Origin of the sequence: Leucobacter sp. 7(1) (assembly GCF_900163635.1) — a bacterium.
GTDB lineage: Bacteria > Actinomycetota > Actinomycetes > Actinomycetales > Microbacteriaceae > Leucobacter.
On the sequence record NZ_FUID01000026.1, the window covers coordinates 1 to 57,671 of the forward strand.

The 57,671-nt window shown below is 67.4% G+C and carries 45 protein-coding genes, 3 tRNA genes and 1 other RNA gene (1 of these 49 running past the window's edge); 38 read left to right on the forward strand and 11 right to left on the reverse strand.

Features of this window, described 5'->3' with window-relative positions:
* Window positions 1-202 precede the first annotated feature (202 nt).
* The gene (locus FM113_RS05470) at window positions 203-1,225 is read right to left on the reverse strand and encodes a LacI family DNA-binding transcriptional regulator (RefSeq protein WP_087012327.1); all 1,023 of its coding nucleotides are present in this window, start codon (window positions 1,223-1,225) and stop codon (window positions 203-205) included.
* A gap of 198 nt (window positions 1,226-1,423) precedes the next feature.
* Here FM113_RS05470 and FM113_RS05475 point away from each other — a divergent pair, with 198 nt between their 5' ends.
* The 6 genes from FM113_RS05475 to FM113_RS05500 all read left to right on the forward strand — a co-directional run bounded on the left by FM113_RS05475 (window position 1,424) and on the right by FM113_RS05500 (window position 7,861).
* The gene (locus FM113_RS05475; protein ID WP_087012329.1) at window positions 1,424-3,076 is read left to right on the forward strand and encodes an ABC transporter substrate-binding protein; all 1,653 of its coding nucleotides are present in this window, start codon (window positions 1,424-1,426) and stop codon (window positions 3,074-3,076) included.
* A 32-nt stretch (window positions 3,077-3,108) separates the two neighbouring features.
* Window positions 3,109-4,059, forward strand: a complete 951-nt coding sequence (locus FM113_RS05480) for an ABC transporter permease (RefSeq protein ID WP_087012332.1) — start codon at window positions 3,109-3,111, stop codon at window positions 4,057-4,059.
* Window positions 4,056-4,991, forward strand: a complete 936-nt coding sequence (locus FM113_RS05485; protein WP_087012334.1) for an ABC transporter permease — start codon at window positions 4,056-4,058, stop codon at window positions 4,989-4,991. The genes FM113_RS05480 and FM113_RS05485 overlap by 4 nt, the downstream gene beginning before the upstream one ends.
* The gene (locus FM113_RS05490; protein ID WP_087012336.1) at window positions 4,991-5,827 is read left to right on the forward strand and encodes an ABC transporter ATP-binding protein; all 837 of its coding nucleotides are present in this window, start codon (window positions 4,991-4,993) and stop codon (window positions 5,825-5,827) included. The genes FM113_RS05485 and FM113_RS05490 overlap by 1 nt, the downstream gene beginning before the upstream one ends.
* A complete protein-coding gene (locus FM113_RS05495) occupies window positions 5,827-6,690 on the forward strand; it encodes an ABC transporter ATP-binding protein (protein ID WP_087012338.1) in 864 nt (287 codons plus the stop codon). Before FM113_RS05490 ends, FM113_RS05495 begins: the two co-directional genes overlap by 1 nt.
* Before the next feature lie 106 nt (window positions 6,691-6,796).
* Window positions 6,797-7,861, forward strand: coding sequence for a C45 family peptidase (locus FM113_RS05500; protein ID WP_087012340.1), 1,065 nt, complete (start codon window positions 6,797-6,799; stop codon window positions 7,859-7,861).
* 349 nt (window positions 7,862-8,210) lie between these two features.
* Here FM113_RS05500 and FM113_RS05505 read toward each other — a convergent pair whose 3' ends face one another.
* Together FM113_RS05505 and FM113_RS05510 are read right to left on the reverse strand one after the other, a co-directional pair.
* Window positions 8,211-9,821 (reverse strand): amidohydrolase, encoded by a 1,611-nt coding sequence (locus FM113_RS05505; RefSeq protein ID WP_087012342.1) that lies wholly within the window; start codon window positions 9,819-9,821, stop codon window positions 8,211-8,213.
* Between the two features lie 41 nt (window positions 9,822-9,862).
* Window positions 9,863-11,107 (reverse strand): MFS transporter, encoded by a 1,245-nt coding sequence (locus FM113_RS05510; protein ID WP_087012344.1) that lies wholly within the window; start codon window positions 11,105-11,107, stop codon window positions 9,863-9,865.
* 165 nt (window positions 11,108-11,272) lie between these two features.
* Between FM113_RS05510 and FM113_RS05515 the strand changes: the two genes are divergently transcribed.
* Window positions 11,273-12,223, forward strand: coding sequence for a LacI family DNA-binding transcriptional regulator (locus tag FM113_RS05515; protein ID WP_087012346.1), 951 nt, complete (start codon window positions 11,273-11,275; stop codon window positions 12,221-12,223).
* A gap of 234 nt (window positions 12,224-12,457) precedes the next feature.
* Here FM113_RS05515 and FM113_RS05520 read toward each other — a convergent pair whose 3' ends face one another.
* Both FM113_RS05520 and FM113_RS05525 read right to left on the reverse strand, forming a co-directional pair.
* Window positions 12,458-13,528, reverse strand: a complete 1,071-nt coding sequence (locus tag FM113_RS05520) for an LLM class flavin-dependent oxidoreductase (RefSeq protein WP_087012348.1) — start codon at window positions 13,526-13,528, stop codon at window positions 12,458-12,460.
* Window positions 13,529-13,596: 68 nt separating this feature from the next.
* Window positions 13,597-13,959 (reverse strand): DUF2568 domain-containing protein, encoded by a 363-nt coding sequence (locus tag FM113_RS05525; protein ID WP_176387087.1) that lies wholly within the window; start codon window positions 13,957-13,959, stop codon window positions 13,597-13,599.
* Between the two features lie 123 nt (window positions 13,960-14,082).
* Here FM113_RS05525 and FM113_RS05530 point away from each other — a divergent pair, with 123 nt between their 5' ends.
* The 7 genes from FM113_RS05530 (at window position 14,083) to FM113_RS05560 (ending at window position 23,387) form a co-directional block, all read left to right on the forward strand.
* Window positions 14,083-15,357, forward strand: a complete 1,275-nt coding sequence (locus FM113_RS05530; RefSeq protein ID WP_254908886.1) for an amidohydrolase family protein — start codon at window positions 14,083-14,085, stop codon at window positions 15,355-15,357.
* Window positions 15,354-16,934: an ABC transporter substrate-binding protein gene (locus tag FM113_RS05535; RefSeq protein ID WP_087012355.1), complete on the forward strand. Its 1,581-nt coding sequence runs from the start codon at window positions 15,354-15,356 to the stop codon at window positions 16,932-16,934. The genes FM113_RS05530 and FM113_RS05535 overlap by 4 nt, the downstream gene beginning before the upstream one ends.
* 77 nt (window positions 16,935-17,011) lie before the next feature.
* Window positions 17,012-18,073 carry an ABC transporter permease gene (locus FM113_RS05540; RefSeq protein ID WP_254908887.1) on the forward strand — a complete coding sequence of 354 codons (1,062 nt, stop codon included), beginning with the start codon at window positions 17,012-17,014 and terminating at the stop codon, window positions 18,071-18,073.
* Window positions 18,070-20,520: an ATP-binding cassette domain-containing protein gene (locus FM113_RS05545; protein ID WP_140393291.1), complete on the forward strand. Its 2,451-nt coding sequence runs from the start codon at window positions 18,070-18,072 to the stop codon at window positions 20,518-20,520. Before FM113_RS05540 ends, FM113_RS05545 begins: the two co-directional genes overlap by 4 nt.
* A gap of 108 nt (window positions 20,521-20,628) precedes the next feature.
* Entirely contained in the window at window positions 20,629-21,207 is a 579-nt protein-coding gene (locus tag FM113_RS05550) for an NfeD family protein (protein ID WP_087012358.1), read from the forward strand.
* Window positions 21,208-21,238: 31 nt separating this feature from the next.
* Complete coding sequence (locus FM113_RS05555; protein WP_087012360.1) at window positions 21,239-22,795, forward strand: flotillin family protein; 1,557 nt, start codon at window positions 21,239-21,241, stop codon at window positions 22,793-22,795.
* Window positions 22,796-22,799: 4 nt separating this feature from the next.
* Window positions 22,800-23,387, forward strand: a complete 588-nt coding sequence (locus FM113_RS05560; protein ID WP_254908888.1) for a PH domain-containing protein — start codon at window positions 22,800-22,802, stop codon at window positions 23,385-23,387.
* A 122-nt stretch (window positions 23,388-23,509) separates the two neighbouring features.
* On the opposite strand, the gene FM113_RS05565 is transcribed toward FM113_RS05560, so the two are convergent.
* Window positions 23,510-24,097 carry a YqaJ viral recombinase family protein gene (locus FM113_RS05565; RefSeq protein WP_087012362.1) on the reverse strand — a complete coding sequence of 196 codons (588 nt, stop codon included), beginning with the start codon at window positions 24,095-24,097 and terminating at the stop codon, window positions 23,510-23,512.
* Between the two features lie 240 nt (window positions 24,098-24,337).
* On the opposite strand from FM113_RS05565, the gene FM113_RS05570 reads away from it, so the two are divergent.
* The 4 genes from FM113_RS05570 to rplL all read left to right on the forward strand — a co-directional run bounded on the left by FM113_RS05570 (window position 24,338) and on the right by rplL (window position 28,836).
* Window positions 24,338-25,072 carry a response regulator transcription factor gene (locus FM113_RS05570; protein WP_087012364.1) on the forward strand — a complete coding sequence of 245 codons (735 nt, stop codon included), beginning with the start codon at window positions 24,338-24,340 and terminating at the stop codon, window positions 25,070-25,072.
* A gap of 143 nt (window positions 25,073-25,215) precedes the next feature.
* Window positions 25,216-27,651 carry an HAD-IC family P-type ATPase gene (locus FM113_RS05575; protein WP_087012366.1) on the forward strand — a complete coding sequence of 812 codons (2,436 nt, stop codon included), beginning with the start codon at window positions 25,216-25,218 and terminating at the stop codon, window positions 27,649-27,651.
* 217 nt (window positions 27,652-27,868) lie between these two features.
* Entirely contained in the window at window positions 27,869-28,378 is a 510-nt protein-coding gene (gene rplJ / locus FM113_RS05580) for a 50S ribosomal protein L10 (RefSeq protein WP_087012369.1), read from the forward strand.
* Between the two features lie 80 nt (window positions 28,379-28,458).
* A complete protein-coding gene (gene rplL, locus FM113_RS05585) occupies window positions 28,459-28,836 on the forward strand; it encodes a 50S ribosomal protein L7/L12 (protein WP_087012371.1) in 378 nt (125 codons plus the stop codon).
* A gap of 71 nt (window positions 28,837-28,907) precedes the next feature.
* Here the strand turns inward: rplL and FM113_RS05590 are convergent, their stop codons facing one another.
* Window positions 28,908-30,017: a hypothetical protein gene (locus tag FM113_RS05590; RefSeq protein WP_087012375.1), complete on the reverse strand. Its 1,110-nt coding sequence runs from the start codon at window positions 30,015-30,017 to the stop codon at window positions 28,908-28,910.
* Between the two features lie 309 nt (window positions 30,018-30,326).
* On the opposite strand from FM113_RS05590, the gene FM113_RS05595 reads away from it, so the two are divergent.
* The 4 genes from FM113_RS05595 (at window position 30,327) to ffs (ending at window position 37,025) form a co-directional block, all read left to right on the forward strand.
* Window positions 30,327-32,063, forward strand: a complete 1,737-nt coding sequence (locus tag FM113_RS05595; protein WP_087012377.1) for an ABC transporter ATP-binding protein — start codon at window positions 30,327-30,329, stop codon at window positions 32,061-32,063.
* Entirely contained in the window at window positions 32,063-34,132 is a 2,070-nt protein-coding gene (locus tag FM113_RS05600; RefSeq protein ID WP_087012379.1) for an ABC transporter ATP-binding protein, read from the forward strand. The genes FM113_RS05595 and FM113_RS05600 overlap by 1 nt, the downstream gene beginning before the upstream one ends.
* 188 nt (window positions 34,133-34,320) lie before the next feature.
* Complete coding sequence (locus FM113_RS05605) at window positions 34,321-36,915, forward strand: S8 family serine peptidase (RefSeq protein WP_087012380.1); 2,595 nt, start codon at window positions 34,321-34,323, stop codon at window positions 36,913-36,915.
* Between the two features lie 13 nt (window positions 36,916-36,928).
* Window positions 36,929-37,025: signal recognition particle sRNA small type (gene ffs / locus FM113_RS05610), an RNA gene on the forward strand.
* 199 nt (window positions 37,026-37,224) lie between these two features.
* On the opposite strand, the gene FM113_RS05615 is transcribed toward ffs, so the two are convergent.
* Entirely contained in the window at window positions 37,225-37,875 is a 651-nt protein-coding gene (locus FM113_RS05615; protein WP_087012382.1) for a MarR family winged helix-turn-helix transcriptional regulator, read from the reverse strand.
* 117 nt (window positions 37,876-37,992) lie between these two features.
* Between FM113_RS05615 and FM113_RS05620 the strand changes: the two genes are divergently transcribed.
* The 11 genes from FM113_RS05620 to FM113_RS05670 all read left to right on the forward strand — a co-directional run bounded on the left by FM113_RS05620 (window position 37,993) and on the right by FM113_RS05670 (window position 52,939).
* Complete coding sequence (locus FM113_RS05620; protein WP_087012384.1) at window positions 37,993-38,862, forward strand: hypothetical protein; 870 nt, start codon at window positions 37,993-37,995, stop codon at window positions 38,860-38,862.
* A gap of 212 nt (window positions 38,863-39,074) precedes the next feature.
* Window positions 39,075-41,198, forward strand: a complete 2,124-nt coding sequence (gene pta / locus FM113_RS05625) for a phosphate acetyltransferase (RefSeq protein WP_087012386.1) — start codon at window positions 39,075-39,077, stop codon at window positions 41,196-41,198.
* Window positions 41,195-42,379: an acetate/propionate family kinase gene (locus FM113_RS05630; protein WP_087012388.1), complete on the forward strand. Its 1,185-nt coding sequence runs from the start codon at window positions 41,195-41,197 to the stop codon at window positions 42,377-42,379. Before pta ends, FM113_RS05630 begins: the two co-directional genes overlap by 4 nt.
* A gap of 197 nt (window positions 42,380-42,576) precedes the next feature.
* On the forward strand, window positions 42,577-46,011 hold the full coding sequence (locus tag FM113_RS05635) for a DNA polymerase III subunit gamma and tau (protein WP_087012390.1): 3,435 nt from the start codon (window positions 42,577-42,579) through the stop codon (window positions 46,009-46,011).
* A gap of 81 nt (window positions 46,012-46,092) precedes the next feature.
* Window positions 46,093-46,689, forward strand: coding sequence for a recombination mediator RecR (gene recR / locus FM113_RS05640; RefSeq protein ID WP_087012392.1), 597 nt, complete (start codon window positions 46,093-46,095; stop codon window positions 46,687-46,689).
* 117 nt (window positions 46,690-46,806) lie between these two features.
* A complete protein-coding gene (locus FM113_RS05645) occupies window positions 46,807-48,084 on the forward strand; it encodes an aspartate kinase (protein ID WP_087012394.1) in 1,278 nt (425 codons plus the stop codon).
* A gap of 29 nt (window positions 48,085-48,113) precedes the next feature.
* A complete protein-coding gene (locus FM113_RS05650) occupies window positions 48,114-49,178 on the forward strand; it encodes an aspartate-semialdehyde dehydrogenase (protein WP_087012396.1) in 1,065 nt (354 codons plus the stop codon).
* 241 nt (window positions 49,179-49,419) lie between these two features.
* Window positions 49,420-49,770, forward strand: coding sequence for a hypothetical protein (locus FM113_RS05655; RefSeq protein WP_087012397.1), 351 nt, complete (start codon window positions 49,420-49,422; stop codon window positions 49,768-49,770).
* 68 nt (window positions 49,771-49,838) lie between these two features.
* Window positions 49,839-50,798, forward strand: coding sequence for a prephenate dehydratase (gene pheA, locus FM113_RS05660; RefSeq protein ID WP_087012399.1), 960 nt, complete (start codon window positions 49,839-49,841; stop codon window positions 50,796-50,798).
* 630 nt (window positions 50,799-51,428) lie between these two features.
* The gene (locus FM113_RS05665; RefSeq protein WP_087012401.1) at window positions 51,429-51,809 is read left to right on the forward strand and encodes a PadR family transcriptional regulator; all 381 of its coding nucleotides are present in this window, start codon (window positions 51,429-51,431) and stop codon (window positions 51,807-51,809) included.
* On the forward strand, window positions 51,806-52,939 hold the full coding sequence (locus FM113_RS05670; RefSeq protein WP_087012403.1) for a hypothetical protein: 1,134 nt from the start codon (window positions 51,806-51,808) through the stop codon (window positions 52,937-52,939). Before FM113_RS05665 ends, FM113_RS05670 begins: the two co-directional genes overlap by 4 nt.
* A gap of 62 nt (window positions 52,940-53,001) precedes the next feature.
* Here FM113_RS05670 and FM113_RS05675 read toward each other — a convergent pair whose 3' ends face one another.
* Window positions 53,002-54,000, reverse strand: coding sequence for a diacylglycerol kinase family protein (locus FM113_RS05675; RefSeq protein WP_087012405.1), 999 nt, complete (start codon window positions 53,998-54,000; stop codon window positions 53,002-53,004).
* A 106-nt stretch (window positions 54,001-54,106) separates the two neighbouring features.
* Here FM113_RS05675 and serS point away from each other — a divergent pair, with 106 nt between their 5' ends.
* The 3 genes from serS (at window position 54,107) to FM113_RS05690 (ending at window position 56,418) form a co-directional block, all read left to right on the forward strand.
* Window positions 54,107-55,378, forward strand: a complete 1,272-nt coding sequence (gene serS, locus FM113_RS05680) for a serine--tRNA ligase (RefSeq protein WP_087012408.1) — start codon at window positions 54,107-54,109, stop codon at window positions 55,376-55,378.
* Window positions 55,379-55,382: 4 nt separating this feature from the next.
* Window positions 55,383-56,261 carry an HAD family hydrolase gene (locus FM113_RS05685; RefSeq protein WP_176387089.1) on the forward strand — a complete coding sequence of 293 codons (879 nt, stop codon included), beginning with the start codon at window positions 55,383-55,385 and terminating at the stop codon, window positions 56,259-56,261.
* Window positions 56,262-56,327: 66 nt separating this feature from the next.
* A tRNA-Ser gene (locus FM113_RS05690) sits at window positions 56,328-56,418 on the forward strand.
* A gap of 216 nt (window positions 56,419-56,634) precedes the next feature.
* Here FM113_RS05690 and FM113_RS05695 read toward each other — a convergent pair.
* Entirely contained in the window at window positions 56,635-57,108 is a 474-nt protein-coding gene (locus FM113_RS05695) for a hypothetical protein (protein ID WP_254908889.1), read from the reverse strand.
* Between the two features lie 121 nt (window positions 57,109-57,229).
* On the opposite strand from FM113_RS05695, the gene FM113_RS05700 reads away from it, so the two are divergent.
* Together FM113_RS05700 and FM113_RS05705 are read left to right on the forward strand one after the other, a co-directional pair.
* Window positions 57,230-57,301 (forward strand) — tRNA-Thr (locus FM113_RS05700).
* A 35-nt stretch (window positions 57,302-57,336) separates the two neighbouring features.
* A tRNA-Met gene (locus tag FM113_RS05705) sits at window positions 57,337-57,410 on the forward strand.
* Here FM113_RS05705 and FM113_RS18600 read toward each other — a convergent pair.
* Window positions 57,404-57,671 carry the 3' portion of a helix-turn-helix transcriptional regulator gene (locus FM113_RS18600; protein ID WP_087012410.1) on the reverse strand. It continues 11 nt past the right edge of the window, so the window shows 268 of its 279 coding nt (coding positions 12-279); its start codon lies beyond the right edge, outside the window; the stop codon is at window positions 57,404-57,406. The genes FM113_RS05705 and FM113_RS18600 overlap by 7 nt on opposite strands.

Here is a 57,671-nt window from a genome sequence, read left to right on the forward strand (position 1 = left end):
ATGGTACTGCACTCGGGAGGGTGTGGGAGAGTAGGACACCGCCGGACACCTTTTAGAAGGGCCTCAGATTTGTTACCAGTGATGGTGGCATGATCTGAGGCCTTTCGCATACCCGGAGCGCCCACGTTCGCTCCAAAAGAGCCCCGCCAGGGATGCTGGTGGGGCTCTTCGTGTTTCTGGGCCTTGGGCTTCGGTCGCGCTGCTACCGTCGAGTGGACTCCCGGACGTCAAGCGTTGCCGTGGGGACCTCGAGGAACTCCTCTGTGGGCCTGCCCTCGGCGAGACGCACCGCTACCTCCACAGCGAGCGCGGCAATGCCCTCGGGGTGGAGATCCAGAGTGGTGACACTCGGCTTCGACATGCGGTTCTGGATCGCGCCTGATCCGGCGGCAATCAGAAGATCTTCGGGGACACGTATCCCGCGCGCCGCGACGGCCGCATTCAGCCCAGCTGCGTGGCGACCGGTGAGGCAGAACACAGCGTCCGGGTGGCTTCCCTCAGCTCCGAAGAATCGGTCCGCCGCAGCCTCGCCGATACGCTCGCCTTCGACCTCGGGGAACGACGCCAGATCGGGGGACTGGCCGCGACGGGCGCACCAGTCGAGATAGGCGTCCTCAGACTCACGGTTCCAGGCGTTCTGGTCGGTTCCGGTGAGGAGTGCGATGCGGGTGCCGCCGGCCTTCGCGAGGTGATCCAGCACCAGGATCGCTTCTTCCCAGTCTCGAGTCGCGAGCTCCACGAACTGACCGGGCCGCGCCGGATCCGAACCGACCGAGACGAACGGAATGTTCCGCTCGGAAAGCATCGTGAGGACCGGATCGTTCTCGAATGGTTCGGTCACGATGTAGGCGTCGGCGGCTGTAGCGCTGAGGGGTGCGTCGGGCCGAGTGGGGTCATCGATGAGCATCATGCTGTAACCGTGCTCCATTGCAGCAAGCGAGGCCGCCCCGGACATGCGCAAGAAGTAGTCGACGCCCTCGGGGAGGAAGGTGTCGAGGCTGTGCAGGGGGCGGATCACGAGCGCGAGCAGGCCCAGGCGGGAGTTCTGCAGTCCCTGCGCGATGGGGCTGGCGCGGTAGCCGATTTCGGCGGCCACACGCTCGATCCGTTCGACGGTCTCGCGGCGTACCGTGCCCTTGCCGTTGAGGGCGTGGGAAACGGTTGTCGGAGACACTCCGGCCGCCTTCGCCACGTCCTTGATGGTTGCTTTGCCGCTTCCTCGCATTCCGTCAGACTACCCACTCTTTCCGCCGTGCATCTAGCCGCCGCCCCGCGCCGCCGGAGCGAAACGGTCTCACACGCGCGAATTTCCCAAAACGTTTTACCCAAACCGTTTTGGGTGCTACGATCCTTCCAGGGTCTTCGCCCGGCGTGATGCCGGGCAGGGGAGATTCAATGACGAAACTTCGAACAGGAGAACAACGTGAAACTCGCACCGACGCGGGCCGCAGTCGCCCTCTTTGCTATCGCGGGACTCGCTCTCGCGGGTTGCGCATCCGGAAGCCGTGGCGGCGACGCCGGCGGCACCGAGGAGGGGACCGCACTGCTGCAGACCACTCCGAAGCCTGGTGCCGTAGCCGACAAGGTTGTCTGGAACTCCACCTACGGCGAACTCGCCAGCCTGGATCCCGTGAAGGCCTTCAACTACCCCGAGAACACGATCGTCTCGAACCTGTGCGAGCCGCTCTTCCAGATGCAGCCCGACCTCTCGATCAAGCCGAACCTCGCCACCGAGTCCGACACCACGGACGGCAAGGTCTGGACCATTACCCTGCGTGACGATGTCACGTTCTGGGACGGGACGCCCATGACTGTCGAAGACGTGGTGTTCTCGATCAACCGTCACCTTGTCCCCGAAGAGGGCAGCTACTGGGGCGGCGGCGTCGTCGCCAACATCGCCTCGGTCGAGGGCACCGGCGCGAACGAGATCACGATCACGCTGAACACCCCCGACTACACGCTCCCCTCCTCGCTGAGCACCATCATCGGCGTCGTGGTGCAGCAGAAGCAGCGCGAGGCTTCGGGCGAAAACTACGGCAACCCCGACACGGGCGTCATGTGCACGGGCCCGCTGCAGTTCACGCCCGGCAACTGGAAGCAGGGGCAGTCGATCACCCTCGATCGCTACGACGGCTACTGGAACGCCGACAAGCAGGCGCAGGCGAAGCAGGTCGAGATCGGGTTCGTTGTTGACCCGACCGCCATCGCCAACGGCCTCGCAACCGGTGAGATCCAGGGCTCCTACGACGTGCCGCTCCCGGCGCTCGGCCAGCTGGGGTCGAGCAGCACCGGCACGCTCTACGCGGGCCAGGGCATGCAGGACATGGCAATCATCTCCACCGGCGAGGGCCTCTTCGGAGATCCCGTAGTGCGCCGCGCGCTGACCCGCGCGACGGATCGCCAGGCCATCGCGGACACCGTCTATGAGGGCACCGGAACCGTGGCCCGCTCGGTCGTGCCGCAGTCCGCGTGGGACGCGATCGAGGGCGTGGCCGAGCTGCGCGACGAGCAGCTCCCCGATCTGAGCTTCGACCTGGACGCCGCGAAGGCGGAACTCGAAGCCGCAGACGTCGATCTCTCGCAGCCGATCAAGATCGCGTACCCGAGCGAGCGCGGCTTCTACGCCGACATCCTGAACGAAATGGCGAACGGGGCAAAGGAGTTGGGCATTACGCTCGAGCCCACCGGTGTTCCGAGCGCCCAGTTCGGCGCGTTCTTCTCCGACGCTGAAGCACGCAAGGGTTTCGACGGCTTCGTCACGACGAACTACCTGAGCGCTCCGGACCCGCTGCTGCACCTGATCAGCGTCGCAAAGACCGGGAGCGATCAGAACTACGCTGGCTTCTCCGACCCCAAGGTCGACGCAGCGCTTGACGCCGCGATCGGTGAGAGCGACGCTCAGAAGCGCGCAGAGCTGACCGTCGAGGCTGAGGCCATGATCATGGAGGCCCAGCCGTGGGTGCCGATCAACGACCTCGCCGTCCGCCTGTACATGGACGAGAGCATCACCGGCGCACCGGCCTCGTTCGTCTACCTGTACTACCCGTGGGCCGCTGACATCGGCGCAACCGCCTAGTCTGCGGACTTCGCAGCAGGAAGGGATCATTCATGGTCTATCTCGGTAAACGGCTCGCCGCCCTCCTCGGCGTGCTCATCGTGTCCAGCTTCATCGTGTTCTCGGGGATGTACCTCGCCCCGGGCAGCCCCGAGCAGTTCCTCGTGCAGGGGCGCACGGTGAGTCCGGAAGTGCTCGCGGCAATCCGCGCACAGTATGGCCTGGACGATCCCTTCCTGCTGCGTTACTGGCACTGGCTTGTTGACGTGCTCCAGGGCGACCTCGGTCGCTCGCTGCTCACGCAGCAGGACGTGACGACGCTCGTGGCGTCGCGCCTCCCCACCACACTTGCCCTGGCTGCGTACGCGGCCATCCTGATCGTGATCTTCGGCGTGGGCCTCGGCGTGCTCGCCGCAACAAAGTCCGGTGTATTCGAGAAGCTCGTTGTGTTCGGCTCGAACCTTGGCTTCGCGGTGCCGACCTTCTTCGCAGCGCTTGTCCTCATGTTCCTCTTCGGCTCGAGCCTGGGCTGGTTCCCGGTGTCGGGATCCGGCGAGGGCTTTGTTGATAGGTTGTGGCACCTCACCCTCCCTGCCGTGGCGCTCGCGTTCCCCGGGATCGCGGTCGTGGCGCGCATCACTCGCACCGCGGTGCGTGAGGAGCAGGACTCCGAGCACGTGATCATGGCGATCGCCCGCGGCGTACCCAAGCAGCTTGTGCTGTGGCGGCACACAATCCGCAACTCAATGCTGCCTGTCTCCACCGTCATCGGCACGCAGATCGCGGGCCTCCTCGCGAGCGCCTTTGTCATTGAGTACGCGTTCACGCTCGACGGGATCGGCTCGCTGCTCGTGAATTCGGTGCAGAAGAAAGACTTCGCGGTTGTCCAAGCAATCGCACTCATCATGGTGCTGGCCTTTGGCCTCATCAACCTCATCGTCGACCTGCTCTACGCAGTGATCGATCCCCGGGTCCGGCTCACCAAGGGAGTGGCAGCGCGATGACCGATCAGAAGTTTACGCGTCGCCCCGACGCAAACACCCGTGCACAGGACACGGTGGCGGTGCAGTTGCTGCGCAAGCACCGCGGTGACGTCCCGACCTCCGGCTGGCGGCTGCTGAAGCGCCGCCTCGGACCGGTGGGCATCGTGAGCCTCGCGATCATCGTGCTCGTTGTGCTCATGGCGCTGCTCGCCCCGGTGATCGCCCCCTACGACCCGTTCGAAGGCAGCGTCACCGCGCGGCACGAGGCCTGGAGCCTTGCCCACCTCATGGGCACGGATCAGTCCGGTCGCGACATTCTGTCTCGCATCATGTGGGGTGCGCGCACAAGCCTCATCGGCCCCACAATCGTGATCGTGATCACCGCGGTGCTCGCGACGACGCTCGCGCTCACGGCGGTCTGGTTCGGCGGCAAGGTTGACGCCTTCATCAGCCGGATCCTGGACATCCTGTTCGCGTTCCCCAACATGCTGCTCGCGATCCTCGCGGTCGCGATCTTTGGGCCGTCACTGATTACCGCCTCGATTGCACTCGCTATCGGGTTCACGCCGTATTCCGCCCGCGTGATCCGCTCGGTGGCGCTGCGCGAGCGGAACCTGCCCTATGTGGCTTCCGCACAGCTGCAGGGAATCTCCGGCTTCCTCATCACCGTGCGTCACATCCTGCCGAACGTGCGCACGCAGATCCTCACCGGCATGACCATCAACTTCGGCTACGCCATGATCGAGCTCGCGGCGCTCTCCTTCCTCGGGCTGGGTGTACAGCCGCCCACCCCCGACTGGGGCCTCATGGTCTCCAATGGTCAGGCGTCCCTGCAGCAGGGGTTCTGGGAGCAGAGCATCTTCGCCGGCCTCATGATCGTCATCACCGTCGCCGCATTTGGCTACGTCGGTGAGCAGCTGGGCGGCCGCAAGGCCGCGGGAAGGACCCGCTGATGCTAGAAATCACCGATCTCGTCCTCACCGTCACCGACCCGGACACCGGGCAGGAGACGGAGATCCTGCACGGCAACTCGATCACCCTCGGCGCGGGCGAAGCCCTGGGCCTCGTGGGGGAGTCCGGCTCAGGCAAGTCGATGACGCTGAAGTGCATCCTCGGAATCGAACCCGCGGGCGCACGCGTTGACGGCCGGATCGTCCTCGAAGGCACGGATTTGCTGGGGGCCGGTGGTGAGGAGCTGCGCCGGATCCGCGCAGACGACCTCGCGCTGATCGCGCAGAACCCACACGGCGCCCTGAATCCCGTGCTGCCCGTCGGCCGCTACCTGATCGAGGGGATGACCGACGCGCGCAGCATGAGCCGGCGCGATGCTGAAGCGAAAGCTGTCCAGCTGCTCCGCGATGTCGGGATCGCCGACGCGGAGCGCGTGCTCGCCTCCTACCCCCACCAGCTGTCCGGCGGGCTGCTGCAGCGCGTTGTCATCGCGGGGGCGATCTCGGGATCTCCGAAGCTCCTGCTCGCGGACGAGCCGACGACCGCGCTCGACGTGACGACCCAGGCCGAGGTCGTCGCGATCCTCGATGAGATGCGGCGCGAGCACGGTCTCTCGATGATCTTCGTGACACACGATCTCGACCTCGCAGCGGCGGTGTGCGACCGCCTCGCGGTGATGCGCAACGGCGAGATCCTCGAGGTCGGGACTCCCGAACAGATCCGGGATCAGCCGCAGACCGACTACACCCGCGCGCTGATGGCGGCGCGACCCATGCTCTACCCGGACGGCCACCCGGCCGCGTTCCTCGCGGAGACCGAGACGACGGAGGCGCAGTGATGGAAAACGTCACCCCACACCAGATCCCTGTGTCGGATCCGGCACCGATCATTGAAGCCGAGGGACTGCAGCGCACATTCCACCTGAGCCGCAAGGCGAGCGTGACTGCGCTCGATGACGTCTCGTGCGTGCTCCGCACGGGCACCTGCCTCGCAGTGGTGGGGGAGTCCGGATCCGGCAAATCGACGCTGGCCCGCGTGATCGTGGGCCTCGAATCCGCTGACGCCGGCACGGTACGCATCGCGGGCACCGCGGTGAAGCCGACCACGGCGCGACCGGCGCTGCGCGAACGGGCAAAACTCGTGCAGATGGTGTTCCAGGATCCACAGGGCTCCCTGAACCGTTCGCTTCCTGTCAGTGCGACGATCGACGAGATGCTGCGCGCGCACCGCCCGGACCTGGATCGCGCCGGCCGTCGCGCTCGTCTGCTTGAACTTTTCGAGGAGGTCGGGCTCACCGAACGGCACGCGGACGCGAAGCCGGCCGCGCTCTCGGGCGGGCAGAAGCAGCGCGTCGCGATCGCGCGGGCGCTCGCTGCCGAGCCACGAATCATCGTTCTTGACGAGGCAGTGTCGGCGCTTGACGTGTCCGTCCAAGCCCAGGTTCTTGACCTACTCAAGCGGCTCCGCGAGGAGCACGGACTCTCCTACCTGTTCATCACTCACGACCTCTCCGTGGTGCGCGACATCGCCGATGACGTGGTGGTGATGCGGCAGGGCCGGATCATTGAGCGCGGCACTGTGGACGACGTGCTCGACTCACCGCAGGATCCGTACACACAGCTGCTCATTGCCTCCGCACCGCGACCGGGGTGGAAACCCCGCCGCGGACTTCGCGCAGCGCTGCTGGGCACCGCGACCTAGTCGGATGAGGACCGTCCCGGAGCCGGACATCGGCACCGGGCGGTTCGCCGTCCGCACGCACCCTTCGCCGGGCCGATCCGGCGCACCGATTTCAGAAAGAACCGAGATGACCGAGAAGAACACCCGACTCCATATTCAGGTTGCGGGCGACACCGCACGCGAGCTCGGCGTTGCCCGCGGCACCGCGCTACGCGAGAGCCTCGCAGAGGCGGCAGCGAGCTACGAAGGCCTGTTCCGCATGGTGGGCGTGAGTGAAGAGCGCGAACGCGCGGGCGTCGCGGCAGTGCTGGAGACCCTCGCGGAGTGGCGGCCCGACGTTGTCGCGGAGCTCGAGGGCATCGCGGAGGGGTCTGGCGTGAGCCTCGCACAGGTTGTGGCGCTCAATGCCCGCACCGAGATCCTTGCGCTGGGCAACCGCGGAGGCCACGAGTGCTCCACGGTGACGTCTGTGATCGACGGGCAGCGCCTCGGCGTGCAGACCTGGGACTGGCACATCGAGTTCGACCCGTTCTGGCACACGCACGAGGTCACGGGCCCGGGGTACCGCTTTGTCGGGCTCACGGAGCAGGGCATCGTCAGCAAGATCGGGATGAACGAGGCGGGGCTCGGACTCCACTTCAACATCCTGGGGCACCGCGAAGACCGGCCCTCCGGTGTGCCCATGCACGTGCTGTCGCGCGTTGTGCTCGCGGAGTGCGCGACGATCGCGGAGGCGCTCGAGCTGATTCGCAGTGCCCCGATCACCTCGTCATCGGCGTTCACAATGGTGGACGCGACGGGGGCGGTATCGGTCGAGATGAGCCCCGCCGGGGTATTCCCCATCCCCGAAATCGCGGGTTCCGTGCAGCGCACGAACCACTTCCAGCACGAGACCCCGCTCGCGAGCCAGAAGAGTGCGCTCTACGAGCCGGACTCCTCAGAGCGCCTGGCACTTGTGCGCGAGCGGCTTGCTGGCGGGCTGCCCACGGCGTCCGCCGCGATGGTCGAGCTGCTGGTCTCCGACGAGACGCAGCCGCCGCTCACCTGTGTGGCTGACATGAGCAAGGAGTTCGGCGAGCGCTGGGCCACGCTCGCGACGGTGATCACCGACCCGGGCGCGCACTCGATCCGGATCCTTGACGGTATGCCGACCGACGCGGCGACGGGGCACTGGCGGACGCTCGTCGCGTAGGGGCTGGGGTAGCGGCTGTGGAAGCGGCGGGGAAGTGGCGCGGTTGTGCTCCGCTTCCCAGCCTCCCTCCCTCGCCCCGCCTGCCGGCCTCGCCCCACCGGCCTGCCTGCCTGCCCGCACCCGCGCCGCCCCCCTGAGGCAAATTATCTTGCCCGAGCGATACTTTGCGATATTTCCCTCGCTGTGGATAATTTCCCTCGTGTAGGGCGGGGTGAGCGATCGGGAATGGGGAGGTGCGAGTGCGCGCGAGTGCGGAGGGCGGCAGGGTGCGACCAAGTGCAGGGTGCGCCCAAGTGCAGGGCGCGACAGGGTGCGGGGCGCTTGTCCCTCGCCCCGCCCTGCGCGATAGCTACGCGACCGGCACGCCGTCAACGTAGGTGGCGAGAACGGGCGTCTGCGCGAGCTCCTGGGGCGTGATCGCCAGGGGGTCCGCGGCAAACACAGTGAGTGCCGCGCGTGCTCCGGGAACGAGCGCCCCCTCGTCGGTCGCGCCGATCGCGCGCGCCGCGTGAGTCGTGTACCCCTCGAGTGCCTCGCGGGCGTTGAGCGCCTGCTCGGGCTGCACCGGGGCGAGCTCGGGGCGCGCGAGCGGGATGCGCAGGATCGTTTCCGCCATCATCTCCCGCGGGTCAAACGGGGTAACCGGCCAGTCACTCCCGAGCGCGAGCACCGCCCCGGAATCACGCAGATCCTTGCATCGCCAGCCGTGCCGTGCCCGCTCCTCGCCCAGTCGCACCGACCAGTTATCGCTGCGGTCGGCGCGGGTGTGCCGGGTTCCGTGGATGGGCTGCATGCTGGCCGCGACCCCGAGCGCCGCGAACCTGGGGACCGTGCTGTCGGGGATCGTTTCGATGTGCTCGATCCGGTGCGCTGCGCGCCCGGCGATCTCGCCGAGCGATTCGATCGCGTCGAGCACAAATGACACGCCCTGGTCGCCGATCGCGTGAGTGGCCGTGGCGATCCCGCGCTCCGCGAAGAAGCGAAGCGCCCGGCGGTAGGCATGGGGATCAGTCCAGATCGACCGAAGGCCCTCGCCGTAGCAATCGGGGTGGGCCAGCCAGGCCGAACCGTTGTCGACGGTGCCGTCGATCATGAACTTCACACCCTCGACCCGCCAGCGCCTCCCGTGCAGACCCTGGAGTTCGGCGATTCGCGTGAGCTCCTCGTCGGTGGCCCCCGGCGGCACCATAGGGGAAAAGCGCAACCGGAGCGGGAGTTCGGCGCGAGACTCGAGGAGTTCCAGCACCTCTCGGCTACCCGGGTGGAAATCCATGACGTGGGTCCCGGTGATGCCGGATCCCGCCATGCCAGAGAGGACCGTGGAGAGCCGTTCGGCCCGCGCCGCAAGGGGTTCTTCGGGGATCTGCTCGAGCACCAGGGTCATGGCGGCGAGTTCGAGCAGGTATCCCGTCGGCGCACCGCTCTCGTCGATGCCCACCGCCGATTCGTCGGGGAACGTTTCAGACCCGGTGAGGCCGACACGCTCGATCGCGGCGCTGTTGATCACCGCCGAGTGTGCGTCCCGCATCCGGAGGAACGCGGGGTGCTCGCCCGTTGCCGCGTCGAAGACCTTGCCGGTGAACCCGGTGCCGGTGAAGATGTTGGGGTCTAGGCCCCACCCGAAGACCCACTCTCCTGCGGTCGCCGCTGCCGTGGCGGCGGCGACCGCAGCTTGGGCCTCCGGGAGGGTGAGGTCGGTCAGCTGCACACCGCGCGTCAGTTCCAACCCAAAGACGATGTGCGTGTGGCCGTCGGTGAGCCCCGGGGTGATGGTGCCCGAGGGGAAGGCATCGACTTGGGTGTTCGGGCCCACGTGTGACTGCAGGCTCTCGCGCGTGCCGACGGCGAGGACCCGGCCTTCGGAGATGGCCACCGCGGTTGGCGGTTCCCCTGTGGGCGCGGTCATCGTGTGCACGCCTGCGGCGGTCAGGAGGCGGTCGGCGAAGGGGAGTGTAGACATGGAGAGTCCTCGTCTGCGATGCGAATGTAGTGAGCGCCGGGTTAGCGTGTAGCGGCGTCGGCGGGCGCGGTGGGAACCGAGAGGGCCGTGGTGTTCCCGTCCTCGAACTTGCGGCGGGTGCGCGAAATCATGAAGAGCGCGGCCCCGAATACGAGACTGGGGGCGGTCACGATGAGTGCGTACTGCAGCGGGCTCAAGACGCCGACAAGCTGGCCTCCGATGAGTGGTCCGAACGCGACGCCGGCAAGGTAGAAGCCGGAGACGATCACGCCGACGCGGCCGGTCACGTCCATCACTGCGGCGAGGCCGGTCACGAGCACGAGGATGGCACCGTACATGACGCCCCACACCAGAATCGATGCGCTGTAGGCCACTGCGGAGCCGCTGGTGATCATGATGAACTTGGTGACCGTGCTCAGCGCGATGATGATCGCGAGTGACCAGCTGCGCCCCAACCAGCGCAAGGCGAGAGGGGCCAGCAGCGCACCGATAAGGCCGCCACCGACCTTGCCCGCGAGCAGCAGACTCGACGTTTCGGGGGAGACCCCGGCCTGGACCGAGAGCACACTTGTCATCGAGTAGACCATGTCCTCGGTGAGGGACCACAGGCACATTGAGACGGCGATCACGATTGTGGTGATTGTCAGTGCGCGGCTCGTGGGGATCGGGGCGGTCGCGGGGGAGGCGGACTGTACCTGGTCTGCGGCACCGGTCGCGGGGAGGTTGGGGAGGCCGCCCGCGAGGATCAAGCCCAGGACGCCGAGCGCGGTGATCACGATGAGGACGGAGCGCAGATCGTTGTGGAACAGCGGGGCGATCGCGAGCAGCGCGGTTGCGCCGAGGCGGTTGATCACCATGACGGTGGTCACGGTGCGGTCGGGGTTCTGCGTGGAAGACGCCGCCGCGGTGCCGGTCGCGATCATGACGCCGGCGCCCACGCCGCCGAGCATAAGCCCGCCCATTACCGCGGGTGTGGTGAGGAGTGCCGCGGCGAAGCCGTAGCCGACAATCATGGCGATGAGGCCGATGCGCCCGAGGCGGGGCCGATCCGCGTGGGCGATGAATCGAGTGGTGACAAACATTGCGAGCGCCGATCCGGCGGTCATGCCTGTCGCCAGCGCGCCGGCGGTGGCGATGTCTACCCCGAGATCCTGGACCATCGCGGCGATCAGCACGGGCACGAGGTTTGCGGCCATGAGGGCGAACACCCAGGTGCCGACGAAGCCCAGGACCACCTTGCCGGTGAGTGCGGTGAGGCCTGAAGAGGGTGGGGCGGTGGTGGACACGGGTGACTCCTTTGTCGTGCGGGACTGCGCTACGCGAAATGCGGGAACGTTCCCGCACTGCGTAAATATACGGCGATGGCTCCGGGAATGCAAACCGGCGAGCAGGCCGTTCACGCTGCTCGAGGCAGCCAGGAGGCGCGGGCAGCGGCCCCTAGACTGAGCCTCATGGCCTCTTCTGGAGTGACGATTGTGGACATCGCGCGGGCACTTGGGGTGTCGAAGACCGCGGTGTCCTCGGCGCTGCACGGCCGAGGGCGCGTGTCCGAGGAAACCCGGCAACGCATCCTCGCCCAGGCAGAGCAGATGGGGTACGTGTCGAACCGCGCCGCGCAGCGGCTTCGCGGAGGGCGCTACGGCGCGATCGGGCTCCATCTCCCCGCCGATCTGCGTGAACTCGCGTTTTACATGGAGTTCGCGTTCGGGGTGGCTGACGTGGCAGCCGCGACCGGGACGGATCTCCTGCTGCGCACCGCGGACGCGGGCGGGAGCACCAGGCCTCAGATTGATGGGCTCCTCGTTGTGGATCCCACGCCCACGACGTTTTCCGGTGCCGTTGCCGGCCTGGGTGATGTCCCCCTTGTCGCTGTCGGGGAATATCACGGTCCTGAACAGGAACGCATCGCCGCCTGGATCGCCGCGGACCACCGGCGGCTCACGTGCGAGGTGCTCGATGCCCTCGCGGAGGAGGGGGCGAAGCGGCCCGCGCTCGCCGCGATTGAGCCGGGGCGAGAGCCGTTCTGGGCGAGCCAGGTCGTCGCGGGCTATGTGGATTGGTGCACCGAGCGTGGCATCGAGCCGGATATTCGCCGGGCATCCGTGACACCCTCAGACCGCGAGATTGCTGAGGTCTTGGGCAGCGTTGAGGGCGCGGGCCGCGACGGGCTCCTGTGGGTCGCACAAGGAATCGTGCCGCACGCGCTTGCGCTCCAGGCCCAGGGTGCGGGGGCTGCGTTGCATCTGGGGGCGATGGCTGCGGAGCAGGGGCCCGCGCGCGTGGTCGGGGTGGATCTGCGGCCTCGGGAGTACGGGCGCGCAGCGGCCGAGCTCCTCTTTCGCGTGCTCGCCGGCGGAGCGCGCGAGCAGCTTGGCCACGACGCGGTGGTCATCCGACCCTAGGCAGCCGCACCCGCAGCCGCAGCCGCACCCGCTGCCGCGCCCGCGCCCGCTGCCGCAGCCGCAGCCGCAGCCGAGCCAGACGACACCCGCTGCCTCCCCCGGCCGTGCTCTCCAGCGCCGCGCCCGCCATGAGGCAATTTCTCGCACACGAGGCGTTTTCCGCGGAGAACGCATCGTCGTAGATAATTTCCCTCGTGTTGGGTGCGTGGCCCGGGGTGCCTCCTCTTATGCGGCTTATGCGGCGCGCAGCAGGTCGCGCACGCGCGGGATCACGACGTCGCCGTAGCGCTCGATGCTTGCCATGAGCTGTGCGTGCGGCATCGTGCCGTTGGCGTACTTCAGGTCGAAGCGGTCGGCGCCGAGCGTGCGCACAGTTGCCGCGATGCGCTGCGCCACGGTCTCCGGCGAGCCGACGTAGAGTGATCCGCTGTCTGCCTCGCGCTCGAACTCGGCGCGCGTCGCGTTCGGCCAGCCGCGTTCAGCCCCGATCCGGTTGCGGTTGGCCTCAAAGTGCGGCCAGAGCTCGTCCCTGGCGGCGGCGTCGGTCTCGCCGACGTGGCCGGGGGAGTGCACCCCGAGCGGCATCGGCGCGCTGCCGACCTCATCCTGAGTACGCCGGTACAGCTCCGCGAACGGGAGGAACCTGGCCGGGTCACCGCCGATGATCGCGAGCATCATCGGGATCCCGAACTGTACGCTGCGCAGCACGGACTGCGGGCTGCCGCCCACGCCGATCCAAGCGTTCACACCGTTTGGCTGTTCGGTCTTGGGGTAGACCTCCTGCTCAACAAGGGTGCTGCGGTGGCGGCCTGACCAGGTGACAGGCCCCTCCTCGCGGAGTCGGGCAAAGAGATCGAGTTTCTCGGTGAACAGCGTCTCGTAGTCTTCGAGCCGGTACCCGAACAGGGGGAAGGACTCCGTGAACGAGCCGCGGCCCAGGATGACCTCGGCGCGGCCGGAGCTGACGGCGTCGAGTGTCGCAAAACGCTCATAGACGCGCACCGGATCGTCGCTCGACAGCACCGTGACACCCGTGCCGAGCAGGATGCGTTCGGTCTTGCCTGCAATGGCTGCGAGCGCGATCTCGGGTGAGCTGAGCGCGAAGTCGTCGCGGTGGTGCTCGCCGAGGGTGATGGCGTCAACGCCGAGACTGTCGGCACGAGCGGCCTGCTCCACAACGTCGCGGAGCACCTGCGCGTGAGACGCGCGGGTGCCGTCGGCCGTCGTGGTGACGTCGCCGAACGTGTCGAGTCCGAGGATGAGCTGCTCGGCGGTTGCGCCGGCAATAGTGCGCGGAAGAGTCATACGGGTCTCAACGCCCGGCCCGACCCGCCTATTCCGAGCCCGAGCCGGAGCTCAGGGCGAGCGCGTGGTTAGCGGGCGCTGCGGGAGGTGATGTAGCCGAGGGCGGCACCCACGAGGCCGAAAAGCACGGGCCACACCCAGAACAGGCCGAAGCCCAGCAGTGCCCCCACGGCTGCCGCAAGGAGAAGCAGCTCAAACAGGGCGGCCGCGAAGCGGTCCACGCGCAGCACGGGCCGCGGAGACAGGAAAAGTGCCCAGAGCAGCACGGAGAGCGCGAGCATGCCGAGCCCCGTGAAGATTCCGGGGAACGGGAGCGGCCACGCGAGGAAGCCCCAGATCGTGATGATGACGATCGCGGCGAGCTGGAACAGTCCCCGGACCAGCTGAAGTTTTGCGTTCGGGGCTGCGGGCTGAGAGGTGGAGCTAGTCACACCCTCTATGGTACCCGCTGCCCGCGGTCGGACTGACCGCGTCCGAGTCAGGGTTGCGGCCGCGTGGTACAGGAAATAGTCGACAAAGTGGTTCATTCAACTGCTGGCGGATACCGTATTAACATGGACCAAATGGGCGATCTCGGCGTGACTGTCCCGGCGCAGCTTGTGCGCGGGATCCGCGACGTGCGCGCGCTCGACGCCGCGGGTGCGTTCAGCGAGCCGCGCCGGATCACCTGGGTTGATGGCCGCTTCACCGAGCCAGCGCCCGAAACCGAGCCAGCTCCGGCCCAGGCGAAGGCGGCGGAAGAGCTCGACGGGACCGGGTTCTGGCTGATTCCCGGCCTCGTGGACACGCACGTGCACGCAGCTTGGCATGCCTTCAACGCCCCGGATCGTGCGGCGCTCGGCCCCGTCGCTACCGCGAGCGCGACCGCGGATGGCTTGGCCCGGACCCTGGCCGCCGGAATCACCCGGGTGCGTGACGCTGGCGGGCTGACTCCGGACGCACTCGCCGCCGTACCCGAGGGGCGGCGGCCCCGGGTGCAGCTTGCGGTGCGAATGCTGGATCGCGCCGCCGCGGACGCCGCGGGGGGCCTTGATGTCGCCGTAGAGGAGGCGCTTGCAGCGGGCGCGCGCTGGATCAAGCTCGTCGCCACGGCGGGCGTCGCGGCCCCGGCAGGGACCGGACTCGACCCGGTGTTCAGCGCGGCCGAGACACGCGACGCGGTGCGGCGAGCGGAACACGCGGGCGCGGGCACGATGGTGCACGCGTGGGGCGGCGAGGCCATTGACTGGGCGATCGACGCCGGGGCAACGAGCCTCGAACACGGTATCTTCCTGACCGCGGCGCAGGCTGTCCGCGCTGCCGATGCGGGACTCACCTTCGTCCCGACACTGCGGATTTACACCCTCGTGCGGCGCATGATCGCCGACGGTGCCCTGCCCTCTGCGTTCCGCGCCAGAGTCGACGAGGCGATCGCGGCGCACCCGAACGCAGTGCGCCGAGCGCGCGACGCGGGTCTTCCGATCGCCGTGGGAACCGACTCCGGCACCCCTGAACAGCACGGCTCCGCACGGCTTGAGTTCGATGCGCTCGTCGCGGCCGGGCTGACTCCGAGCGAAGCGCTCACCGCTGCTACCCGCTCCGGTGCGGAACTGCTGGACCGGGTCGCCCAGGACCCACGCGGCGCCGCGGCGCCCGGCAGGTCAGGAACCCTCACCCCCGGCGCGACCGCCGACGCGGTGCTGCTGCGGCGTGATCCGCGCGAACCCGGCGCGCTTTCCGACCCCACCACGATCGCTGCCGTGCTGGCCGACGGCGTGCTGCATGATCCCGCGACGCTGGACCCCCGGCGCGCCCATGAACCCACCCCACTCCGAGAGGACCCGAAGTGAACATCGCATTCCCCGCGAGGCGCCGCCGCCTCGCCGCTGCAACGACGGCGCTCGCCGCCGCGCTCCTGTTGTCCGCATGCGCGGGCGGCACCGCACCCGGCGCGGGCAGTGAGACGGCGAGCCCCGAGGTGGGCGGCACGCTCACCTTCGGCCGCGTCGCCTCCGCCAATGATCTCGACCTGAACCAGCAGATCACCGCGAACAACGCCTTCGCCATCGACAAGATTTTCGAGCCGCTTGTCAGCTTTGACGTGGACGGCAAGATCGTCCCGTGGCTCGCCGAGTTCGAGACGAACGAGGCCGGCACTGAGTACCGCTTCACGCTCCGTGAGGGGCTGAAATTCTCGGACGGCACCGACGTCACCCCGGAGGACGTGGTGTTCTCCCTGAACCGACATCTCGAGGTCGAGGGACCGCTCCCGCTCACCGCCCCGATTACGGAGATCGCGGCGAGCGGCGAGCGCGAGGTCACGATCACGCTGAGTGAGGCGTACACCCCGTTCCTCTCGGAGCTTGCGAGCTTCTCGAACGGCATTTTCCCGGCGAACTTCGGCGGCACTCCGGAGGCGGACTTCTTCCAGCAGCCGGTCGGGACCGGGCCGTTCGCGGTCAAGAGCTTCGACCCGAACGGTGACCTGGAATTCGTGAAGAACGAGCACTACTGGCAGGACGGAAAGCCGTACCTGGACGGGCTTGTCTACAAGGTCATCGCGGACGACGCGCAGCTCCGGCAGCAGCTGGCGGCCGGGCAGATCGACGCGATCGACACGGTGCCCGCCGCAAACGCCGCCGAAGTCTCCAGTGCGGCCGACACGGAGCTCTCGCAGACCCCCGGCTGGGCCACCGAGCAGGTGTTCTTCAACACGCAGCGCGAGCAGTTCGCTGACCGCAACGTGCGCCGGGCGATCGCGCACGCCCTCGACCGCGAGGGCATCACCGCGGCGACCACCTTCGAGACCGCGGAGGTCGCGAACGCGCTGCTGCCGCCGACGATCACGGACTCCGCGAACGACACGGTCACTCCGCTCAACTTCGACCTCGACGCCGCGAAGACGGAGCTCGCAAAGTCAGCGTACCCGGATGGCTTCGCCACCACCCTGCTCATCCCGAGCGGCAACGCGCAGCGCGCGCAGATCGCGCAGATCGTGCAGGAGTCGCTCGGCAAGATCGGGATCGACGTGACGATCGAGCAGCTCGACATCGCGGTGTTCCGTGAACGGTTCCGCGCCTACGACTACGACTTCATGCTCAACAGTGGGCAGTCTGATGCGCCGGATCCGAACGGCTTCATCACCTTCCAGGCCGACCCGGAGGGTTTCAGTAAGTCGTACTGGACACACTTCACCGATGAGCGGGTGACGAAGCTGATGCACGAGGGCCGCACCACTCCCGAGGGCGAGCAGCGCACCGAGATCTACGCGGAGATCCAGCAGATCCTCGCTGACGAGGTGCCGTACATCCCGCTGTTTTTCCCGGCGAGCCTGAAGGCGACCACGAGCGACGTGCACGGCTTCACTGTTCTTCCCAATAGCAGCGTCCTATTCCAGGACGTGTGGCTGGCGGGCGGTGGCGCGTAGCGCGCACGCCAGAATCACCCGCGACCCCGCGGACGCAACACGCGTCCGCGGGGTCGCGGCGCGACTACAGTGAGGACGTGGTGAGGACGGACGGACAGCAGCCGAACAGCGTGCGCGTTGCGTGGCGTACCGTGCTGCGCGCGGTGGGCCGCGTGCTCGCTCGGGTTGTCCCCGTGATGATCGGCGTGGTTGTCGCCGTGTTTTTCCTCCTTCGCATGGTGCCGGGGGATCCGGCGGCCATGATCCTCGGCGACCGTGCGACGCCGCAGTCGATCGCCGCGCTCCGCGTGCAACTGGGCCTCGATCTGCCGCTGTGGCAGCAGTTCACCGACTTCTGCTGGGGCCTGATCACCCGGTTCGACACGGGGAACTCCCTCGTCACCGGCGTCTCCACGCGTGAGTTGATCCTCGCGAAGGCACCCGTCAGCCTCGGCATCGTGGTGCTCGCCGTGGTGCTCGCGATCCTGATCGCGGTGCCGCTCGCGGTGACGGCCGCACTGCGCCAGGACGGCTGGGCCGATCACGTGATCCGCATCCTTCCCGCCGTGGGGATGGGGATGCCACTGTTCTGGATCGGCCTGCTGCTCATCATCGTGTTCGGGGTGCAGCTGCGCTGGTTCCCGGTTGGCGGTGTGGGGACGGGGCCCGGGGAGCCACTGCGCAGCCTGTTCCTGCCGGCGCTCGCTGTCGCGCTCGGGATGGCCCCGCCGCTGATCCGCTCGCTGCGTGCGCAGCTCATCGAGGTGCTGAACGCGGACTTTGTGACGACACTGCGGGCTGCCAGGGTCCCGGAGCGCCGGATCGTGTTTCGGCACGTGCTGCGCGGGGCAGCGCTGCCCACCCTGACGCTGCTGAGCGTCAACACTGCCTACTTGATCGGTGGCACGCTCGTCGTGGAGAAAGTGTTCGGCATCAACGGGCTCGGCACCCTGCTATTTCAGTCGATCGGGACGCGAGATTTCCCGGTGGTGCAGGGCATCGCGCTGTACTGCGCGGTGCTGGTGGTCGTGGTGACGACGCTCGCGGGGGTGCTGTCGGCGGTGCTGGATCCGCGCCTGCGCGCGGCGGACGCGGCGGACGCCCTGGCCGGTGCCGCGGACGCCCCAGCGCAGCTGCCCACGGGCGGGGCAGCACGGTGAGGGCCGCGAGCTGGCGGCGCGCTGCCGCATCTCCCGCGTTCGTGATTGGCGCGAGCCTTACCCTCGCGCTCCTCGCTGCGGCGTTCTTCGCGCCGGTGATCGCGCCCGCAGACCCCGCCGCGCAGAATCTCACGGGCGGCCTCCTGCCGCCCTCCGCCGAGCACTGGTTCGGCACGGACCAGCTCGGCCGTGACGTATTTTCGCGGATCCTGTTCGCCGCCCAAACCGATCTCCGGCTCGCGGTCACCGCGGCCTTTGCCCCGTGTGTTATCGGGGTCACGGTCGGATTGATCTCCGGATACTTCGGCGGAGCGACCGACTGGATTGCTGCGCGGGTTACCGACACGGTGATCGCGTTCCCCTTCTACGTGCTCGTGATCGCCATCGTCTTCGCCGTTGGCGCGGGGGAGGGCGGCATTATCCTCACCTTCGCGCTCGTCGGGTGGGTGGGGTACGCCCGCGTGCTGCGCGCCATGACGGCGGCACTGCGCGAATCCGGCTGGGTGCAGGCGGCCCGGGGCGGCGGGCTCTCCCACGCGCGGGTGCTGCTGCGCCACGTGCTGCCGAACGTGCTGCCGCAGGCAATCGTGCTGCTCGCTACCGAGATCGTCCTGATCATGGTCGCGATCGTGACGCTCGGCTATCTTGGACTCGGGATCCAGCCACCCACCCCGGACTGGGGCACCATGATCGCGGACTCCCAGCAGTTTGTGACGACGCACTGGTGGCTACCGACGTTCCCGGGCCTCGCGGTGGTGCTGACGGGAATCGCGTTCTCCCTGCTCGGCGACGGAATCGGGGACGTGCTGCGGCTCGATGCCGGGCGCGGAGGGCGTGCGCGGGGCCGGCGGGCGGCTCGGGCGGTCACGACAGCCGTGGCAGCGCCCGCAGCGCAAGGCACCGGAGCGATTCCCGCGGGAGCGGTGCGGGTGCGCGGGCTGCGCGTTGTGCCTGTGACGCACCTCGATGCGCCGCCGCTCGTCGACGGCCTCGACCTGGACGTCGCCCCGGGGGAAGCGCTCGGCATCGTCGGGGAGTCCGGTTCGGGAAAAAGCCTGACGCTGCGCGCACTGCTCGGCCTGCCGCCGCGCGGCGTGCGGGTCACGGCGTCGGAACTGCGGGTGGGCGGCCCCGTGGGAATGGTATTCCAGGATCCACTGACCGCGCTGGATCCGCTCACTCGGGTGGGCAGCCAGTTGCGTGCGGCGGTGCAGGCGAGTGCGCCCGCCGACGCGCCCCGGGACCGAACCCAGTCCACGGAGCGCGTCCGCGAGCTGTTGGAAGCGGTGCAGTTGCCGGATCCCGCCCGGATCGCACGTGCCTACCCGCACGAGCTCTCGGGCGGCCAGCGACAGCGCGTCGTTATCGCCCTCGCCCTCGCAGGGAACCCGGCGGTGCTGCTCTGCGATGAGCCGACCACCGCCCTCGACGTGACCGTGCAGCGGGGTGTGCTGGAGCTGCTCGACGAGCTGCGCCGCAACCGCGGACTGACCCTCGTGTTCGTGAGCCACGATCTCGCGGTGGTTGCGGAACTCTGCGAGCGAATTGTCGTGATGCGTGGGGGCCAAGTGATCGAGGCCGGACCGACCACACGCATCGTGCACACGCCGGGCACCGCGTACACTCGAGAACTCCTTGAATCCGTGCCGCGGCTCCCGGCGCTGGACACGTCTGCGCCGGTGCCCGTCTTGCGCCCTACCGACAGCCCCCCAGTGCTCGACGTCCGTGACGTGCGCGTCGCTTACGGGCGCACGCTCGCCGTCACGGGGGCCACATTCGCCCTCCCCGCCGGCACCGCGCTGGGCATCGTGGGCGAGTCTGGTTCAGGCAAAACCACCCTGGCCCGAGCGATCGCCGGCCAGCTGCGCACGGTGGGCGGCGAGATCCGGCTCGATGGCACGGTACTCGACCCGCGGCGCGGCATCAACGAACTGCGAGACATCCAGCTCGTCCCGCAAGATCCGACCTCGTCGCTCAATCCCAGACTCACCGTGCACGACACCCTGAGTGAACTCCTTCGGGTGCACCGCGTGGTGCCTCGACCCGAAGTGCCGGCCCGAGTGGGAGGGCTCCTGGAGCGCGTCCGGCTTGATCCGGCGCTCGCCGCCGCATATCCGCACGAACTGTCCGGGGGGCAGCGGCAACGCGTGGCGCTTGCACGTGCGCTGGCACTCTCCCCACGGGTTCTTGTGGCTGACGAGCCCACGAGCGCGCTCGACGTCGCAGTGCAGGCGAGCATTATCGAGTTGTTGGGGGAGCTGCAGCGCGAGTTGGGCCTCGGCATCGTGCTCGTCTCTCACGATCTCGCCGTCGTCAATGCGCTGTGTGATCAGGTGCTGGTGATGCGCGCGGGTCAGGTTGTGGAGACGGCGGGGCGTGAATTCTTCACGCACCCCGGCTCCGCATACGGCCGTGAACTACTCGCGGCGGTGCCCCGCTTGAGCTGAGATCCGGAGCGCCGGATCGCGCCTCCGCCCTCCCCACGCAGAATCGGCCGCGCTGAGGTGCCCCGGGATTGCTACGCTCGAAGCACAGATCTGTGAAAGGAGACACCCGTGGACGGCATCATGAACTGGTTGGACGGCCTGATCGACGGCTCGCTGCTCGCGGGCGGGGTGTTCCTGCTGATCGGGATCATCGGCGCCGTGCTGCTCCTGCTATCGCTTGTGCTCGACGGGATTTTCGACGCCTTCGACTTCGGCGACGGCCCGCTGAGCCTCACGACCATCGCAGCATTCACCGCCATCTTTGGTTTCACGGCCTTCGCGAGTGTGGGTGCCGGGATGGCGACCCCCGTGGCCGCGGTGGTGGGGGCCCTCGCCGGACTCGTGGGGGGTCTTGCCGCCTGGTGGCTCACCCGACTGATCCGCGGGGCCGAATCCACGACCGCGCTCAGCGGCGACGACCTCGTCGGCTCGACAGGTTCCGTGGTGCTCGCGATTCCCGCGGCCGGCCTGGGCGAGGTCGCGCTGACCCGCCACGGCGAGCGGGTGTCACTCTCGGCCTCAGCGGCCGACCCGATCCCGCGCGGAACGGCCGTGCGTATCGTGCAGGTCATCACCTCGACTTCGGTGCGCGTTGAGCCGATCACCGAGGCAGCATCCGAGCCGCCCACCGCACCACCCACGACGTAACCCCCCCCCCCCACCACCGAACGGAGACCGGATGTTCCTTGCAAGCCCGGCCATCATTGGCATCTTTGGCGCGGTCATCGCGCTGGTGCTGATCGCGCTCGTCATCATCAAGCGCTATCGCATCGCAAAACCCGATGAGGCAATCATCGTGACCGGGGGCAAGGGGAAAGAAGTCGTCGACGCGACGGGCCAGCGCTCCCGTGATCTCTCCGGCCAGAAGGTCGTGACCGGCGGCGGCGTCTTTGTTGTCCCGTTTGTCCAGAAGTCCTTCACAATCTCGCTGCGTTCGCGCCGCCTCTCGATCACGACCGAGGCGCAGACAACGGACGGCATTACAATCCAGGCGCAGGCCGTCGCGGTCGTCAAGGTCGGCGGGACTCAGGAAATGATCCGCGCTGCCGCACAGCGATTCCTCTCGAACTCGGACGAGATCGACGAGTCCACGCAGGAAGTGCTCTCGGGTTCGCTTCGTTCGATCATCGGTGGGCTCACGGTGCTGCAGATCATCCGCGACCGCGCGGTCGTCGCGCAGAGTGTGCTCGAGGCAGCCGAAGAAGCGCTCACGAAGCAGGGGCTCGTTGTCGATACGCTGCAGATTCAGGAAATCCGCGACGGGGTTGAATACATCGTCAATATTGGTCGCCCGGAGTCCGCGAAGGTGCGCCAGGCCGCAGACATCGCCGAGACAAACGCGTATCAGGCATCCCAGGAGGCCAAGATCGCCGCGGAGCGTGTGCTGCTCGACCGCAATCGCGAGCTGAAGTTGCGCCAGGCCGAGATTCAGGTGGAGACCGACAAGGCAAACGCGCAGGCTGGCGCTGCCGAGCCGCTCGAGCAGGCGATTCAGCAGCAGGCGATTGTTGAGCAGCAGCAGATCACCGCGCAGCGTGAGGTCGCCCTGCGCACGGAGAAGCTGAACGCCGACGTGCGTGCGGTCGCCGAGGCTGAGGCGTACCGTGTCGAAGCGCTCGCAAAGGCTGAGGCCGCCGCCGCCGTGTCGGCTGCTGACGGACGGGCACAGTCGGTGGAACGCGAGGGGCTCGCGAGCCGCTCGGCGCGTATCGCCGCGTCCGAGGCGCTCGAGGCTGAGGGCCGGGCTGAAGCCGCGGCCCTCGAAGCGAAGGGTACGGCTGAGGCCGCCGCGATCGACGCGCGTGCTCGTGCGCTCGAGACGCAGTCGCAGGCCGTGCTGGCGCAGGAACTCATCCACCTCCTGCCGCAGATCGCGGGCGAGTACGCGCAGGCGATTGGTGCCATCGACAACATGACTGTGGTGTCCGCCGACGGCACCTCGAAGCTCGCCGGCGACGCGATGGGAAACATCAAGGGCCTGCTCGAGATGGCGCGGGAGACCGTGGGCATCGACCTCGTGGGGATGCTGAATGGCGCGGTGACGGGTGGCGCTGCTGGCGCTGCTGCGGGACGTGCCGCGAACTCGGCACAGCCGACAACTGTGGTGGTGCCCGAGCGCGCAGACGAACCGGCGCACGCGGCCTCCGTGCCCGTGCAGAGGACCGCACCGGAAGCCCCGGCCGCCCCCGCCGTTCCGGCAGATGCGCCGGAGGCACAGGCCGACCGGGCAGAATAGAGGCATGGTTCCCCGCTCAGCCCGCTCGATGACCGCGGAGGTCGACTCCGTGCTCGGACCGGCCCCCGCGAGCTACGCGCAGCCGGAGGTCGTGGTGGTGCGCTTTCGCCGCCACGGCCGCCGGCTCGTGCTGCCCGTCGTGGTGCTGTGTGTTGTCGCGGCTGTAGCGGGGTTCTGGGTGGGGCGACTTCCCGAGGGATGGATGAACCTCGCCGCTGCCGCCGGTGCCGTGGCTGTGGGCGTGCTTCTGGGCGTCGCTCCGATCCTGTCCTGGCTGGCCGGGCGCACCACCGTCACGACGCGACGCGTGATCGTGCGTAGCGGCCTGTTTGTGCGCCACCGCTCGGAGCTGGCCCTCGCGCGCGTGCGTGAGGTCCGGCAGCGGCGGGGCCTAGGGCAGCGCCTGTGGGGGACCGGCAGCATCGACCTCCTGCATGGCGCCGAGCGCCTGGTGCTCCAAGATGTTCCGGGGGTGGGCGATACCGCCGAGGCCCTGCAGGAGCTGATGGAGCGGAGCTTCGCGGTGGAGAGTCGCCTGCAGCGCGCGAGTGCGGCGGCCTTCCCGGAACACCTGGGCGGCACCGGGGTCTAGCCCCTGCTTGGCCAGCCCGGCGCAACAGGCTCCGCCCAACAGGTGGCATTTTCGCCTACCCGAGCGAGATTCCCCGATAATTCGGTGGGGCCAGATAAATTGCCTCGATGAGGCGGGGTGCGCTAGCTCGTGCGGGCGATGAGGATGTCGATGAGGTTTCCTGCGATCCCGACGAGGCGCGCGATCTCGTTTTCATCGCGGTCGATCCACCGGCACTCGGGGTCGCCGACAGGCACGAAGTCCTCGTGACGCTCCCAGACCATCAGCGTGCGCTCCGCACCGAGCACATACTGCTGCCACCAAATCTGCCGCAGATACTGGCGCGGGATCGTGCGCCACTCCTTGTTCGTGGTCTTGATCTCGGCGAGCTCCAGCGACCCGGTCTCGCGCTGCGTGAGCCCGTCGGGGGTCGCGAGGTGCCGCATGTCTGCTGCGGCGTGGAACAGGGCCTGGCTCGGGGCGATGCCGTACTCCCGCAGCACCCAGGCGGCAATCTCCGGTTCGCGCGCCTTTCCGTGTTCGGTGTACACGTTTCCCGTGAAACGGCTCCCGTGGAGCTTCTCGTGCGCGGCGCTCTCGAGCGAGCGAGGCGTCGAGAGTTTCGCGACGTCGGTGGCCGTGATTCCCTGTGCTCGGGCTCTGAGCCAGGCAAACCGATCAGTTCCGTCGGTGACCACGCGGGCAAGATGATGGGGAATCGGAGCGGACACCCGTATAGTCTCCCACGACCCCGCGTGTGTGTTGGAGATGGCTGTGAGCTGGCACACAGGCGCGGCCCAGGTGACGCTGGGCTAGGGGTCAGACAAGCCCGGTAGGATTTCAAGCGAAGTTCCTGCTGGATACCGCAGTTGCCGGGCCAGAGAACACGCCAGCCGAATGGACGTTCCCCCCATACGCGTCGCATTCGTGATTCCCTACGCATATCCCCCAGAGAGAAGACACTGAGACTTATGGATTCACAACACCTCACCCGAGCAGACGGAGGGAAGATCAGGGCGCTCGTCGTCGATGACGAAGAGTCGATCACGCAGTTGATCGCCATGGCCCTGCGTTACGAGGGCTGGGAAGTGGAGACCGCGGAGACCGGTCAGGACGCCACGGATAAGATCGCGAGCTTCCGTCCGGATGTTGCGGTCCTCGACATCATGCTGCCCGACTTCGACGGCATGCAGCTGCTCTCGCGTATCCGCGCGGCGGGCGAAATGTTCCCGGTACTGTTCCTCACCGCACTCGACTCCGTCGAAGACCGCGTCAACGGCCTGACAGCTGGCGGCGACGACTACGTCGTGAAGCCGTTCAGTCTCGAAGAGCTCATCGCGCGCCTCCGCGGACTCGTGCGCCGCTCGCAGATCACACTCGCGCAGCAGGCCGATCCGGTGCTGCGCATCGGCGACCTGACGCTCAACGAGGACAGCTACGAAGTAGAACGCGGCGGTGAGCCGATCACGGTCACTAACACCGAGTTTGAGTTGCTGCGGTACCTCATGCGCAACCCCAACCGGGTTCTCTCCAAGGCGCAGATCCTGGATCGGGTCTGGGCGTACGACTTCTCCGGAAAGTCCACGGTTGTTGAGCTCTACATCTCCTACCTGCGGAAGAAGATCGACGCCGGCCGTTCGCCCATGCTGCACACCGTGCGCGGGGCTGGCTACATGCTGAAGGCCGCGGCTCCCACTCAGGGCTAAGCTGCCGTCACTCGGATCCCCCGAAGAGAGCCCACTGAGCACTCTTCGGGGGATCCGTAGTTTTTGGCGAGGTTGACCCGATTCGTCCCGATTCCGTGCAGAATCTGCGTTTTCTCTGGACTCCGTCTTCTAAGCTGAGACCCATGATGTTGACGGGGAACCGGGGCCTGACCACCGCGGAAGCGGAACGGCGTTTCGCCGACGGCCAGGGAAACGTGACCCCGAACGGTTCGAGCCGATCCCTGTGGGAGATCCTCGCGGCGAACGTGTTCACGCTGTTCAACGGAATCGTGTTCGCCGGTTTCGGGGTGCTCCTCGCCCTGGGGCGCTGGCAAGACGCCCTCTTTGGCCTGCCTGCCCTGTTCAACACCGTGATCGGGGTTGTGCAGGAGTTCAACGCCAAACGTACTCTGGACCGGCTCGCCGTGCTCAACGCCCCCACTGCCCGCGTGCTCCGCGATGGCATCGCGGTGGAGATCCCGCTGGATCGCGTGGTGCTTGGCGACCTGCTCGTGTTACAAACGGGCGACCAGATCACCGCGGACGCCCGCGTCGTCGAGAGCGATCACCAGGGACCCAGTGGGCTGGAGATCGACGAGTCACTCCTCACGGGTGAGTCTGATCCGATCCGGAAGCGGCCCGACGACGAGGTGCTGTCGGGGTCGAGCGTCGTGGGAGGCAGCGGCACCGCCGAAGTCGTGCGCGTGGGTGCCGACTCGTATGCAGCGAAGCTCACCGCAGAAGCGCGTCAGTTCTCGCTCGTGCGCTCCGAGCTGCGCGGCAGTATCGACCGCCTGCTGAAGTGGGTGACCTGGGCGCTGGGGCCGATGATTCTGATCGTCGCGAACGGGCAGATGCAGGCGCAGGGCGGCTGGGAGGCCGCGATCGCGAGCGGCCACTGGCGTGAAGCCGTCGTCGGGGCCGTCGCGGCAGTCATCGCGATGGTGCCGCTCGGGCTTGTGCTTGTGACGAGCATCGCCTTCGCCGTGAGCGGAGTCACACTTGCCCAGCGACAGGTCCTCATCCAAGAGCTGCCCGCGGTGGAGGGGCTCGCGCGCGTTGACGCACTCTGCCTGGATAAGACAGGCACGCTCACGACCGGGGAAATGGCCTTTGATCGCGCCATCCCGCTGCGCTCGGTCCCCGGTTGGGATGGCATCCTGGGGCATATGGGCGCGGCCCCGGACGCGAACGGCACGGCGCGCTGCCTGGCTGCTCCGTTCGGCGACGCCACCGCCCCGCACGCGCCCGAGGTGATCCCGTTCGACTCCGCGCGCAAGTGGAGCGCGCTCGTGATCGCGGCACCGCTGGATCAGGCGCGCCCGGACGCACCCGCCGCCGGGACATGGGTACTGGGGGCTCCGGAGTTCGTACTTGATGCGAAGTTGGATCCACGAGTTGCTGACGCGCTGCGTGAGGCTGGTCGGCTCGCGGACGCCGGATCACGCACGCTTGTGCTCGCGCACAGCCCGGTTCGCCCCCCGGCGGGTGAACAGCCTGAGCTGCCGGAGGAGCTCCTCCCCGTCGCGCTGTTGACCTTCCATGAGGAGGTCCGTGAGGATGCCGCCCAGACGCTCCGTTACTTCGCGGAGCAGGGGGTCGACGTGCGCGTCATCTCCGGGGACGACCCGCGCACGGTCGCCGCGGTCGCCCGCAAGGTGGGGCTCGACAGCGCAACGGCGCGCGACGCGCGGACGCTCCCCGAGGACCTCGACGAACTCGCCGAGGTGATGGAGCAGGAGCGCGTATTCGGCCGGGTCACGCCGCGCCAGAAGCTCGACATGGTGCGGGCACTGCAGCGCAAGGGGCACGTCGTTGGAATGACCGGCGACGGGGTGAACGACGCGCTCGCAATCAAGGAAGCCGATCTTGGCATCGCAATGGATACCGCGGCACAGGCGACAAAGGCGGTCGCGCGACTCGTGCTCCTCGACGGTCGCTTCGACCGAATGCCGGGCGTTGTTGCCGAGGGGAGGCGCGTCATCTCGAACATCGAGCGCGTCTCGATGCTGTTCCTCACAAAGACGACGTACGCCTTTGCCATCGCGGTGGTGTTCGGACTGCTCGCCTGGAGTTTCCCGTTCCTGCCCCGTCAGCTCTCCATCACCGACGGCCTCACGATCGGGATCCCCGCGTTTTTCCTTGCGCTGATGCCGAATGCTGCGCGGTACCGCTCAGGATTCCTGAAGCGGTCGCTCGCCTTCGCGATCCCCGCGGGTCTTGTGGTGACGCTCGCCATTATCGCCGTTCATATCGGGGCGTCCCGGATCGCGGAGTACAGCGGTATGGAGCTGCAGTCGGCGTCAACGCTGACTCTGGCGGGAATCGCGCTCTGGGTGCTGGCGGTGCTGGCTCGGCCGATCCACCCGTTCCGGGTGCTGATCGTGGTGGCGATGTACGCCGGTCTCGCGCTTGTCTGGGTCATTCCCTTCCTCCGCGATTTCTTCCAGGTCACGTGGCTGCCCACCGAGCTGGGGCTGCTGGTCCTCGGAGTCGTCGGTGTTGGCGTTGTGCTCGTCGAGGTGCTGCGCGCCTGGCACGTGCGCGCAACGCGGCGTGCCGAAGGTGTGCTACAGTAGTCCCTGGCCATAGACCGCCGGTAGGGTCCGCAAGGATCCCGGAACGTCTGCGAACGCAGAGACCAGCGCAGGTACTGAACTCCTTGAGTGGCGGATTCAATCCCAACTTCTCGAAGCTCCGTGCGTGCGCGCCGGAGCTTTTTTCATTGAATTGAGCTCCTGCGGCACGGCCCCCAGGTGGCATCCGCCGCGTGGGTACAACAAGCTAGGGAGCGCCATGGCAACGAAGGACGCTACGGTCGCCGATCTTCAGCAGAAGTTTGAAGAGTCGAGCGCCGTTCTGCTGACTGAGTACCGCGGTCTCACGGTTGCTCAGCTGCAGGAACTCCGCAACAGCATCCGCGAGCACGCGACATACGCTGTGGCGAAGAACACGCTCACCAAGATTGCGGCCAACAACGCCGGAATCACCGCATTCGATGCCGAGCTCGCGGGTCCCTCCGCGCTCGCTTTCGTTCACGGTGACACCGTCGCGGTCGCAAAGGCACTGCGTGACTTCGCCAAGGCAAACCCTCTTTTGGTGGTGAAGGCGGGCTACTTCGATGGCAAGCCTCTGACCGCCGCTGAGGTAGGCAAGCTCGCCGATCTCGAGAGCCGTGAGGTGCTGCTGGCTAAGGCCGCAGGCGCCATGCAGGCCTCGCTCGTCGGTGCAGCTCAGCTGTTCAACGCTCTGCCCGCCAAGGCCGCACGCGGCTTCGGCGCGCTGCAGGAGAAGCAGGACGCGTAAGGATCGGCTCACGCCGTTTCACGTATTACACACCCGCCTGAGGCACGCACGTGCGCAGGCAAACATCAAGGAGATACATCATGGCTAAGCTTTCGACTGAAGAGCTGCTCGAGCAGTTCAAGGGCCTCACCCTCATCGAGCTCTCCGACTTCGTGAAGGCCTTCGAGGAGACCTTCGACGTGTCGGCTGCTGCTCCGGTTGCTGTTGCTGCTGCTCCGGCTGCTGCTGCTGAAGCTGTCGAGGAGAAGGACGAGTTCGACGTCGTCCTCGAGTCGGCTGGCGACAAGAAGATCCAGGTCATCAAGGTTGTGCGCGAGCTCACCGGCCTGGGCCTCGGCGAGGCAAAGGCTCTCGTTGAGGAAGCACCCAAGAACGTGCTCGAGGGCGCGAAGAAGGATGCTGCCGAAGAGGCAAAGGCAAAGCTCGAAGAGGCAGGCGCGGGCGTCAAGCTCGTCTAAGTCTTTTCGCTTTCGCGATCACAGGGGGCCGCTCGATCGAGCGGCCCCCTGCTGCGTTTTTCGCCGTGTAGTTAGACGGTGAAGCGCACTTCCGCGCCCAGCTCCCCACCACCGGGCATATCATCCCGCCGCAGTACGAGCACCCGCCCGCCGTGCGCAAGAACCTGCGCGGCGATGTCATCGACGATGCTGCGGCCGGGGGTGTCTACGCTCGCAACCGCCCCGGATTCTCGATCCAACGTCCCGCTCGGGTGGGCGTCGAGCGCCACGTACAGCGTGGCCACGGCCCCCGCGATCGCGGAGCGGGCTACGTCGGTGAGATCGGTGACGGCGCGTCCCGAAGCGCGCCGCGTTTCGAATCGATCAGCAAGTGCGCTCAATTCCGCGGCATAGTGCGCGTCGAGGATGCAACGCGCGGCCTCGTCGAGATCCGCCGCGCTCCGGTCATCCGGATTGCCCTCGATTGAGGTCGGGAGGAGATTTGCCGCCGAAGTGACCGAGCGGAAGGCACCGTCGAGTGGCTGCGTGGTGGCCAGGATCAGCGGATGCGGATTGCCGCGCAACGCCGGAATTACCGCGCGATCGACGGCCCGCGCATACGCGAGCAGCCGCGCGGTCTGGCCCTCCGGCCCGTGCAGCCGGCGGCGGTGCGAGTCCACACCGGGGTCTTCCACGTTGAACGCGTCCAAGAGGTCCGTCGGGAGCTCCGCCACGGGAAGCTCGGTGCCGCGATGGTCGGGCCCGATGGCGATGAGTCGGACCGCATTCTGACTCAGCGCAAGCACCGTGGCTTCGTGCGGGAAGGTGAGCGTGCGGAGGATCGGGACGACGCGGAACTGCTCACCCGCGAACCACTCGGTTTCGAGTTCATTCGGGAGCCTGTAGCTGATTGTGCGTTCCGGGCCCGCGAACACCACAAGACTGTTCGAGAGGTACCGCCACAGGTGGCTGTCATCGTGAAGGTCGCGGAGCCCCGCCTCGGTGAGGGCGATTTCGGCGGGGTCCCCGCCGATCTCAGTGAGGCGCGCTATTGCCTGCGAGATGAGCGTGCCAAACGTAATGCGGTTCGCTTCCGCCTCGGTCGTCACCGGCGTCGTCCGCAGGACGATTGTGACGAGATTCGGACGTGACACTGCTGCGAGTTGCTGGATCTCCGAGTGCTGCGGGATATCAGTGTGCACCGATGGGCCCCTTTCCGTTGTCGCGGCGGGGATCCGTTGCCGTGCCCCCATCGCACCGTGAACCCTCTCCCGGGGCTCCCGGGAGAGGCCTACCGCCTACTCTGCCTGACGGAGCCGGAAAAAGGAACGGCCAATCGATCAGGGTGTGCGATACGTAACGATGCGTGCCGACTACTGCACGCCGTCGAACTCCGGGTGTACGCTCGGTTTCACCTGCTGGGGGATGGTATTCTTGCCCACTGCTCTGTCGTGTGCAATCCGCGTTCCCCGCGGGAATCGCGGCGATCTGTGCCCACTGAAAGGAGCCCTGTGGCGCTCATCTCTCTGACTTTGCGACATGCAAAGACCTACTGGCCGTTCGTGGCTATGGTGTTGGTGCTCCAGCTCCTCTCCACGATCGCCGCGCTGTGGCTGCCCAGCCTCAACGCCCAGATCATCGACAAGGGCATCACCCAGGGTGATACCGACTTCATCTGGCGCACGGGCGGATTCATGCTCATCGTCGCGTTGGGCCAGCTCATTACCGCTGTGGCCGCCGTGTACTTCGGGGCGCGTACCTCGATGGGGATGGGGCGCGACCTGCGCCGCGAGGTCTACCGCAAGGTTGATTCGCTGAGCACGCTGGAAGCGACGAAGTTTGGCGCGGGAACGCTCATCACCCGCGGCACAAATGATGTCCAGCAGGTGCAGATGCTCGTGCTGATGACCCTGAACTTCATGGTGTCCGCGCCGATCATGGCGATCGGCGGCGTCATCATGGCACTCCGTGAAGACGCGGGAATGTCCTGGCTTGTCTGGGCCTCCGTCGCGGTGCTCGCGGTGATCGTGAGCTTCCTCGTGTGGTTGTTGCTGCCGCTGTTTCGGACGATGCAGGATCGCGTGGACACGATCAACGGGGTGCTGCGGGAGCAGATCATGGGTATCCGCGTCGTGCGCGCGTTTGTTCGCGAGAACTTCGAAGCGGATCGCTACGAGCGGGCCAACCGCGGCATCACTGACGTCTCGGTAAAGGTTGGCAACATCTTTGTGCTGATGTTCCCGGTCATCATGATGGTGCTCCACGTCGCGACGGCAGCGGTGCTGTGGTTTGGCGGGCATCGGGTCGAGGCAGGCGTGGTGCAGGTAGGCTCGCTCACCGCGTTCCTCCAGTATCTGCTGCAGATCCTGATGGCCGTGATGATGGGCGTCTTCATGACCATGATGATCCCGCGTGCCGTTGTGTGTGCGGAACGTATTCGTGAGTTGCTCGATACCGAATCGAGCCTGACGTTCCCGGAGGCGGCGTCGGCGCCGACCCCCGCGGCCGGGCGTATCGAGTTTTCCGGAGTCACGTTTGGGTTCCCCGGGGCCGAACAGCCGGTGATCCGAGACGTCAGCTTTACCGCTGAGGCCGGGAAGACGACCGCAATCGTCGGGTCGACCGGGGCCGGGAAGACTGTGCTCCTGAACCTCATGCTGCGACTGTACGATCCGCAGCAGGGCACGATCACGATCGATGGGAGCCCCGTCTCGGCCCTCACCCGGGGGCAGCTCGCGGAGACGGCGAGCCTGGTGCCGCAGCGACCCTATCTGTTCTCAGGGACGATCGGCTCAAATCTCAGGTTCGGCAAGGCGGATGCAACGGAGGACGAGCTCTGGGAGGCGCTGCGCGTGGCGCAGGGCGACGACTTTGTCCGCGAGAAGGAACTCGGTCTCGAGGAGCCCGTCTCGCAGGGTGGCACGAGCGTGTCTGGTGGGCAGCGCCAGCGCCTATCGATCGCCCGAGCACTCGTCGCCAAGCCGCGCGTGTACCTGTTCGACGACTCATTCTCTGCGCTCGACGTGGCAACGGACGCGCGCCTGCGGGCCGCGCTTCCCAGCGCGACGGAGGGGGCGACCACGATCATCGTGGCACAGCGCGTGTCGACGATCACGGAAGCCGATCAGATTCTCGTGATTGAGGGCGGCGAGATTGTGGGGCGCGGCACTCACGCGCAACTGCTGGAAACCAGTGAGGTGTACCAGGAGATTGTGCGATCGCAGCTTGAAGAGGCGGAGGCGGCCTAATGGCGAAATCGGATCGGAAGTCCGCGAAGAAGGCGGCCGTCGAGGAGTTTGAGCTTCCCGACGATTATCAGCCCGACAATGACGACTGGGGTGGTCAGCCCGCGAAGAAGGCGAAGCACTTCTGGCCTGCCGCGAAGCGTCTGGTGGGGTTGCTTGCGCCCGAAAAGTGGCTGTTCTCGCTCGTCGTGCTCCTGGTGATTGGCTCGGTCGTACTCACCGTCATTGCCCCGAAGATCCTGGGTCAGGCGATGGACGTGATCTTCAACGGAATCCTGGGCAAGGATCTCCCCGCCGGCGTGCCGCTTGATCAGATCGTCGCGGCGGCCCGTGCCGCGGGCGAAGACAGCTATGCGGACATGCTCGAGGGCTCGCAGCTGGTGCCGGGCGAGGGGATCGACTTCGCTCGTCTCGGCCAGCTGATCCTCATCGTGTTGGGCCTGTACCTTGTCGCATCGTTCCTGATGTGGCTGCAGGGTTTCCTGCTGAACAAGCTTGTCATGCGCGTTGTGTACACACTGCGCCAGGACATTGAAGCGAAGATCAACAGGCTTCCGCTGAGCTTCTTCGATGGCCGCCAGCGCGGTGATGTGCTCTCCCGGGTGACGAACGACGTGGACAACATCCAGCAGGCACTCCAGCAAGCGCTTTCGCAGCTCGTACAGTCGCTCCTAATGGTCATCGGTATCACCGCGATGATGTTCGCGGTGTCGTGGCAGCTGGCGTTGCTCGCGCTCGTCGCACTTCCGCTGTCCGGCATCATCGCCGGCGTGGTTGGCGTCCGCGCGCAGAAGCTCTTTGTGGCGCAGTGGAAGTACACGGGCGATCTGAACGGACACATCGAGGAGTCCTTCACTGGGCACGAGCTTGTCCGCATCTTCAACCGGGACACCGAGATGACCGAGGAGTTCGACCGTCGCAATGAGGGGCTGTTCAGCGCGGCGTACCGCGCCCAGGCGCTGTCGGGCACCATTATGCCCGCGATGCAGTTCGTGCAGTACCTCAGCTACGTGCTCATTGCGGTCGCCGGCGCCCTGCGCGTCACGGCGGGGCAGATGACTCTCGGTGATGTCACCGCCTTCATCCAGTACTCGCGCGAGTTCGCCCAGCCCATCGGCGAGATGGCGGGCATGGCAAACATGCTGCAATCTGGCGTCGCCTCTGCGGAGCGCACCTTTGAGCTGCTCGATGCGGACGAACAGGACCCCGATACCGAAGAGGCATCGCTGCCGGATCGCACTGACGGGCACGTTGTATTCGAGGACGTGAGCTTTAGCTACGATCCGGAGCAGCCGCTCATCGAACACCTGTCGCTCGAGGCCAGCCCCGGGCAAACCGTCGCGATCGTCGGTCCGACCGGCGCGGGCAAGACTACGCTTGTCAACCTCGTCATGCGGTTCTACGAGCTGAACAGTGGTCGGATCCTGCTGGACGGCATCGACATCACCCAGCTGTCGCGTGCCGAACTCCGCGGCCACGTCGGCATGGTGCTGCAGGACGCGTGGCTGTTTGAGGGCACCATCCGGGAGAACATCCGGTACGGCCGCTTGGACGCGAGCGATGACGAGGTTGTGGCGGCTGCGCAGGCCACGATGGTTGATCGCTTCGTGCGCCAGCTGCCCGAGGGGTATGACACGGTCATCACCGAGAACGGCTCTTCGCTCTCGGCAGGTGAGCGACAGCTGCTCACCATTGCCCGCGCGTTCATCGCGCAGCCGTCGTTGCTGATCCTCGACGAGGCAACCTCGTCCGTGGACACGCGCACCGAGGTGCTTGTGCAGCAGGCAATGAGCGCACTCCGCACGGACCGCACGTCGTTTGTGATCGCGCACCGACTCTCCACGATCCGCGATGCCGACATGATCCTCATGATGGAGCGTGGGCACATCGTGGAGCAGGGTTCGCACGTCGAGCTGCTCGAGCGGCGCGGTGCGTACTACGCGCTGTACCAGGCACAGTTCGCCGGTGAGGTTGACGAGGCTCACGCCGAGGAACTGCTGACGGGGGCGGTGCCGGTGGCGACCACAGGTGCCGTGCCGGTCGTGGGGGAGTCCGGCGAGGCGGGGCAGTAGCCCGTGTGAGCGACCGGGATCCGGAGCGCCCCGCATGACACGCGTCATGCGGGGCGCTCCGCCTGTTTGGCAGCGCACAAGTGTCCAGAAAGTAAAGACTCGCGTTAATGTTGGACGCCGTCCCAAACTTTCAGTAGTCTCGGTACGTTACATCAGAGTTGATACCCCTGAACTGAGAGGTGGGCCACATGCGGGCACCCGTCTGGAGAGGGCTCGCGGTATGTGCCACGATCCCCATTGCGTTGATGATGCTCGGCCCCGCCGCGCACGCGGAGGAACCCGTGGGAGAAGGCCAGTCGGTCACCCTCACGGAGCGAATCGTTGAGGCCGCCGAGGCTGGGGCGACCACGCCCAGCGAGCTCTCCGCCGAGGTCGCCCTGCCCGTCGAGGGCGGCGGCAGCCTGAGCTTCGACGCGGCCGAGCGCATCGTCGCGACGGTGATCTTCGCGCAGGCCCCCACTGGCGCGGACCGCGCGGCACTCGCCACGATCGCGGAGATCGACACCGACCTCGCCCCCTTCCCGGCCTTCACAGTACGCGTTGATCCGGCGCAGCTGGGCGCGCTCGGCTCGCTCCCCGGTGTGGTGAGCGCGGCCCCCGCACTCAGCCCGTTCACCGGCGCGGACTTCCGCGCCGAAACGCCCCGAGCTGCAACTGACGCCCCGGCGGCAGCCTGTGGGCCGATCCCGATCGAGGCGGACAGCCCGCTGCGCTCCGCGGAGGCGCGGGCGAAGTTCGGCGTCGACGGCACCGGCGTCACGGTTGGCGTGATCTCCGACTCGTTCGCCCAGGTGGCGGCACCCACCTCGTGGCAGGACGACGTGGCGTCCGGCGCGCTGCCCGGGCCGGGGAACCCGTGCGGACGCGAATTGCCCGTTGAGGTCCTGTTTGATGGGGCTCCGGGATCGAGCGACGAGGGGCGTGCGATGGCGCAGCTCGTGCACGGCATCGCTCCGGGGGCGCGCATCCTCTTCGCGGACTCCGGGAGTAGCGACATCGAGATGGCGAACCACATCGTGGCGCTCCAGGAGGCCGGCGCCGACGTCATCGTCGACGATATCTCCTGGACGCAGGAGACCCTGTATCAGCAGGGCTTCATCTCCGGAGCAATCGAAGAAGTGAAGTCGCGCGGCGTTGCGTACTTCACCTCGGCGGGAAACTCGAACGCCGTCGGCTCCGTTGGGGAGAGTGCCGGTCGTCCCATTTCGTCATGGAGCACCACGGCGTACCGTCCCACCGAGTGCCCGGAATGGATGGTGACCGGGGATGATGATCCGCTGAGTGGGGCCACCGGGATCGATTGCCTCGATTTTGACCCGAGCGACTCCGTGGCGACGCCGTATGACACGCTGCACACGCTGGGGCAGCCCGGCGAGGATGACATCACGGTGCAGCCGATCGGTTCGATCGGGGAACCGCTGTTCGGGGTGACCACCAACTACGAGTGGCGGTACTACGCTGTGGATCCCGCAACCCAGGAGCCGGAACTCATCGGCCTCGTCCCGCAGATCAGCGCCGAGTTTCCCGGAATGTCCGGGAAAGTGCAGGTACCCCGGGGGGCCGAGATCCGCATGGTGATGGTGCGCACGGCGCACGATCCCGCGGCGCCGCTGCCGGCGGTCACCATCAGCTTCATGCGCGGCGGCCCCGCGTTCACCGACCGCGCCCACCTGGGTGACGGTGTGACCGACATCGTCGGCCCGAGTACCTTTGGGCACAGCGCGGACGGATCCGGGCTGAGTATCGCGTCGCTGCACTGGGACGAACCGGAAACGGTTCGAGGCTATAGTTCGCTCGGATCTGCCACCCTGCGGTTTGAGCCCGTCAGCCTGCAGGTGCCGACGCCGTCGGCCCCGCTGCCGAACCCGGTGCGCGTGCCCACGCCGCATATTGCCGCCGTTGACGGCACGCAGACCACGTTCTTTGGTGAGGACGAAGGGGAAGGGGAGGGCCCGGAGTACCGCTTCTATGGAACCTCCGCGGCAGCCCCGAACGCTGCTGCGATCGCCGCGCTCGGCAAGTCCTATGCCCCCAACGTCGGTGGAGCGGAGCTCAGCGCGCTGATTCAGGACACCGCGCGTGGCACCGCCGAGGGCGGTCCAGTCAACCCGTATCTCGCCGTCGGTCACTCCGACACCGACGTGTTCGGTGCCGGCATCGTGGACGCGATGGGCCTGCTCGAAGCACTGCCCGCCGCGCCCGTCGGACCCGCCGCCCCCACCGGTCTCCGTGCGACTGACGTGACCGCGAGTGGTTTTGTGTTGGGCTGGGACTCGGTGGCCGGAGCCGCGAGCCTGCGCGTTGAGCTCCTGCCCGGAGCAGACGAGCAGGCGGCGGGTGCTGCCGGTGCCGCGGACACAAGCGCCGATCAGGCCCCCGCACCGCTCGCAAGCGTTGAAATGCCCGCGGACGCGACGGGTCATCGTTTCACCGATCTTGCTGCGGACACGGCCTACCTGGTGCGCGTGACCGCGGTGGGTGCCGAGGGGCAGACCGCAGCGTCGACGCTGCCAGTGCGCACGGTTGCGGCCGAGGTACCCCCGAAGCCCGAGCCGAAGCCCGAGCCAGTTGTTCCCCCGAAGCCCGAGCCGCAGAAGCAGGCGCGGGGGCCGCTGGCCCAGACCGGTGGCGGATCCGGGTTGCCGTTCATCCTGGCCGGCGGAGTGCTGCTGCTCGTGGGTGCGGCGACGATCGCTGTGGTTGCGACGCGGCGACGGTCCGCGCTTGCGCTGAGCGGCGACGCGCCCGAGGGCGCGGGTGCGCGACGCGAGGCGGGTGAATAGTCCGCTAGACTAGAACGGCTCCCTACGTGGCGCTATCTCGAGGAACTCCCCCAGGTCGGAAACGAAGCAAGGGTACTCGGGCTCTAGCGGGTACGTAGGGAGTCTTTCTTTTCTCCCGCGGTCGGTCCGGAGGCCTCGGGGGCGCGTGGCTCACCCATGTCGCGCGTCGCTCACACAGTCGGAGATTCACGGAATCCGCGGAGATTTTCTCCCTGAAACCGGGCATAGGTGCAGGATCTCCGGGGTTTCGGTGATCGCGGCCGGGCGGCCGGGCCTGGGGATCCGGGGCGCAGCTTTGGCAGACTCGCCCTAGTGCTCGGGCCAGGCCGCCGCGAGCTTGGTCATGAGGCGGGCGAGTTCGCGCCGTTCCGCGGGGTCGAACTGTTCGAGTGCCACGAGCATGTCCGCCCGCTGTCGCCCCCGGAATCCGTGCACCGCCTGCTGGCCTGCCTCGGTGAGTCGGACGCGGGTGCGACGCGCGTCCTCCGGGTCTGCCTCTCTGACTGCGAAGTCGCGCTCGACGGCTTGCTGCACCAGGCGTGAGGCGCGAGGCTGATCGACGCCGATCCGCTCGGCGAGTTCGCTGATGCTCAGCGCCTCGGTCGCGTGTGCGAGCTGCCCGAGGAGGCGGAGGAGGGCGGGGCCGCCAAAGCCCCCGCGAGGACCGGGGCCGCCGCTGCGCCCGAAACCGGGGCCGCGGCCTGGCTCGAATCCGGGGTGCCCGCCGTTGCCGTGGGGGAGCCGTGCTCCGTGGACGTCCCGGGATTCGTGGAAGTTTCCGGGCCAGTGGGCACCTTCGGGGTCGTGGCGGCGGGGATCCCCGCCGAACTCCGGGCCGCCGGCTCGTCCGGGGCCGCCTCGGTGTCCGCGGCGACCGCGCAGCCGGGCAAGGGCAGCCACGATCTGATCGGCCTCGGGGCCGGCGTCCGCTGGCGCGGGATCGGGAACAGTGCTGGTCATGCAGATATTTTACATGCCCCTTGACATGCATGTGGTTTCCATGTCACACTACATATACATGCACAATGACATGCAACTCCGGCGGGAAGGACTCCCGCCCCTCGAAAGGACTTCTTCATGACGAACTCTCATGACTTCTCAGATACTCCGGCAACTCCCGCAACTCCCGCTGCCTCGGAGCGCTCGCTCCGGTACTGGCTCAAGGCAGTGGACGCGCTCATCGCCCAGGAGCACGCTCAGCGTTTCGGGGCAGAGCGCGCGACCCGGCGGGACCTGCGGATCCTGACCGCGATCGCCGAGCCCGAGTCGGTTCCCGCCGAGCTGCGGGCCCGCCTCGACCGCGGGGGCAAGCGCGTGTTCGCGCTCGCCGAGCGCGGCTGGATCATCCGCAGCGGCGGGGGCTGGCAGCTCACCGCCGAGGGTGAGACGGCGCGTGTGCGGCTCACTACCGCCGCGCAGGAGACGCGGGACCGAGTCACCGGTGCCGCCTCCCCGGAGGACCTGGCGACCACCCGATCCACCCTCGAGGCCATCGCCCGCGAGCTCGGGTGGACCGAGGACACGCGCCTGCCCCGCCGCGGCCACCGCCACCCGCACGGCTTCCGTGGGCGTGGTGAGCGCGGCCGCTTCGGCGGGGAGCACCACCACAACGGCCATGCCCCGCGCCCGGACCACTGCTCGCACTCGGAGCGCGCGGGCGGCTGGGCCAGCGACCGCCGCGAGTGCGGCACGCCAGCGGATCACCGCACCGGGCGCGGCCGTGGCCACGGACATGGACACGGCCACGGACACGGGCACGATCAGGGATTCGGCCCTGACACCGGATGGGGCCGCGACGCCGACTGGGGCCGCGGGCCCCGCGACGGCCACGGCGCTGACCGGGGCTTCTCGGGCCGTGGTCACGGGCACGGTGCCGGTCGCGCCGCCTTCGAGCGCGGCTACTCGGCGGGCTTCGTGGCCGGACACGGTGTTTCGGACGCGCGCTAACCGGGGAGGGGCACGGTCGCGGGTGCGGACGCGCCCGGTCCAAGCTCGGACTCCTCGAGGGGCCGGATCAGGGGTGGAAGCCCCGATCCGGCCCCTCGCCGTTTCTGGTCTGTGACGAGCGCTGCGGGTGAGCTCGCTTGCGCTCCGCGACGCTGGGTGACGCTAAGCGACTTCCGATCCGTGCGAGGAGTTGCCCGCGTAGACTGACGCTTGTGGCAGCAAGCATCTACTTGACCTCGGCCGAGGGCCGGACCGGAAAGAGCGCCGTGGCGCTCGGTGTGCTCGACACGTTGCTCGCGGATGCCCCGCGCGTGGGCGTGTTCCGGCCCCTCATTCGATCCGCCAGTGAGCGCGATCGCGTCCTGGATTTGTTGCACCGCAGGGCGACGGCGGATGTTCCCTACGAGGCATGCGTTGGCGTGACCTATGAGGACGCGCACGCCGATCCGGACGCCGCGATGACCCGGATCGTGACTGCCTACCAGGAGCTCCGCGCGCACTGCGACGCGATCGTGGTCGTGGGGTCCGACTTCACCGACGTCGCCGCGCCAACGGAGCTCGCGTTCAACGCCCGCATTGCCGCGAACCTCGACACTCCCGTCCTGCTTGTCCTGGGCGGACGGTCAAACGAGGAATCGGAATATCTCGGGCAGCAGCCCGCCCGCACGGCCGCGGAACTGGGGCAGCTCGCGGAACTGGGTCTCGCCGAGCTGCAGTCCGAACACGCCACCGTGCTTGCCGCGCTCGTGAACCGCGCGGACCCCGATCACCTGCGCGACATCGAGCGCGCGGTCACGGCCGTGCTGCCCGCAGGAGTTCCCGTCTGGGCGGTGCCTGAGGAGCTGCTGCTTGTCGCCCCGCCCGTGTCGAGCGTGATCGAGTCCGTCGGTGGCGAGCTCGTGCGCGGGTCGAGCGAGTTGCTGGCACGCGAGGCGCGCGACATCGTTGTGGCCGGAATGTCAATGGAAAACGTACTACCGCGCCTGCTCGAGGGGTCGATCGTCGTGATCGCGGCGGATCGCTCAGAGACGCTGCTTGCCGTCACCATGGCGCACGAGGCCCCGACGTTCCCGACGATTGCGGCCGTCGTGCTGAACGGCGACTTCGCCCTGCCCGCCGACGTGGAGCGGCTCCTCGACGGCATCGATTCGACCCTCCCGATCGTCCGGACCCACACGGGCACGTTCGACACGGTGCGCCGGATCACCCGGGCACGCGGCCTGATCACGCAGGATTCGACCGCGAAGTTCGACACCGCGCTCGCCCTCTTCGCCCAGCACGTTGACGGCGTCACGCTTCGCGAGCGGCTCCGCCTGCACTCGGGTGGGGTGCGTACCCCCGTGATGTTCGCGTATGAACTGTTTGACCGCGCCGCAGCCGCGAACGCACACATCGTGCTGCCCGAGGGCAGCGACGACCGGATCCTCCGCGCCGCGAGCACGCTCCTCTCCCGCGGCACCGCGCGGCTCACGATCCTCGGCGACACCGCCGCGATCCGAAAGCGGGGCGGCGAGCTGGGCCTGTCCATCGAAGCCGCCGAGACGATCGATCCGGCGACCTCCGAGCTGCGCGAGCGCTTCGCAGCCGAATACGCGCGGCTGCGCGCACACAAAGGCATCACGCTCGACCAGGCCCGCGAGACGATGACCGACGTCAGCTACTTCGGCACGATGATGGTGCACCTCGGGCTTGCCGACGGCATGGTGTCCGGGGCGGCGCACACAACGGCGCACACGATCCGGCCCGGCCTCGAAATCATCAAGACGAGCCCCGGGGTATCGGTCGTGTCGAGTGTGTTTTTCATGGCCCTCTCCGACCGTGTGCTTGTCTACGGCGATTGCGCCGTGAACCCGGACCCCACGGCGGCGCAACTTGCGGATATCGCGATCTCCTCCGCGGACACCGCCGCGCAGTTCGGCGTCGACCCCCGCGTTGCGATGCTCTCCTACTCGACCGGTGAGTCGGGATCCGGCGCAGACGTCGACAAGGTCCGTGAGGCCACGGCGCTCGCCCGCGCGGCCCGCCCGGAACTGCTACTCGAAGGCCCGATGCAGTACGACGCTGCGAGCGATCCGGCGACCGGTGCCGCGAAAATGCCTGGCTCGGAGGTTGCTGGGCGCGCCACCGTGTTTATCTTCCCCGACCTCAACACGGGGAACAATACCTACAAGGCAGTGCAGCGATCCGCGGGTGCCGTCGCGGTCGGGCCCGTGCTGCAGGGACTCGCCAAGCCCGTGAACGATCTCTCGCGCGGCGCGACAGTGACCGACATCCTCAACACTGTTGCGATCACGGCGGTACAGGCCGGCATGACCCGGGACGGGGTGCGCGCATGAGAAACGTGCTTGTGGTGAACGCCGGGTCCTCCTCCATCAAGTATCAGCTGATTGAGGCGGAGACCGGGATTCGGCAAGCGTCCGGTCTCGTTGAACGGATCGGAGAGCCGAAGGGACGGATCCTGCACCGCGGTGCGAGCTCCGACGAACTGGAACTCACCTTTGCTGATCACACCGCGGGATTCACGGCGATGCTCGACGCGTTCGCGCGGCACGGTCTTTCCGCCCGGGACCTCGGCATCGTCGCGATCGGCCACCGTGTCGTGCAGGGCGCGGGCGAGTTCAGCGCGCCGACCCTGCTCGACGACCGGGTCACGGAGCGCATCAACGCGCTGAGCGAGTTGGCACCGCTGCACAACCCAGGCCACTACCAGGCAATTGTGGCGGCACGCGAGGTCTTCCCGGACGTGCCGCACGTCGCGGTATTCGACACCGCCTTCCACCAGACGATGCCGCCGCAGGCGACAACCTACGCGATCGACACCGCGGTGGCGGCGGAGCATGGGATCCGGCGCTATGGCTTCCACGGGATCTCACACCAGGTCGTCTCGCGGCGCGCGGCCGAGTTCCTAGGCCGACCGGTCGCAGAGCTGCGGCAAGTTGTGCTGCACCTCGGCAACGGGGCGTCCGCGTGTGCCGTCGACCGTGGGCGTTCGGTCGATACGAGTATGGGGCTCACCCCGTTGGAGGGGCTCGTAATGGGCACCCGTTCCGGCAACATTGATCCGGGCGCGCTGCTGCACCTGATGCGCGCGGGACTCAGCCCGGACGAGGTCGACGAATTGCTGAACCAGCGCTCGGGCCTGCTGGGGCTCACCGGCACCGGGGACTTCCGGGACGTGCGCGCGGCAGCCGACCGAGGCGAGCCCGAAGCCGAGCTGGCGATTGCGGTGATGGTGCACCGGATCCGGCACTACCTGGGGGCGTTCTTCGTGTCGCTTGGCGGGGCCGACGCGGTCGTGTTCACCGCGGGCGTGGGCGAGAACAACGCCGCGCTTCGTGCCGACGTGTGCGCGGGCCTCGAGTGGCTCGGGGTCCGGATCGACCCGGCACGAAACCTGGCGGTGAGTGGCGAAGCGCGGCGCATCAGCACTGATGACTCCCCGGTGGCGGTCCTTGTCGTCCCCACGGACGAGGAAGCGGAGATTGCGCGCCAGACCTGGGACCTCGTCACGGCATAGCCCGCGCGGGTGCTGGCCCACCCGCCGGGCGCCCGCGCCGGTCCACCCCGCCTAAACTGACGGAAATTATCTAGCACGACGGATTCTTCGCGGAATTTCGCTCACTTTGGGGAAAATGCATCAGGGTAGGTGAGGGCGGCCGCGTGGGTTCGGCCGCTCGGGGGCGATTGTCGGGGGTCACGGGTAGCATGGACCCCGTGGTTGCCGCACTCTATCGCCGTTATCGGCCCGAAGCCTTTGCCGAGATGATCGGACAGGCCCAGGTGACCGATCCGCTCATGACCGCGCTCCGTACGGGGCGAATCGGCCATGCCTATTTGTTCAGCGGCCCGCGCGGCTGTGGCAAGACCACGTCTGCGCGTATTTTGGCGCGCTGCCTGAACTGCGCAGAGGGTCCCACAGACACCCCCTGCGGTGTCTGCCCGAGCTGCGTTGAGCTCAGCCGCGATGGTGGCGGATCCCTCGACGTTGTCGAGATCGACGCCGCAAGCCACGGTGGCGTCGACGACGCGCGCGACCTGCGCGAGCGCGCGGTGTTCGCCCCGGCACGCGACCGCTTCAAGATCTTCATCATCGATGAGGCCCACATGGTCACGCCGGGCGGCTTCAACGCGCTCCTCAAGATCGTCGAGGAGCCGCCGCCCCACGTGAAGTTCGTGTTTGCCACGACGGAGCCGGACAAGGTGATCGGCACCATTCGCTCCCGCACGCACCACTACCCGTTCCGACTCATTGCGCCCGGTACGCTCATCGATTACGTGCAGTCGCTGTGCGACAGCGAGGGTGTGCAGGTCGAGCCCGGTGTGCTGCCCCTCGTGGTGCGCGCGGGTGGCGGCTCCGTGCGTGACACGCTCTCGATCCTCGATCAGCTCATCGCCGGATCTGAGACGGCGCTCGTGACGTCGGAGCGTGCGGCGGGGCTGCTCGGCTTCACACACACCGAGCTTCTCGACGATGTGGTGTCCGCGTTCGGGCAGCATGATCCCGCGGCCGCGTTCCAGGCGACGGACCGCGTCGTGCAGACAGGGCAGGACCCACGTCGTTTTGTCGAGGACCTCCTCGAACGACTGCGCGACCTGATTGTTGTGAGCGCCACGTCCGTTGAGGGGGCGGCCGCAGTGTTCCGCGGTGTGCCCGAGGACCAGCTCACGCGCATGTTTGAGCAGGCCCAACGATTCGGCCGCGGCGAGCTCTCGCGCGTGGCAGACACGGTAAGCGCGGCGCTGGATCAGATGGCTGGGGCGACCGCCCCCCGCCTGCAGCTCGAACTCATGATCGCCCGTGTCCTCGTCCAGGCGTCTGCCCCTCAGAGCCAGGTTGCTCCGCAGGGCCAGTTCTCGGCGCAGCCACCAGCCGCACCTGCCCGCGCCCCCCAGCAGGCGGCCCCTGCGGCGGCCCCCGCCGCTCCGGCCCAGCCTGCAGCACCCGCGGTGAACCCGCTCTCGGCGGTCGCGGCCGCCCGGAGCGCGGCGGTTGCCCCGCCGCAGCCAGCTCCTGTTCCCGCTGCTCCTGTTCCCGCTGCTCCGGCTGCTGCGGCACCGACTCCGACTCCGAACGTGTCTGCCGCGCCCAACGCTGCGCAGACCGCGGCCTCGATCCGTGATTTCCTGCGTGAAGAGGACGCCGGCGACGCGCCGCAGGTGCCAACTGTTCCGGCCGAGGCGCAAGCCTCCGCAGCACCGGCAGCACCGGCAGCACCGGCAGTACCCGCCGCGCCAGCCGTGCCCGAGGCACAGGCTCCCGAGGTGCCTGCAGTATCTGCAGCGCCCGAGGCACCAGCCGCGCCCGAGGCGCCAGCAGCGCCCGAGGCGAGCGTGCCGAGCCCTGCTGCTCCGGTCCAGGCCGCTCCCGCTCAGTCGGCACCGCGGCCTGCCGTGCCCGGCGGGGCGCAGACGACAGAACAGCCGCACCCCAACGCGGGTGTCGCTGGCTTCGGCCGACCGATCACCGACGTGCTGACCGCAGCGCAGGTCGCCAGCATTGGCGCGGAACCGACGCGTCCGTATCCTGCGGCAGCTCAGCCGCCCGCGCAGGCTGCACCGCAGACTGCCGCACCGCAGGCTGCCGCGCCGCAGGGCCAAGCTCCCGCTCAGGCAGCGACCTCGACACAGACCCCGACGCCCGGCCAATCGGAGACGGAGGCCGCCGCATCGACCGCGGCGAGCGGTACCGCCGCGGGGAACCCCGAAAACGACGCTGACGTTCCCGGTGAGGACGGGCACGCCGCCGGCTTCGACGACCTGATGGAACTCTGGCAGGATCTGCTCGACGAACTGCTCGAATCTGACCGCGACGCCTGGAACGCCGTGCGACCGGTTACGCCGCTCGCGCTTGACGGTGACGTGCTGACGGTGGGCCTGGCCTCCGGTTCGGACCTTGCGGCGTTTAAGTCCGCCGGGGCTGGGCCGCTGCGCGAAACGATTCTGTCTGCCGTGGGCATCAGCGTGAAGTACAAGCCGACGCGTGTACAGGCCGAGAACGCGCCCGGCGCGCAGACGACCGCTCGGGAACCACGGCCGGACGCTGACGCAGAGGAGCCTCATCGAGCGGGTGCGGACGACCCGGTCGCCCGCGCAACAGCGCGGCTGAACGGTCTGGGACCGGCGCTCAGCGCCCCGGCCTGGGCTGATCCCGTGCCAGCACCGCCACAGTCTGCCGCGCCCGTTTCCGTTGCGGTGCCTGCGGCACCAGCACACCCGAACACTGCGGCGCGCACTACGGCTCCCGTGAGCCCGTCGGCTCCTGCAACGCCGGGGACACCTCCCGTCGAACCCGCCGCCGGAAACCCCGTCACTCCCGTCACTCCCGTAACTCCCGTAACTCCCGGGATGACTCCGGGGACGGACGCCACCGAGCCCGGAACTGTCCCGGCGGTGACCCCGCCCGCAGTGAAATCGGTAGCCCCGCAGCCGCAGCCGCAGCCGCAGCCGCAGCCGCAGCCGCAGCCGCAGCCGCAGCCGCAGCCGCAGCCGCAGCCGCAGCCGGTACCGGTCCGCGTGGCGGATCCCGCAGCTTCGGTTGGGGAGCCCGAGCAGCCGAAAGCGCACACGCCACCCCGCGCTGCAGTACCCGCGGCGGCGTCCGCGGCCCCGACAGTCCCGCCGAAGTCGCCGGCATCGCGCACCGCGGCGACTGAACCCACGGACCCGTTCGCTCACGGTGACCCGTACAGCGACATGGACTCCTTGCCCAGCGGGGACAGCGAAGAAGACGCGTACGGTACGAGCGACCCGTTTGCTGCGGCATCGGGCGCGTCGACCGCCACGCCGAGCTCGTCCCGGTCATCGGCCGCTCAGGTCCCCAACGCCTCAGCTCAGGCACCCACCGCACCGACCGTGCCCGCGCCTGCATCTCGGCCCGCACCTACTGCCCCCGCCCCCGCTGGAACGGATCGCACACCCGGAGTGGATCCGGCACCCGCCGCGACTGCGCAAGCACACCCAGGTGCCGCGAGCGCCGAGTCATCCGTGCCTTCACCGGAGGCCCCGGACGCCCCAAAGGCCGCGGACGCACAGCAAGCACCGGAAGCCCCAAAGCGCACCGCGCCAACCTTCACCCGGTACGGCGAGGCCGTCGTGCGCGAGGTGCTCGGGGCGCGGTTCGTCGAGGAGCGTCCGCTCCCGCCACGCTAGGCATCACACCACATACACTGAGACCGTCCCGCGCACGCGGGGTGCGGCTATCCGCGCATCACACTCCTGGAGGCACGCCCCGTGTACGACGGCATTGTTCAAGACCTGATCGACGAGTTCGGTCGGCTCCCCGGCATCGGCCCGAAGTCGGCGCAGCGCATCGCCTTCCACATCCTGCAGACGCAGAACTTCGACGTGAGCAAGCTTGCGGAGCTGCTGAGCGAGGTTCGCGAGAAGGTTCGGTTCTGCGCGGTGTGCGGCAACATCACCGAGCAGGAAGAGTGCTCGATCTGCCGTGATCCTCGCCGAGACCGCAGCCTGATCTGTGTGGTTGAGGAGCCCAAAGACGTCGTCGCAATCGAGCGCACCCGCCAGTTCCGGGGCGTGTACCACGTGCTCGGCGGCGCGATCAGTCCCATCGATGGCATTGGCCCGGACGATCTCTCGATTCCGGCGCTCATGCGTCGGCTCGGGGAGGCCGAGATTCGCGAAGTCATCATCGCGACAGATCCCAATCTGGAGGGCGAGGCGACGGCCGCCTATCTGTCACGCCTGCTCAACAGCATTGAGGTGCCTGTCTCGCGGCTGGCCTCCGGTCTCCCCGTGGGCGGCGACTTGGAATTCGCCGATGAGGTTACGCTCGGACGGGCGTTTGAGGGGCGTCGCCGGATCGAATAGCTTGCCGGATCGGTCACGATGTGGCCGGAAGGCACGGCAATATGACACCCGAAATCGAATCGTCATATACGAAGCGATAGACTGGCACTTCGCGTTCGCATTTGAGGAGGAACCCGCGTGGCATTGATCGTGCAGAAGTTCGGGGGCTCGTCGGTTGCTGATGCGGAGAGCATTAAGCGCGTCGCCAAGCGGATCGTTGAGACCCGCCGCGCCGGAAACGAGGTCGTTGTCGCGGTGAGCGCCATGGGTGACACCACGGACGAACTGCTCGACCTTGCCGCCGAGTGCACTCCGATCCCGGCACCTCGTGAACTGGACATGCTGCTCACCGCTGGTGAGCGCATCTCGATGGCGCTGCTCGCCATGACAATCAAGGGCATGGGGCTCGAAGCCCTGTCCTTCACTGGCAGCCAGGCCGGAATGATTACCACGGCGGAGCACGGCTCCGCCAAGATCGTCGACGTCACGCCGGGACGCGTACGTGAAGCCCTCGACCAGGGGGCCGTCGCGATCGTCGCCGGGTTCCAGGGTTTCAACCGGGACTCCCGCGACATTACGACGCTGGGCCGTGGCGGATCCGACACCACCGCCGTGGCTCTTGCTGCGGCACTCAACGCGGACGTGTGTGAGATCTACACCGACGTCGATGGCATTTTTACGACCGATCCTCGCGTGGTGCCGCGCGCCCGCAAGATCGACGCGATCACCGCCGAAGAAATGCTGGAGCTCGCAGCATCCGGTGCAAAGGTGCTGCACCTGCGCGCCGTCGAGTACGCCCGCCGGCACGGTGTCGTGCTGCACGTTCGCTCCTCGTTCTCGGGCGAAGAGGGCACAATTGTTTACGACCCCGCGAAGGGGCATCCGAAGGGAGATCAGGTGGAAGATCCGATCATCACTGGTATCGCGGCTGAGAAGGACGAGGCCAAGATCACGGTCGGCGGCGTCCCAGATGTCCCTGGCAAGGCCGCGGAAATCTTCGAGATCGTAGCGAAGACGCAGGCCAACATTGACATGATCGTGCAGAACGTGTCGGCGGCCGACACGAACCGCACGGATATTTCCTTCACGCTCCCTGTGGGCGACGGCAAGCGGGTCATTGACGCGCTTGAGGCAGAGCGCGATGCGCTCGAGTTTGAAGCGCTGCAGTACGACGACCAGATCGCGAAGGTTGCGGTCGTCGGAGCCGGCATGCGCACCAACTCGGGTGTTTCGGCGAAGCTCTTCCGCACGCTCTTTGACGCGGGCATCAACATTGAGATGATCTCGACCTCGGAGATCCGGATCTCGGTGGTGACCCGTGCGGACGTCATGGACAAGGCTGTGCGCGTGCTGCACACCGCCTTCGAGCTTGACGCCGAAACGGACGCGACAGTCTACGCAGGCACCGGCCGATAGGCCCACACACTTCACGAATAGGAACACACATGTCAGAACAGAATGGCGTCAGCGTTGCCGTAGTCGGCGCGACGGGTCAGGTCGGCGCAGTGATGCGTCGCCTCCTCGTGGAGCGCGAGTTCCCGATCGGCTCGGTGCGCTTCTTCTCCAGCGCTCGCTCCGCCGGTACGACCCTGGAATTCCGGGGCGAGCAGATCACCGTCGAAGACGTTGAGACCGCGGACAAGAGTGGGATCGACATCGCGCTCTTCTCCGCTGGCGGTACCGCGTCGAAGAAGTACTCGCCGGAGTTTGCCGCCGCGGGTGCCATCGTGATCGACAACTCGAGCGCATGGCGTCTTGATCCCGAGGTTCCGCTCGTGGTGAGTGAGGTGAACCCCGAGGCGATCGACGCGGCCCCGAAGGGCATCATCGCGAACCCGAACTGCACCACAATGGCGGCGATGCCGGCGATGAAGGCACTGCACGCCGAGGCTGGTCTTGAGCGTCTTGTGGTCACCACGTTCCAGGCCGTGTCCGGCTCGGGGCTTGTCGGCGCACGCGAACTTGCGGGACAGGCTACTGCGGCGGTCGAGTCGGGCAAGCTCGAGCAGCTCGTGCACGATGGCTCAGCTGTCACGTTCCCCGCGCCCGAGGTGTATACAAAGACGATCGCGTTCGACGTGCTGCCGCTCGCCGGTTCCATCGTTGAGGACGGTCAGGGGGAAACGGACGAGGAGAAGAAGCTCCGCAACGAGAGCCGCAAGATCCTTGGCCTGCCGGAGCTGCGGGTTGCGGGCACCTGTGTTCGCGTTCCCGTGTTCACGGGCCACTCGCTCTCGATCAACGCGGAGTTTGCGCGCCATATCTCCGCGGACCGAGCCCGAGAGGTACTCGCGTCGGCCCCTGGCGTCGAGCTCACGGACGTGCCGACTCCGCTCGAGGCTGCTGGCCAGGACCCGACGCTCGTTGGCCGCATCCGCGAGGACCAGTCAGCCCCTGAGGGGCGCGGGCTCTCGCTCTTCATCTCAAGCGACAACCTCCGCAAGGGTGCTGCGCTGAACGCGGTGCAGATCGCGGAACTCGTCGCAGCGAAGTTGCTCGTCACGGCGTAGCACGCACCACAGTTTCTGACAGCGGGGGCAGGATCCAGGCGGATCCTGCCCCCGCTGCCGTATGTCGTGGGACGCGGCTGCACCAGGGAAGACACGCGCTGGAGGCCGGGGAAACGGGTGTGGGAACACTCAGCTTTCGACTTGAAGTACTGCAGTTCCCTCGGCACCGTGCTGTGTCGCATTGTGGAACCCAGAATTGTGACAGGAAGATCCGGGACGCGGCGCGAGGAGTACGTTCACTATGCACGAGCAGCTCAGCGCACGTGACCGCCGCATTCTGCTGAGCGAATCGCAACCGCTGATCTTGCGCCGCGCGTTCTTCGCGGCACTGGGGGTGCCCGAGCAGCGCTCGCCACAATGGTGTCGGGACTCGATCGAGGTCCTCATCAGTGGAGAGCACTGGGCGCCTGAGATTGACTGGGCAGTGGGGGACCCGCTGGAACTCCACTTCGTATCGGCTGCGAACGCGCGCTGGGTGTTCGAGGCCGCGGCCCGTGCCGGGTACGAGGCGCAGCTGGACGGTGCCGAGGCGGCAGTCCGGCGGTGCCGTGTACTGGTATACCGTGGGGATCCGGGCGTTCGGGCGCAGTAGGCGTTTCGGAGGGTGAAGACACGGAAGCCGGACCGTCTCGATGCGCGGGACGCGATACGCTGGGGACCATGTCTGCACACGCCGCCCCGGTCCGCCGTTACTCCTATTTGGGGCCGGCTGGAACGTTTACGGAGGCGGCCCTGAAGCAGGTGCCCGAGGCTGTGGGGCAGGACTGGCATCCGGTGGAAAACCTCGGCGAGGCGCTCGCCGAAGTGGTTTCGGGGCGCAGTGATGCCGCGATGATCGCGATTGAGAACTCCATCGACGGTGGGGTCACGGTCGCGCAGGACGCCCTCGCGACGATTCCCGGCCTCCGAATTATCGGCGAGTACCTCGTCCCCGTCAGCTTTGTCCTGGTGGCGCGCCCCGGGATGACGCTCGACCGGGTCTCGGTGGTGTCTGGCCACCCCGTTGCCTATGGTCAGTGCCGCACCTGGCTCGACGCACACACCACGCAGCACCGGCACCTGATCGCAACCTCGAACGTGCAGGCCGCGGCGGATCTCTTCGACCCGGAGAAGGGGATCGATGCGGCAATCGCGCCGCCTGGGATCGACGCGCACTACGATGTCGAGGTACTCGCTGAGGGGCTCGCGGAGAACCCCGATGCCATGACTCGCTTCGTGCTTGTGAGCCGTACGGTGCCCGTGGGGGAGCCCACCGGAGCCGACAAGACCTCGCTGATTGTCGAATTGCCGGAGGATCGCTCGGGCGCGCTGCTCGACCTGCTCGAGCAGTTCGCGACTCGCGGTGTGAACCTGACGCTGCTGGCCTCGCGCCCGATCGGGGATCGCATGGGCCGCTACCGGTTTGTGCTCGATGCCGAGGGGCACGTGAAGGATGCTCGCGTCGCTGACGCGCTCCTCGGGATCAAGCGCTTCAGCCCCCACGTCGTGTTCCTGGGCTCCTACCCCCGCGCAGATCGTGTGGCAGCGACGACCCGCGCTGCGCACGACGACGATGCATTCCGGGACGCCCGGGACTGGTTGCGCGGCGTCATCGAGGGCACCGCCGACGGCGAAGGCTAGTCCGGGGCCCTGCCTCCGGGGCCCTGCCCTGCCCATCCAATGCGCGACAGCGCACCCCTGAAACTCCAGAGCCCAGAGCCCAGAGCCCAGGCCCCTGGCCCCTGGTCCCTGGCCCCAGGCCCCAGGGACCAGAGCCCAAAGCTTAGAGCCCAGGCCCCAGGCCCCGCCGAGATCGTGATTGCGCACATTCCTGGGATGGCTGAGGTGCGAAATTGAGTTCTCGGCGGGGATGGAGTGATGGAGTGCTCACAGGTACCCTCGGCGGAGGCCAATGCTCAGGGCACTCCAACTCCTCCGAGATCGGGATTGTGCACGTTCCTGGCTTGGGTGAGGTGCGAAATCGGGTTTTCGGCTGCTTCCCTGCTTCCCTGCTTCCCTGCTTCCCCGCTTCCCTAGTCTCCCTGCGGGTGAGGTACTCGGGGTGCTCGCAGGTACCCCGGGCGCAAACCAATACAAGGGATGTGTTCCAGGCCCCGCCGAGATCGTGATTGCGCACATTTCTGGGCTGGCTCAGGTGCGAAATTGAGTTCTCGGCGAGGATTGGGGCATAGCCGCCCTTCTTGACACCACACTACTGTGTAATGCACACTAGTGTGGCAGGGCGAAGTGCCCGCGGGTTACGGAGGAACCATGGATACGACGCAACTCCTGAAGGGAGTGCTCGACGTCGCCGTGCTCGCGGTTGTGCACCGCGAAGACGGCTACGGCTACGACGTGGTGCGACGCCTCCGCGAGGGTGGCCTCGAGGAAGTTGGTGACGCCTCGGTCTATGGGACGCTGCGCCGACTCTATGCGGCGGGAGCGCTCTCGACGTATGTCGTGCCGTCAGACGGCGGCCCGCACCGGAAGTACTACAGCATCACGCCGGTGGGGCTCGAGCTACTCGCAGCGCAGCGAGCGGGATGGGAGCGGTTCGCCGCGACGCTGAGCGCACTCATCTCCGGCGACCCCACGAGCCGCTCCTCGCTGAACCCCGTCACACCCACGACCCCGTCAGGAGCGGACGCATGAGCACCACAACCGGCACCCACAACGCACGCGCGGCCGAGTTCGCGACCGCGGTGCGCGCCCAGCTCTCGGACCTGCCGCGCGAGGAGGTAGATGAGCTCACGGACGGGCTCCCCGCCGACCTCGCGGACAGGCTCGACGACGGCGGTGAGCTGGGGGATCCGGCGCACTATGCCGCGGAACTGCGTCAGGCCGCCGGGTTGCCACCACGCGCTGCGCTTTCCGATCCCAGCCCCGCATCAGTACCGTTCCGTGACCGCGTGGCCGCGTGGGGTGACCGCGCCCAGCATTGGTTGGCGGCAACGCCCGCCCGCCGAGCAATCACCGAGTTCGTTGTCGCGCTGCGTCCCGTGTGGTGGGTGCTGCGCGGGCTCGTGATCGCCGCGCTCATCGCCCTGTTCCTCAACTGGGGACTGCTGTGGTGGCCGCTGGCGTTTACCGCGCTCGCCGCTGTCGTGGTGAGCGTGCAATGGGGGCGTGGGAAGTGGACCCTCAGCGGCTGGGGTCGGTGGCTGCGCCGGATCGCGAGTGCCGTGGTAATCCTGGCGCTCCTGCCGATGGCAGCGTTTGTGATGGAGCGAGCATCACAGGCCCTCACACAGACGACGGAGGAGCCGTGGAATCAACCCGGGCTGAACTCCGACGGGGAGATGATCACGAACATCTTCGCCTACGACTGCGAGGGAAAGCCGCTCACCGAGGTACGTCTGTACCGGCAGGACGGACGCCCCCTCCACACGGGAGCTGGCGAGCCCGGCGGGGACTATGGCTGGACGCCCATGACCGAGGGGCCGGGCGAAATGCGCCGCAATGCGGCCGGCACGATGCCGGACGAGTGGAACGTGTTCCCCCTGCGACAGTTGCACGATCTGGGCTGGGGCAACGATGAAGACTTCGAGGAGTACCAGGCGCGGCCGGGGGAGTCGGCGAAGCTTCCCTTCGAGAAGCTTGCAGCGCTCGCGGACTGTGACGCAAACGCAAGCGATGAGGCCGGAAAGGACCCTGCCGCTGAGAAAGACGCTGCCGCGGAAAATGGCGCTGACGCGACAGACACTGCGACAGACACCGCGGGCGACACTGCCGCGGCGGCCGAGAAAAACACTGCCGCAGAGGAAGCGCCGAGCCGGCCATGACCGGTCCGGGCCCCGCGCCGGTGAGTGCGCGCCACCACGTGGCGAACGCGTCATCTGATCCGTCAGGCCTGCGCGTTCCACTCCGGAAGCACGCGTACGACGAGGGCGCCGGGGTCGACCACCCCGGTGACCGCGAGCGCGAGCCCGAAGTCGTCCCCATCCAACTGCACAGGCTCCGGCCCCGGCACCGACAGCGCGTATCGCGTCGCCTGGAGGTAGGAGACGCTGCGGGTGTCGTTGACGAGGTCGATGATCCGGCGGCCCGTCTTCGTCTTCCGAAGCACGCCGTTCTCCCAGCCGATCTTGTTCCAGATCCGGAGCCAGGAAAACGGTCCGAGCGGGCGCAGCGCGACGACGTCGAGTTTGCCGTCGTCAAGCTTCGCGTCGGGGATCAGGAGCACCCCACCCGGCATCAGCCCACAGTTGCCGATCATCACCGTGTATACCGAAAGCGGCTGCACAGGGGAGTTGTCGATTGAATAGTGAATCTGCAGCGGGCCGTCTCGCAACATTGTGCGCACACCCGCATCGACGTAGGCGAGCCACCCGAGCCGCTTCTTGAGCGTTGACCGGGTCGCGGAGATCGTGCGAGCGTCGAGCCCCATCCCAGCGAGCACGAGGAAGAGATGTTCGACCTGGGATTCATCCTCACGCGTGATCGTGAGGATGCCGACATCGACAGCGCGGTTCCGTCCGTAGAACGCCGCGCGCACGGCCTCCTCGATCCGGTTGAGGGGAATGCCGAGGTTGCGGGCGAGCAGGTTTCCCGTGCCCTGCGGCACGATCCCGATGGGGATCCCGGTGCCGCGAAGCACCTCGGACACGGCACGGATCGTGCCGTCGCCCCCACTCACGAGGACAACGCTCGCTCCGCGTGCAAGGGCCTCTTGTGCGGCCGCAACTCCTGCGTCCTCGGCGGCCGTCTCGTACCAGTGTGTGGGGGCCCAGCCGACCTGCTGTTCATGCGTCGTCACCGCGGCCCGCAGTGCGTTGATATCGGTCTTGAGCGGGTGATACACCACGGCCGCGCTCGGCTGGGGGCGCGCGGGAGAGGCAGACATGGCACCAGCGTAGTGCCCGCGGCGTCCGGAACCCGGGTGGGGCGCGCGTGAGTGATGTCGCGAGGAAGCCGCCACCGTTCAGCCGGGCACGGCTAAGCTGGGACGCGTGATCGATCCAGTCTTGCTCCGCACAGATCCCGAAGCCGTGAAGCGCTCGCAGCGCGCACGAGGAAGCGACGAGGGGGTGGTGGACAGCGCGCTCGCCGCCGATGCCGCGCGGCGTTCCGCCCTGACTGAGTTCGAATCTCTGCGCGCCGAACAGAACGAGTTCGGCAAGCAGGTGAAGGCGGCCTCGAAGGAGGACAAACCCGCGCTGATCGCGCGCGCGCAGGAGCTTGCGGCCGCCGTGAAAGCCGCAGACGCCCGCGCGAAAGAGGCGGAAGCCGAGTTCGCCGCCGTCGCGATGCGCATCGAAAACATCGTCATCGATGGCGTGCCCGCCGGCGGCGAGGAGAACTTCGTCACGCTGCGCGAGGTCGGGGCGAAGCCGGAGTTTGATTTCCCGGCGCGTGACCACCTGGAGCTGGGCGAGATGCTCGGTGCGATCGATATGGAGCGCGGGGCGAAAGTCTCAGGCGCACGGTTCTACTTCCTCCGTGGAGTGGGCGCCCGCCTTGAGCTCGCACTCATGAATCTCGCACTCGACAAAGCTCTGAGCCACGGTTTCACGCCGCTCATTACGCCGACCCTCGTGAAGCCCGAGGTGATGCGCGGTACCGGGTTCCTCGGTGAGCACGCCGACGAGGTCTACCACCTGCCGGCCGATGATTTGTTCCTGACGGGAACCAGCGAGGTCGCGCTCGCCGGGTACCACTCGGACGAGATTGTGGATCTTGCGCCCGGTGCACTGCGTTACGCCGGCTGGTCGACCTGTTACCGCCGCGAGGCAGGATCGCACGGCAAGGACACCCGCGGGATCCTGCGCGTGCACCAGTTCAACAAGCTGGAGATGTTCGTATACGCCGATCCGGCCGACGCAGAGGCGGAGCACGACCGTCTTGTCGGGTGGCAGGAGGAGATGCTGCAGGCGCTCGGCCTGCACTACCGCGTCATCGACGTCGCCGCGGGCGATCTCGGATCCAGCGCCGCGCGGAAGTTCGACATCGAGGCCTGGGTCCCCACCCAGGATGCCTACCGTGAGCTGACCTCCACAAGTAACTGCACCACGTTCCAGTCGCGCCGCCTCGCGACCCGGTTCCGCACGGAGAGCGGCAAGACCGCGCCGGTTGCGACCCTGAACGGTACCCTCGCGACAACCCGCTGGCTTGTCGCGATCCTCGAAACTCATCAGCAGGCTGACGGCAGTGTCACCGTCCCGGAGGCGCTGCGTCCCTACCTGGGAGGGCTTGAGGTCCTCACCCCGATCACTGGAGTGTGACCGAATGACGACCCCCCTGCTGCCGCCTGTCTCGGAGGCGGCACGCCACCTCGTTGCGCTCGACATCGACGGGACCGTGCTGAGTCACGGTTTTGGAGAGGGCGCGGGCGACGACTCGGAGGGCGGCCGGATCGACCCGGATCTGGCCGTGGCGATTCGTGCCCTGCACGAGGCGGGGCACGAGGTCGTCATTGCGACTGGGCGGTCGGTGGACGCGACGCTGCCCATCGTGGAGCGACTCAAGATCCGGCCTGACTGGGTTGTCGCAGCGAACGGTGCGGTGACGTTGAAGCGGGATCCGCTCGCGACGCGCGCTTATCGCCGGGAGATCGTTGAGGCCTTCGACCCGAGTGACGCGCTGCAGAAGATCCGCACTCAGCTGCTGACCGCGCGCTTTGCGGTCGAGCTCGCGGACGGCGGCTTTTTGTACACGGAGCAGATTCCAACGGGCACGCTGCCTACGCAGCAGCGGAAGGTGCCCTTTGAGGATCTGCTCGGGGTGCAGGCCTCTCGTGTGGTTGTGGTCTCGCCGGATCACCGCCTTGAGGAGTTCCTGGGGGCCGTCGAGTCGCTGGGCCTCACCCATGTTTCCTACGCAGTCGGGACGACCTCCTGGCTCGACATTGCGCCGTACGGGGTGACGAAGGCGAGCGCGCTTGAGGTTGTGCGCGAGCGGCTCGGGATCGATCGCTCACGTGTCTTCGCGGCGGGGGATGGGCGCAACGACATCGACATGCTCCGTTGGGCCGCGCACCGTGGAGACGGTGTGGCGATGGGCCAGGCTGACCCGGACGTGCAGCAGGTAGCTTCTCGCGTCACACTCCCGATCCAGGAGAATGGCCTGTTGCTCGCGCTCCGCGAGCGGTTCCCGGGCCTCGCCTGACCCGCGCAGCGCTCGCGCTTCGCGCATGGTGCGCAAAGGCGCCCGCGGTTTGCTAGGCTCTTTCGCGGAGGGTTGTCCGAGCGGCCGAAGGAACTTGTCTTGAAAACAAGCACTGGGTAACCCCCAGTCAGGGGTTCAAATCCCCTACCCTCCGCCACAAAGTGCCCGATCAGGTATCAACCCGATCGGGCACTTTTTATTGCCTAGTGGTGCAATGCAGCCCCGTCCCGCCCTGCCGCGCCCGCGTCCCGCACCTTGATCCTGCGCCGAAAGGTCAATTTCGCACATCCCGAGTGGGGAAAAGACGCAAAATTGCGCTTTCGGGGGCGTAGGGACTTGGGTGCGCGGGAGCGGGGCTGGGGCGCGGGCTTTGCTACTGCAACGGGTGCGCCACCATCGTGCCTTCGAGGCCCTCATCTTCTTCGGGCTTGGGGTCGCGCGCGTCGGAATACGCGAACATGATCGATGCGGTGGCGAGCACAAACGCGATGATCCCGAGCGGGTTGCACAGCGCGATCGACATCTCCGCGGAGAACGCAGAGCCGGAGGCGAGGCTCAGAATCGATTCCAGTTGCCCGTTCGCGAGGTCTGGCACCGTGAAGCCGAACCCGATCGCACACACCCAGGTCAGAATGAGGGTGACGATGGTGCTGCGTCCCGTGCGCTTACCGCGTGCTCGGGTGATCGAGATCCGGCGCGCAAGCCACAACTGCAGCCCGGCAAAGATGAGCCCAATGGTGGGGACATACCACCAGGACAGTGACCCGCCAATCCCAAATGGCCACCGGCCGAGCGCCATCCACAGCGCCAATACCACTCCAACAACACCAACTACGCGGCTGTTCACGCGCGCTCCTTCTCTGCAAGCGTCCCGCCGACATGCCCGGCGTTCATGTATAGCCAAGCAGATTTCGTATCGGGATGCGAAAGGTGCTATTCTCAAACGGTTGTCATCGCAAGGTGGCTACGCCCCGATAGCTCAGTGGTAGAGCACTTCCATGGTAAGGAAGGGGTCCCCAGTTCAATCCTGGGTCGGGGCTCTGACTCTCTGGCCCGCACTCGTGCGGGCCAGTTTGGCTGAGTAGCTCAGCTGGTTAGAGCGCACGACTCATAATCGTGAGGTCGCGGGATCGAGCCCCGCCTCAGCTACAGAGAGTCACAACGAAACCCCCTCTTCGGAGGGGGTTTCGACGTTTACGCGGGGTTGCCGATTCAATCGGCTGGCGACCAATGAGGTAGTCGAGCGTGACGCCAAATGTGTCCGCGATGGCCACCACTTCGTCCAGGGTCCACCTGGTTACGCCGTTTACCTTGTTGCTCAGTGTGGGGGCCGATAGGCCAGCTTTCAACGCGATTTGCTTTTGCGAGACGCGACTACCGAACCTCAGGTGGTTGACCCGAAGCGACACG

Excerpts from the sequence above, each read along its gene's own strand:
- FM113_RS05470 (WP_087012327.1), bottom strand. The coding sequence starts at position 1,225 with ATGCGAGGAAGCGGCAAAGCAACCATCAAGGACGTGGCGAAGGCGGCC.
- FM113_RS05480 (WP_087012332.1), top strand. The coding sequence starts at position 3,109 with ATGGTCTATCTCGGTAAACGGCTCGCCGCCCTCCTCGGCGTGCTCATC.
- FM113_RS05485 (WP_087012334.1), top strand. The coding sequence starts at position 4,056 with ATGACCGATCAGAAGTTTACGCGTCGCCCCGACGCAAACACCCGTGCA.
- FM113_RS05490 (WP_087012336.1), top strand. The coding sequence starts at position 4,991 with ATGCTAGAAATCACCGATCTCGTCCTCACCGTCACCGACCCGGACACC.
- FM113_RS05495 (WP_087012338.1), top strand. The coding sequence starts at position 5,827 with ATGGAAAACGTCACCCCACACCAGATCCCTGTGTCGGATCCGGCACCG.
- FM113_RS05500 (WP_087012340.1), top strand. The coding sequence starts at position 6,797 with ATGACCGAGAAGAACACCCGACTCCATATTCAGGTTGCGGGCGACACC.
- FM113_RS05505 (WP_087012342.1), bottom strand. The coding sequence starts at position 9,821 with ATGTCTACACTCCCCTTCGCCGACCGCCTCCTGACCGCCGCAGGCGTG.
- FM113_RS05515 (WP_087012346.1), top strand. The coding sequence starts at position 11,273 with ATGGCCTCTTCTGGAGTGACGATTGTGGACATCGCGCGGGCACTTGGG.
- FM113_RS05520 (WP_087012348.1), bottom strand. The coding sequence starts at position 13,528 with ATGACTCTTCCGCGCACTATTGCCGGCGCAACCGCCGAGCAGCTCATC.
- FM113_RS05530 (WP_254908886.1), top strand. The coding sequence starts at position 14,083 with ATGGACCAAATGGGCGATCTCGGCGTGACTGTCCCGGCGCAGCTTGTG.
- FM113_RS05555 (WP_087012360.1), top strand. The coding sequence starts at position 21,239 with ATGTTCCTTGCAAGCCCGGCCATCATTGGCATCTTTGGCGCGGTCATC.
- FM113_RS05560 (WP_254908888.1), top strand. The coding sequence starts at position 22,800 with ATGGTTCCCCGCTCAGCCCGCTCGATGACCGCGGAGGTCGACTCCGTG.
- FM113_RS05570 (WP_087012364.1), top strand. The coding sequence starts at position 24,338 with ATGGATTCACAACACCTCACCCGAGCAGACGGAGGGAAGATCAGGGCG.
- FM113_RS05575 (WP_087012366.1), top strand. The coding sequence starts at position 25,216 with ATGATGTTGACGGGGAACCGGGGCCTGACCACCGCGGAAGCGGAACGG.
- rplJ (WP_087012369.1), top strand. The coding sequence starts at position 27,869 with ATGGCAACGAAGGACGCTACGGTCGCCGATCTTCAGCAGAAGTTTGAA.
- rplL (WP_087012371.1), top strand. The coding sequence starts at position 28,459 with ATGGCTAAGCTTTCGACTGAAGAGCTGCTCGAGCAGTTCAAGGGCCTC.
- FM113_RS05600 (WP_087012379.1), top strand. The coding sequence starts at position 32,063 with ATGGCGAAATCGGATCGGAAGTCCGCGAAGAAGGCGGCCGTCGAGGAG.
- FM113_RS05605 (WP_087012380.1), top strand. The coding sequence starts at position 34,321 with ATGCGGGCACCCGTCTGGAGAGGGCTCGCGGTATGTGCCACGATCCCC.
- FM113_RS05615 (WP_087012382.1), bottom strand. The coding sequence starts at position 37,875 with ATGACCAGCACTGTTCCCGATCCCGCGCCAGCGGACGCCGGCCCCGAG.
- FM113_RS05620 (WP_087012384.1), top strand. The coding sequence starts at position 37,993 with ATGACGAACTCTCATGACTTCTCAGATACTCCGGCAACTCCCGCAACT.
- FM113_RS05630 (WP_087012388.1), top strand. The coding sequence starts at position 41,195 with ATGAGAAACGTGCTTGTGGTGAACGCCGGGTCCTCCTCCATCAAGTAT.
- FM113_RS05650 (WP_087012396.1), top strand. The coding sequence starts at position 48,114 with ATGTCAGAACAGAATGGCGTCAGCGTTGCCGTAGTCGGCGCGACGGGT.
- FM113_RS05655 (WP_087012397.1), top strand. The coding sequence starts at position 49,420 with ATGCACGAGCAGCTCAGCGCACGTGACCGCCGCATTCTGCTGAGCGAA.
- pheA (WP_087012399.1), top strand. The coding sequence starts at position 49,839 with ATGTCTGCACACGCCGCCCCGGTCCGCCGTTACTCCTATTTGGGGCCG.
- FM113_RS05665 (WP_087012401.1), top strand. The coding sequence starts at position 51,429 with ATGGATACGACGCAACTCCTGAAGGGAGTGCTCGACGTCGCCGTGCTC.
- FM113_RS05670 (WP_087012403.1), top strand. The coding sequence starts at position 51,806 with ATGAGCACCACAACCGGCACCCACAACGCACGCGCGGCCGAGTTCGCG.
- FM113_RS05675 (WP_087012405.1), bottom strand. The coding sequence starts at position 54,000 with ATGTCTGCCTCTCCCGCGCGCCCCCAGCCGAGCGCGGCCGTGGTGTAT.
- FM113_RS05685 (WP_176387089.1), top strand. The coding sequence starts at position 55,383 with ATGACGACCCCCCTGCTGCCGCCTGTCTCGGAGGCGGCACGCCACCTC.